The sequence below is a fragment of the Streptomyces sp. NPDC058373 genome (assembly GCF_042723275.1).
GTDB lineage: Bacteria > Actinomycetota > Actinomycetes > Streptomycetales > Streptomycetaceae > Streptomyces.
Genome location: NZ_JBHXJE010000012.1, coordinates 94,675 through 140,098, shown reverse-complemented (window position 1 = coordinate 140,098; position 45,424 = coordinate 94,675). Strand labels below are relative to the sequence as shown.

Here is a 45,424-nt window from a genome sequence, read left to right as displayed (position 1 = left end):
CCCACCGGAGCAACCGCGAACCCCGCCAGGGCCGCCACTCAAAGCCAACGCCGACCGAGAAAATCCCAGCCCGGCCGGCGCTTGAGGCCAATCAGTGACCGGCACAGGCGAGCCGAGCTCAGCCAAGACTCAGCCCGGCCGGCGCTTGAGGCCAATCAGGGACCGGCACGGTCGAACCGGACAGACGGCCGAAGACAGCCCGGCCGGCGCTGAGGCCCCCGTCAGGCGATGGCGGACTTCAGAGGGACGACAGGATCGGCGACAAGGCCGAGGCTCATCACCGCGCCGGAGGCGATGAGCTTGCGGCCCTGAGCCAGATCGCGAGGCCGCCCCACCGCCAGGACGGCCCGCAGCCCCCCGCCAGGGGCGACCCAGCAGAGGCTCCAAGCGGCCTCGCCGGGGTCGCCGCGGTGGACGAGGCGGTCCTCGGCGCCGTGGTGCCCGGCGTACTGGACGAAGCGCCCGAACTGCTCGGACCAGAAGTAGGGCACGGGGTCGTAGGCCTCGGGCTCGGCCCCCGTGAGGGAGGCGGCCACGGTCCGCGGCCCCTGGAGGGCGTTGTCCCAGTGGTGGACGAGGAGCCGCTGCCCGAAGCGCGCCGAGGGGAAGGAGGCGCAGTCCCCGACGGCGTACACGTCGGGGACGGAGGCCCGCAGCCAGGCGTCCGCGAGGACGGCCCCGTGGGCGTCGAGGGCGACGCCGGAACCGGCGAGGAACCGGGTGGCGGGCCGCGCCCCGATCCCGACGACCACCGCGTCGGCCGGGAGGAGCCTCCCGTCGGCGAGCCGCACCCCGTGGTCCTCCACGCGGGAGACCGCCACCCCGGTCAACAGCGCGACGCCGTGCTCGGCATACCAGGCGGCCATGGGCTCGGCCGCCTCGGCGGGCAGCGCCCCGGCGAGCGGCCGGTCGGCGGCCTCCACGACGGTGACGTGGCACCCGGCCTCCCGCGCGGCGGTGGCGAACTCTGCCCCGATCCACCCCGCGCCGACCACGACGACGGTGCGCCGGTCGTCGAGGACGGGCCGCAGCCGGGTGGCGTCGTCGAGGGTGCGCAGGAGGTGGACGGCGGGGTGGTCCCGGGTGCCGGGGAGGGCGAGGGGTTCGGCGCCGGTGGCGAGGACGAGGGTGGCGTACGGGACCGGGCCCGCGTCGGTGTCGACCAGGTGGTCGGCGGGGCGGACCCCGGTGACGGCGACGCCCAGCCGCAGCTCGACACCGAGCGCGTCGAAGTCCACGTCGAAGGCGGACCCCTCGGCGGTGCCGAGCAGGACGGCCTTGGAGAGCGGCGGCCGGTCGTACGGCGGGTGGGGTTCGGCGCCGAGCAGCGTCACGGGCCCCGCGTACCCCTGTTCGCGCAGCGCCACCGCTGTCTGCACCCCGGCCATGCCCGCGCCGACGACGACCACGCCGGGATCTTCCTGATGCGTCTCGCTCACCCGGCCACTGTAGAACTCCGGCCGGGCGGTGGCGGCGGGCGGCCGGGGTCCAGGGGGTCCGTAAAGTCCTGTGCGGTGTCCGCGGTGTCCGGTGCGTGCTCTCGGCGTGCCGGGCGGAAGCTCTCGTACTGGACGTACTCGTGCTTTCGCCCGGTGCGGCGAGAGCACGTGGCGGACACCGTGGGCGCGGTGCGGGACTTTGCGGACACCCCCTAGGCTGGCGGGTGGACTTCGCGGGAGCCCGGCGGTACCGGGCTGAGAGGGAGGCTGCCGGCCTCCGACCGTACGAACCTGATCCGGGTCATGCCGGCGAAGGGAGGGGCTGGATGCCCATGGACGAGGACAAGGGCCAGGACGAGGGCCCGACCGGGTACGGACGGGCGGGTACGGCCACGTCCGGGGCTCCGGTGGGGCCGGGGCCCGTGCCCGCCGCCGATGCCGTGCGGAGCCCGGCGTACGCGGCCGGGGGCGGCCGGGACGTGGTGGTGGCCGGTGGCGGGATCATCGGGCTGGTCACGGCGTGGCGGGCCGCCCAGCGCGGCCTGACGGTGACGGTGGTGGACCCGGCGCCGGGCGGCGGCGCGGCGAGTGTCGCGGCCGGGATGCTGGCGGCCGTCACGGAACTGCACTTCGGCGAGGAGCGCCTGCTGGCGCTGAACCTGGCGTCGGCCGAGCGCTACCCGGCGTTCGCCGCGGAGCTGTCCGAGGCGAGCGGCCAGGAGCTGGGGTACCGGCCCTGCGGCACGCTCGCGGTGGCGCTCGACGCCGACGACCGGGCCCATCTGCGCGAGTTGTACGCCCTCCAGACCCGGTCGGGGCTGGAGTCGGTGTGGCTGTCGGGCCGGGAGTGCCGCCGGCTGGAGCCGATGCTGGCGCCGGGGGTGCGCGGCGGCCTGCGGGTCGACGGCGACCACCAGCTCGACCCGCGGCGCCTGGCGTCGGCGCTGGTGAAGGCGTGCGAGCGGGCCGGGGTGGCGTGGTGCCGGGGTACGGCGGAGCGGCTGGTGGTGCGCGGCGGCCGGGCGGTGGGGGTGGAGCTGGCGGACGGCACACGCGTGGAAGGCGGGCAGACGGTGCTGGCGGCGGGGAGCCGCAGCGGGCTGCTGGCGGGGCTGCCGCCCGAGGTGGCGGTGCCGGTGCGGCCGGTGAAGGGCCAGGTGGTGCGCCTGGCGGTGCCCGGGGCGTACCGGCGCGGCGGGCCGTTCCTGAGCCGGACGGTGCGGGCCGTGGTGCGGGGCAGCCATGTGTACCTGGTACCGAGGGAGAACGGCGAGCTGGTGATCGGGGCGACCACCGAGGAGCTGGGCTGGGACACCACGGTGACCGCGGGCGGCGTCTACGAGCTGCTGCGCGACGCCCACGAGCTGGTCCCCGGCCTGACCGAGCTGCCGTTCACCGAGGTCCGGGCGGGGCTGCGCCCGGGGTCGCCGGACAACGCTCCGCTGCTGGGGCCGACCGCGCTGCCGGGGCTGCACCTGGCCACCGGCCACCACCGGAACGGGGTGCTGCTCACCCCGGTGACCGGAGACGTCATGGCGCACGCGCTGACCACGGGCGAGCTGCCCGGGTACGCGGACGCCTTCACCGCGCGGCGGTTCGAGGCCGCGCCCGTCCAGGAGGGGGCCCGATGACCATCGAGGACCTGACGACGACAGGACCGGCGGAGGAGACCCGCACCGTCTGTGTCAACGGCGAACGGCGCGCGCTGGCCGCCGGGACGACGCTGGAGGCGCTGGTGGCCGCCCTGACCTCCGCGCCCCGCGGGGTGGCGGCGGCCGTCAACGAGGCCGTGGTGCCACGGGGGGCGTGGGAGGCGACCGTGCTCGGCGAGGGCGACCGCGTCGAGGTGCTCACCGCAGTGCAGGGAGGCTGACCGTGGCGGACGACACGTTCACGATCGCGGGGACCGAGTTCGGCTCCCGGCTGATCATGGGGACCGGCGGGGCGCCGAGCCTGGAGGTGCTGGAGCGGGCACTGACCGCCTCGGGCACCGCGCTGACGACGGTGGCGATGCGGCGGCTGGACCCGGGGGTGGCCGGTTCGGTCCTCTCCGTGCTGGAGCGCCTGGCGATCCAGGTGCTGCCGAACACCGCCGGGTGCTACACCGCAGGTGAGGCGGTGCTCACGGCGCGGCTGGCCCGGGAGGCGCTCGGCACCGACCTGGTGAAGCTGGAGGTCATCGCCGACGAGCGGACCCTGCTGCCCGACCCGGTGGAGACACTGGAGGCGGCGGAGGTGCTGGTCGACGACGGGTTCACGGTGCTGCCGTACACCAACGACGACCCGGTGGTGGCCCGCCGCCTGGAGGAGGCGGGGTGCGCGGCGGTGATGCCGCTGGGCTCGCCGATCGGGTCGGGGCTCGGCATCCGCAACCCGCACAACTTCGAGCTGATCGTGGAACAGGCCAACGTTCCGGTCATCCTCGACGCGGGCGCGGGGACGGCCTCGGACGCGGCGCTGGCGATGGAGCTGGGGTGCGCGGGTGTGATGCTCGCCTCGGCGGTGACGCGGGCGCAGGAGCCTGAGCTGATGGCCTCGGCGATGCGCCACGCGGTGGAGGCGGGCCGCCTGGCGTACCGGGCGGGACGCATCCCGCGCCGGCACTTCGCGCGGGCGTCGTCGCCGGTCGAGGGCGTGGCGCACCTCGATCCGGAGCGTCCCGCGTTCTGACCGGCCGGCCTCTTCGCAGAGCCCGGCGGGCCGTGCGGCGAGCCGGTGGCCAGGGCGTCACAGCTTCGCTGCGGTCGCCTCCGGAGTCTCCGGGGACGCGCCACGGCTCGTAGACTCCGGTGCGTGGATACGCCGCTTCCCGACACTTCGCCCCGGCCCGCGGGCACCGCCCCGCTGGGGCTGGTGCTCGACGGGCGTTACCGCGTCGACGCGCTGATCGCCGTCGGCGGCATGGCCACGGTCTACCGGGCCCTGGACACCCGCCTGGACCGCGTGGTGGCGCTCAAGGTGATGCATCCGGAGCTGGCCGCCGACGCCTCCTTCGTGGAACGTTTCATCCGCGAGGCCCGCTCGGTCGCCCGCCTCTCCCATCCCAACGTGGTCGGTGTCTTCGACCAGGGCGCGGAGGGGGCGTACGTCTATCTGGCGATGGAGTACGTGCCCGGGTGCACCCTGCGGGACGTGCTGCGCGAGCGCGGCGCGCTGACGCCGCGGGCGGCGCTGGACGTGCTGGAACCGGTGCTGGCGGCGCTCGGAGCGGCCCACCGGGCGGGGTTCGTGCACCGGGACATGAAGCCGGAGAACGTCCTGATAGGCGACGACGGCCGGGTCAAGGTCGCCGATTTCGGCCTGGTCAAGGCGGTGGACACGGTGACGAACACCACGGGCACCGTACTGGGCACGGTGGCGTACCTGGCGCCGGAGCAGATCGAGCAGGCGGACGCGGCGGACGCCCGCGTCGACGTGTACGCCTGCGGCGTGGTGCTCTACGAGATGCTGACCGGCGGGCGCCCGCATTCGGGGGACTCCCCCGCGCAGGTCCTCTACCGGCATCTGAACGAGGACGTCTCCCCGCCCTCCGAGGCCGTGCCGCACCTGGGCCCCGAGCTGGACCGCCTGGTCGCGGTGGCGACGGCGCGGACGGCGGACGCCCGTCCCGAGGACGCGGTGGCCCTGCTGGCGCTGGCCCGCGCCGCCCGGGCGGCGCTGGGCGACGCGGCGCTGGACGCCGTGCCGCCGGCGGCGCTGGAGGGCGACCGCAGCATCGCCGAGGACCGCACCAGCGTCATCCCCCGCTTCTCCACCCCGGCCCGGCCCGCCGAGCCCGCCGCCGACGACGACGGGGTGCAGCGCACCAGCGTGCTGGCCTCTTCCCCGCCGGAGCCTCCTCCCGGCCCGGCCCGACGCCGATGGAGCTCGAACCGGCGCCGGGGCGGGCTCGCGGCACTGGTGGCGGTGCTGTTGGTGCTCTGCGTGGGCGCCGGGGTCTGGTACGTCAGCTCCGGGCAGTTCACGCGGGTGCCGCCGCTGCTGACCAAGACCGAGGACGAGGCGCGGCAGCGGCTGGCGGACGCCGGGCTGAAGGTGGGCGGCGTCGACAAGGCGTACAGCGACACCGCCGACCGGGGCACGGTGACCAAGACCGACCCGGCCACCGGTGAGCAGGTACGGGACAACGGCTCGGTGCGGCTGACGGTCTCGCTCGGCCCGCGCAAGGTGACCGTGCCCCGGGTCGAGGGGATGGCGCTGGGCAAGGCCAGGGCCCAGCTGCGGGACGCCGGGCTGGCGCCGGGGATGGTGTCCCGGGCCTTCAACGACTCCGTCGGCGAGGGCAAGGTGATCAGCACCGACCCGGCCGCCGGGACCGAGCGGCGCGGCGGTTCGGCCGTGGCGCTGGTGGTCAGCAAGGGCGCGCCGGTGGACGTGCCGGACGTGGCCGGTTCCTCGCTCCAGGAGGCCACCGAGACACTGGAGGAGGCCGGGCTGAAGGTGAGCACCGCCGACGAGCGGGCCTTCTCCGAGCACGAGAAGGGCGCCGTGGCCGAGCAGTCCCCGAAGCCCGGGACGGAGCTGGCCGGGGGCGCCGAGGTGGAGCTGACCCTCTCCAAGGGCCCCGACCTGGTGGAGGTCCCGGACGTGACCGGCGAGAAGGAGGCGGCGGCGCGCAAGACGCTGGAGGACGCCGGTTTCCGCGTGGACGTCTCCCGGTGGTTCTTCGGCGACACGGTGTGGAACCAGTCGGTCGACGGCGGCGACACCGCCCCGCGCGGCTCCGAGATCACCCTGCGCGTCCGCTGACCCCCGCGTCCCCCGCGCCCGCCCGCACCGGGCGCGGGGGACGCGCGGCGTCGTGCGACCCTGGACATCGTGAACAAGAGCAGCATCGGTGCCCACATCCCCGTGGCGGGCGGTCTCGCGAAGACTGGCCTCGCCTACGCCCAGGACCTCGCCGCCGAGGCGGTGCAGGTCTTCGTCGCCAACCCGCGCGGCTGGGCGACGCCCGACGGCGACCCCCGCCAGGACGAGGAGTTCCGCCGTCTCTGCGCCGAGCGGCAGATCCCGGCGTACGTGCACGCGCCCTACCTGATCAACTTCGGTTCGCACACCGAGGCGACGGCCGAGAAGTCGGTGGAGTCGCTGCGGCACTCGCTGCGCCGGGGCCGGGAGATCGGGGCGCTCGGCGTCGTCGTCCACACCGGTTCGGCGACCGGCGGGCGCTCCCGCGGGACGGCGCTGGCGCAGGCCCGCGAGCTGATGATGCCGCTCCTTGAGGAGCTGGGCGACGACGACCCGTACCTGCTGCTGGAGTCGACGGCCGGGCAGGGCGCCTCACTCTGCGCGGAGGTGGAGGACTTCGGCCCGTACTTCGACGCGCTGGAGCGCCACCCGAAGCTCGGCGTCTGCCTGGACACCTGCCACATCCACGCCGCCGGTCACGACCTGGCGGCGCCGGGCGGGGTGAAGGAGACGCTGGACGCGCTGGTGGCGACGGTCGGCGAGGGCCGGCTGCGGCTGATCCACGCCAACGACTCCAAGGACGTCGCGGGCGCCCACAAGGACCGGCACGCCTCGATCGGCTCGGGCTCGATCGGCGCGGACCCCTTCGGCGAGCTGCTGGGCCATCCGGCGGTGACCGGGGTCCCGCTGGTGATCGAGACGCCGGGCGGCAAGGAGGGCCACACCGCGGACGTGGCCCGCCTGAAGGAGCTGCGCGACCAGGCCCAGGTGGGCTGATCCGGACGGACCCGGGGGGGGCGGGGGCCAGGGACTTCCCAGCAGCCGAAGGCCCTCAGAGCCCGGGCCCGTCCCCCGGCTCCTCCTGGTACGAATAGCGCTGCTCCCGCCAGGGGTCGCCGACGTTGTGGTAGCCGCGCTCCTCCCAGAAGCCGCGCCGGTCGGCGGTCATGTACTCGATGCCGCGGACCCACTTGGGGCCTTTCCAGGCGTACAGGTGGGGGACGATCAGGCGGAGCGGGAAGCCGTGTTCGGCGGTGAGGAGTTCGCCGTCCTTGTGGGTGGCGAAGACGGTGCGGTCGTCGAGGAAGTCGGTGAGCCGCAGGTTGGAGCTGAAGCCGTACTCGGCCCAGACCATGACGTGGGTGACGTGGTCGGCGGGCGGCGCGGCCCCGGCGACCGTACGGGCGAGGACCCCGCCCCACTCGGCGTCGAGCATGCTGAACTTGGTGACGCAGTGCAGGTCCGCGACGACCGTGGTGTACGGCAGGGCGGTGAACTCGTCGTGCGTCCAGGTGTGCTTGCCCGCCTCGGCGGTGGCGCCGAAGACCCGGAACTCCCAGCGGTCGGGACGGAAGCGGGGCACCGGCCCGTAGTGGGTCACCGGCCATCCGCGCTGGAGCCGCTGCCCGGGGGGGAGCTGTGGCTGCTGCGCCTGGCGGCTTTCCGGCTGTCCCATGCCTTCCATCCTGACAGACCCGGGCAGCCGGAAATGACCAGGGCGGTCCCGATTCGGGCATCTGCCACTAAGCCTGCACTTACTGGACCAGGGCCCGGCCCTTTGCGAGGATGCGCGCATTCGTGCCCCGTCCGCACCCTGGAAGGAGCCCTTGCCATGCAGGGCGATCCCGAGGTCATCGAGTTTCTCAACGAGCAGCTGACCGCCGAGCTGACGGCGATCAACCAGTACTGGCTGCACTACCGGATCCAGGACAACAACGGCTGGTACAAGCTGGCCAAGTACACGCGTGCCGAGTCCATGGACGAGATGAAGCACGCGGACAAGCTCACCGAGCGCATCCTCTTCCTGGACGCCCTCCCCAACTACCAGCGCCTCTTCCACGTCCGGGTGGGCCAGACGGTCACGGAGATGTTCGAGGCCGACATGCAGATCGAACTGGAGGCGGTGGACCGCCTCAAGCGGGGCATCGAGGTGATGCGGACCAAGGGTGACCACACCTCCCGGCGGCTCTTCGAGGAGATCCTGGAGGACGAGGAGCACCACATCGACTACCTGGAGGCGCAGTTGGCGCTCATCGAGAAGATGGGCGAATCGCTGTACCTCGCCCAGCAGATCGAGCAGCCGGACAGCTGAGCCGTCCTGGCGGCGGTCGGCCCGGGGCTCAGGCGGCCTCGTCGAGCGGCGCGGCGCTCCCCGCGGCGGCCGGTGCCGCCCCCACCCGGCAGCCCGCGGCGTGGCGGCGGGGTGCGGCGCCCCGGCCCAGCAGGGCCTGGATGCGGCGGACGCAGGAGCCGCAGTCGGTGCCGGCCTTGCAGGCGGAGGCGATGCTGCGCGGCGTGCCGGCGCCCGCGGCCGCACGGTCCCTGACTTCCTCCTCGGTGATGCCGAAGCAGGAGCAGACGTACACGCGGTTCACCTCCGGGAATGCGGCGGTCGGACGGCCTGTACCGACCGATCGGACCGACCCTTCGGTGAGGCTAACCTAACCTTACTCATCCGGGGATGCGCGGAACAGCCCGAGTACGCCAGTGGGGCGCGGATCACAGACCGACCCGCGCCCCCACGACGCCACCTTCCAGCCCGGCCGGCGTCCGAGGCCGTCTTGAGGCCGCACTCGCCGACCGCGCCCAGCCGATCTCAGCCCGGCCGGCGCCTGAGGCCACACTCCAGCCCGGCCGACCCTTGAAGCCACACTCCAGCCCGGCCGGCGCTTGAGGCCGACAGGCGCGGGGCCCGGCCGAAGCCGAGCCCCGCAGAAACCGGACCGGAGGTCCTCACTGGCCCCGGTACATCTCCGCCACCAGGAAGGCGAGGTCCAGCGACTGGCTGCGGTTGAGCCGGGGGTCGCAGGCGGTCTCGTACCGCTGGTGGAGGTCGTCGACGAAGATCTCGTCGCCGCCGCCGACGCACTCGGTGACGTCGTCACCGGTGAGCTCGACGTGGATGCCGCCGGGGTGCGTGCCGAGCTCCTTGTGGACCTCGAAGAAGCCCTTCACCTCGTCGAGCACGTCGTCGAAGCGGCGGGTCTTGTGGCCCGAGGCGGCCTCGAAGGTGTTGCCGTGCATCGGGTCGGTGACCCAGACCGGCATGGCGCCGGAGGCGGTGACCTTCTCCACCAGGGTGGGCAGGTGGTCGCGGATCTTGTCCGCGCCCATCCGCACGATGAAGGTGAGCCGCCCGGGCTCGCGCTCCGGGTCGAGGCGCTCGATGTACTCCAGCGCCTCCTCCGGAGTGGTGGTGGGGCCGAGCTTGACGCCGATCGGGTTGCGCACCTTGGAGGCGAACTCGATGTGGGCGCCGTCCATCTGCCGGGTGCGTTCGCCGATCCACACCATGTGGCCGGAGACGTCGTACAGGTGGCCGGTGCGCGAGTCGGTGCGGGTCAGCGCCGTCTCGTAGTCGAGGAGCAGCGCCTCGTGGGAGGCGTAGAACTCGACGGTGCGGAACTCCTCCGGGTCGGCGCCGCAGGCGCGCATGAAGCTCATCGCGTTGTCGATCTCGCGGGCGAGCTTCTCGTACCGCTGGCCGGACGGGGAGGACTTCACGAAGTCCTGGTTCCAGGCGTGCACCTGGCGCAGGTCGGCGTAGCCGCCGGTGGTGAAGGCGCGCACCAGGTTCAGCGTGGAGGCGGAGGCGTGGTACATCCGCTTGAGGCGCTCGGGGTCGGGGACCCGGGCCTCCTCGGTGAAGTCGAAGCCGTTGACGGAGTCGCCCCGGTAGGTGGGCAGCGTCACGCCGTCGCGGGTCTCGGTCGGCTTGGAGCGCGGCTTGGAGTACTGGCCGGCGATGCGGCCGACCTTCACCACCGGCACGGAGGCGGCATAGGTCAGGACGGCACCCATCTGGAGGAGCGTCTTGACCTTGGCGCGGATGTCGTCCGCGCCCACGCCGTCGAAGGACTCCGCGCAGTCGCCGCCCTGGAGGAGGAACGCCTCGCCCCGGGCGACGGCACCGAGCCGGGCCCGCAGCTGGTCGCACTCGCCCGCGAAGACCAGCGGGGGGAAGGACTCCAGCTCCGTGACCACCCGCGCCAGGGCTTCCTGGTCGGGATACTCGGGCTGCTGCGCGGCAGGCAGGGTTCGCCAGGACGGCACATGGGCAGCAGAGTTCTCAACAGTCGATGTCACGAGAGCCAGGGTACGGCCTCGGCCCGCGGCGTCCGGCGCTCTGCCCACAGTGTGGGACGAGCGACACACAGTGCGGAACACTCCCCGGGACGGCCGCCGGGTGCGCTAGGCTCCGGCCCATGACCGCGCAGCAGACCCAGAACTGGTGGTGGACCGCTCATCCGGCGGCCCGCTGACTGACGCGCTCATCACGTATCCAGGCCGCCCGAGGGGCGGCCTTTCGCATGTACGGGGCCGTTCCTCCCCACCTCGTCCCGCGCCGGGGCCCGCCGTCCGGGCCCCCGCGAGGAAAGGAACCCCGGTGACTTCCGCATCGCCCGCCGCTCCCCCGCCGCCCGCCGAGCCCTCCCGTCCCGCGCCGGACGCGCCCTTCGACTTCGCCCGGCTCACCGCCCCCGGCGCCCCGCCCTTCGCCCTGCTGCGGCGCTCCGCCCCCGGCCTCGACGGGCGGACCGTGGAGGTGCTGACCGGGCCGGTGCGCGAGGTGGAGCGCCTGGCCGAACTGCCCGTGGACGGGCGCCCCGCCCTGGCCCTGGTGCCGTTCCGGCAGATCCGCGAGCGGGGCTTCGACGTGCGGGACGACTCGACCGGGCTGGTGGTGCTGCACGCCGACGCGGTGCACCGGGTGCCGGTGGACGAGGCGCTGGCGGGACTGCCGGAGCACCGGGTGGCGGTGGCCGACGGCGGCTTCGACCTGGCCGACGAGGAGTACGAGGAGGTGGTGCGCCGCGTCGTCGCGGACGAGATCGGCCGGGGCGAGGGCGCCAACTTCGTCGTCAGCCGCACCTGGGAGGGCCGGATCGAGGGGTTCTCCCGCGCCGACGCGCTGGCCCTCTTCCGCCGCATGCTGGACCAGGAGCGCGGCGCGTACTGGACGTACGTGGTGCACACCGGCGAGCGCACCCTGGTCGGCGCCAGCCCCGAGGTGCACGTACGGATGTCCGGCGGCGGCCGGGACGAGGCGTCCGGCGCGGGCGGCACCGTCGTGATGAACCCGATCAGCGGGACCTACCGCTACCCGGCCGGCGGGCCTACGGCGGACGGGCTGCTGGAGTTCCTCGCCGACTCCAAGGAGCGCGACGAGCTGTCAATGGTGGTCGACGAGGAACTGAAGATGATGTGCGCCGTCGGCGACCTCGGCGGGGTGGTGGTCGGGCCGCGCCTGAAGGAGATGGCGCACCTGGCGCACACCGAGTACGAGCTGCGCGGGCGCTCCACCCTCGACGCGCGCGAGGTGCTGCGGCAGACCATGTTCGCGGCGACCGTCACCGGCTCGCCGGTGCAGAACGCCTGCCGCGTCATCGAGCGGTACGAGCCGGGCGGGCGCGGCTACTACGCGGGCGCCCTCGCCCTGCTCTCCACGGACGCCTCGGGCGCGCAGAGCCTGGACTCGCCGCTCCTCATCCGCACCGCCGACATCGACGCCGCCGGGCTGGTCCGGGTGCAGGTCGGCGCCACCCTGGTCCGGGGCTCGGACCCGGCGGGCGAGGTCGCCGAGACGCACGCGAAGGCGGCGGGGGTACTGGCGGCGCTCGGGGTGCGGCCGGGGCGGCCCGCGTCCGGCCGGGCGCCGGTGCGGTTCGCCGACGACATCCGGGTGCGGGCGGCGCTGGACGCCCGCCGGGAGCGGCTCTCGCCCTTCTGGCTGCGGATGCGTGAGCCGTCGGCGCCGGTGGCCGGGGAGGCGCTGGTGGTGGACGCCGAGGACACCTTCACCTCGATGCTGGCCCACGTGCTGCGGGCGGCGGGGCACCGGGTGGTGGTCCGCCGGTTCGACGAGCCGGGGCTGCGGGCGGCGGTGGCGGCGCACCGGGGGACGGTGGTGCTGGGGCCGGGGCCGGGCGACCCGTCGGACGCGGCCGACCCGCGGATGCGGCTGCTGCGCGAGGTGACCGCCGACGTGCTCGACGCGCGGCACGGCGGGCGCGGGGTGCTGGGGGTGTGCCTGGGCCATGAGCTGATCGCGGCCGAGCTGGGGCTGCCGCTGGTCCGCAAGCGGGTGCCGTACCAGGGGGCGCAGGTGCGGATCGACCTCTTCGGGCGGCCGGAGACGGTCGGGTTCTACAACAGCTACGTGGCGTCCTGCGACGACGAGGCGGCCGAGGAGCTGGCGGCGCACGGCGTCGAGGTGAGCCGGGACGCGGCCGGGGAGGTGCACGCGCTGCGCGGGCCGGGGTTCGCCTCGGTGCAGTTCCACCCGGAGTCGGTGCTGTCGCTGCGCGGCCCGGCGCTGGTGGCCCAGCTGCTGGCGGGAGTGCCGGCCGAGGTCGGCTGAGGCGGTCGGCGCCGGGTCCCGCCGCGCGGTGGCGGGGCCCGGGGTCAGCGCGGGGAGAGGGCGGGGACCAGGACGTTCTCGTTGCGGCGGCCGGCCAGGTGGTCGCGGACGTTGCGGACGGTGGTGTCGATGATCTCGGTGACGGCGTCCTCGGTGCAGTACGCCTGGTGCGAGGTGACGGCCACGTTGGGGAAGGTCATCAGGCGGGCCAGCAGGTCGTCGGTGACTTCCACGCCGTCTCCCCGGGTCGATGGGTCACGTCAGCGTGAATACGCGGGGCGCGGCCCGCCGGGTGGCGGCGGGGTCCGGGTCAGTGGCCCGGGCCGGGCTCCTCGTCGTCCAGTCCGGCCTCGATGGCGTACCGGACCAGTTCGACGCGGTTGTGGAGCTGGAGTTTGCCGAGGGTGTTCTGCACGTGGTTCTGGACGGTGCGGTGCGAGATGACGAGGCGCTCGGCGATCTGCTTGTAGCTGAGCCCCTTGGCGACCAGGCGCAGCACCTCCGTCTCGCGGGCGGTCAGCCGGGGCGCGTCGGGCTTGCCGCGCGAGGGGGCGGGCCCGGCGGCGAGCCTGCGGTACTCCCCGAGGACCAGCCCGGCCAGGCCGGGGGTGAAGACGGCGTCGCCGCGGGCGGTGCGGTGGACGGCGTCGATCAGCTCCTCGGTCCCGGCGGACTTGACCAGGTAGCCGGTGGCCCCGGCCTTGACCGCCTCCAGGACGTCGGCGTGCTCGCCGCTGGCGGAGAGGACCAGCACCCGCGGGCCGTCCTCGCCCGCTACCTCCTGGCAGACCCGGGCGCCGGGCAGCCCCGGCAGGTTCAGGTCGAGGACCAGCACGTCGGGGCGGGTGGCGCGGGCCCGGCGGACCGCCTGCGGCCCGTCCCCGGCGGTCGCCACCACCTCGAACCCGGCCTCGGCGAGGTCCCGGGCGACGGCGTCCCGCCACATCGGGTGGTCGTCCACCACCATGACCCGCACCGGCTCCCCCTGGCCGCCCCCCGGCGGCACTTCCTCGGTCGTCACTGCGTCCCCTCCCCCGTCTCTGCCGGGGCCCGGCGGCCCGCTCCGGCCGCCTCCCCGTCGTCCTTCGGTACGGTCAGCTCCACCTCGGTGCCCTGTCCGGGGACCGAGACCAGCGCGGCGGTCCCGCCCAGGTCGCGCAGGCGGCCCCGGATGGACTGGGCCACCCCGAGCCGCCCCTCCTCGGCGGCCTCGGCGAGCCGCCCTTCGGGGATGCCGGGCCCCTCGTCGCGTACGGAGACGAGCACCTGGTCCGGCTCGTCCTCCACCAGGATCCAGGCGCGGGCGCCGGGGCCGACGTGGGTGCGGACGTTGTCCAGCGCGGCGCCGACGGCCGCGGCGGTCTCCCGGGCCGCCTGCGGGGCCAGCTCCACCGGGGTGCCGGGGCCGGAGAGGGTGACCCGCGCGTCGGCGTACCGGCCGAGCAGCGCCATCAGGTCGCGCGGCCCCTCGTCCTCGGCGGCGGCCGAGGACCCGTCGGCGATACGCGGCTCCGGTACGGGCCCCTGGGTGATGAGGCGGCGCAGCGCGGCCTCCTGCTCGCCCGCGAGGCGGCCCAGCTCGGCCGCCTCGCCGCCGACGGCGGTGCCCCGGCGCTGGACCAGGGCGAGGACCTGCAGGACGCCGTCGTGGATGTCGCGGGCGAGGCGTTCGCGTTCCCGGGTGGCGGCCTGGATCTCCAGGGCCCGGGCGAGGGTGCGCTCGGAGGCGCGGGCCACCTCGACCACGTAGCCGATGGCGATGGCGGCGACCCAGACCAGCAGCACGTTGTGGAGGGTGTTGGGGCTGGCCTCGCCGCGCTGGGCGAGGTTGGCGGCGCCGACCAGGGTGGAGGCGGCGGCGGCCCAGCGCCAGCCGCCCTTCAGCGCGCAGGCCAGGACGGCTCCGGCGGTCCAGATCGAGGGCAGCGTGGGCCCGTCGGCGGCGTGCCGCCCCGCGCCGTCGGCGAGCGGGGTGAGCAGGATGCCGGCCAGTGCGAGGGCGACGTCCACGGCGAGGAAGGGCCGGGTGCAGCGGGCGGCTCCGGTGAAGCGGGGCAGGGTCGCCAGCGTCCACACCAGGAGCACCGCGAGGAAGCCGAAGGCGACCTGGGGGCGCTCGTAGGAATCCCGGGCGGCGGCCGCGATGGCCACCGCGTAGACCGCGGTCAGGGCGCGGTAGGCGGTCAGCGCGCGCCACAGGGGCTGCTCGACCGACATGCTCACCGCGGCCGCCTCACGTCTCATCTCCGCGCCCCCGTGTCACCGGCCGCCCGTGCCGGCGGCCTCTTCCGCCGACAAAAGTAACCGGAACCGGGGCGCGGACGCGGACCGCGGGTCAGGCGGCCCGTCCGGCGTCGTCCTGCTCTCGGGAGGCCTCGGCCCTCGCCGCGGCCTTCTCGGCCTTGGCGATCGTCTTCTCCTCCTCGGCCCGGCGCTTGGCGTCCTCGGCCATCTGCCGCTTGGCGACGGTGGCGTAGACGTCGACGTACTCCTGGCCGGAGAGCTTCATGATCTCGTACATGACCTCGTCGGTCACCGCGCGCAGCACGAAGCGGTCGTGGTCCATGCCCTCGTAGCGGCGGAAGTCCAGCGGCTTGCCGATGCGGATGCCGGGGCGCATCAGCTTGGGGCGGACCTGGCCGGGCGGCTGGATCTTCTCGGTGTCGATCATCGCGACGGGGATGACCGGCGCCCCGGTGGCCAGCGCCACCCGGGCCAGGCCCCCGGGCTTGCCGCGGTACAGGCGCCCGTCCGGGGAGCGGGTGCCCTCCGGGTAGATGCCGAACAGCTCGCCGCGCTCCAGCACCTCGATGCCGCTGCGGATGGCCGCCTCACCGGCGCCCCGGCCGCCGGAGCGGTCGACGGGGAGCTGGCCGACGCCCTTGAAGAACGCGGCGGTCATCCGGCCCTTCACACCCGGCGTGGTGAAGTACTCCGCCTTGGCGATGAAGGTGACCTTCCGGTCGAGCATCGTGGGCAGGAAGAAGGAGTCGGAGAACGACAGGTGGTTGCTGGCGAGGATCGCGGGGCCGTCGGCGGGGATGTTCTCGATGCCCTCCACCCACGGCCGGAAGGCGACCTTCAGCGGCCCTCCGATGACGACCTTCATGGCTCCGTAGATCAAGGGTCTTCCTCCTGCCGGGTGTGTCGCCTGAGACCTTAACCCGTGGTGGGCCCACGGCCCTCCTCGACGGCGGGGCGGCGGCGGCCGGTCCGCCGTGGCCGCGGGGAGCCGTCGGCACAGCACGAACCTGGTCGGTGCAGGCCCGGTCGCGTACGGTGAACACCACACCAGCCCGCACCGGCGGCGGCCGCGACGCCCCCTCCGGAGCCGTCTGCCCCCGTCCGCGCCTCACGAACGGAGACCGAAGGTGCCGGTACTGCCTGGAGCCGAACCGTACCGCCACGACGGCGGGCCCACGGGTGTCCTCCTCTGTCACGGCTTCACCGGAACACCTCAGTCGATGCGCCCCTGGGCCGAGGACCTGGCCGCCCGGGGCCACACCGTCTCCCTCCCCCTCCTCCCCGGTCACGGCACCCGCTGGGAGGACCTCCAGCTCACCGGCTGGCAGGACTGGTACGCGGAGGTCGACCGGGCCCTCGGCGAGCTGCTCGCCCGCTGCGAGCAGGTCTACGTCGCCGGGCTCTCGATGGGCGGCGCGCTGGCGCTGCGGCTGGCCGCCCGGCACGGGGACGCGGTGCGCGGCGTGGTAGTCGTCAACCCGGCCAACAAGGTGCACGGCCTGAGCGCCTACGCCCTCCCGGCCGCCCGGCACCTGGTCCGCACCACCAAGGGACTCGTCTCCGACATCGCCCTTCAGGGCTCCGAGGAGGTCGGCTACCACCGGGTGCCGCTGCACGCCGCGCACTCCCTGCGGGCCTTCTTCCGGCTGGTCGACGCCGAGCTGCCGCAGGTCACCCAGCCGCTGCTGCTCCTGCGCAGCCCGCGGGACCACGTGGTGCCGCCCGCTGACTCGGCGCGGGTCATGGGCCGGGTCTCCTCGCGGGACGTGACGGAGATCCTGCTGGAGAACAGCTTCCACGTGGCGACACTGGACCATGACGCACCGCGCGTCTTCGAGGAGAGCGCCGCCTTCATCGTCCGCACCGGTGCGGACGGGACGGGCAGCACGCCGGAAGGGGAGGCCGTCAGTGGCTGAACAGGGCGCGGGCCGCGAGGAGAACTGCGAGCCCGACGAGGAGAAGAAGCCCCCGCTGGACGAGGCGGCCGCCTGGGAGGCGATCGTCGCCGGGTACGGCGAGGAGCCGGCCGATCCGCCGGGCGCGCGGCCGTTCAAGTCGGTCGAGGAGATGGCCGACCTGGACCGCGGACTGCCGCCGGTCACCAAGGACACGGGCGGTGGCACCGACACCCTGGAGCCGGAGCGGCCGCCGCTGGGCGGTTCGGTCTCCTTCGCGCCGGGCATCGGGCCGCGCGACTACCAGCTGGCCGACGTGCCCGCCTCGCAGCCCGCGGGGAAGGACGGCAGGAAGGGCGGCGCCGCCCAGGACGACGACGAGGGCCACTTCGTGCCGCCCGAACCGCCGCCGCTGCCGGAGGCCGACACCACCACCCGCTTCGCCTGGGTCGCTGTCCTCGGCGGCCCCCTGCTGCTCCTCCTCGCCGTCCTGTTCGGCTGGGAGATGACCTGGTGGCTGACGACGCTCGGCGTCGGCGGCTTCCTCGGCGGCTTCGCCACGCTGGTCGCCCGCATGAACGACGGGGACGAGGACGACGACGACCCGGGGCGGGGAGCCGTGGTCTGAGGGCTGCCGCCCCCGGCGACGGGGCCTCGGCTCAGGGCCGGGTGTACGGCACCCGCAGCGCGGCCAGGACCGGCAGGTGGTCGGTGGCCCGGAGCAGGTCGTCCTCGGTGAACGGCGGTACCCCGGGATGCGCGGCGCCCGGGGCCGGGACGCCGCAGCCCAGCATCTCCACGCCCGGGGTGGCGAAGACCGCGTCGATCCGCTGGTGCGGGTCGTGGGGTGTCGAGGTGTACTCGCCGCCCCAGGGGCGTACCGCCCAGCCGTCCTGGAGCTCACCGGCCAGCCGCCGGAAGGTGCGGCCCTCCGGGCGTTCGTTGACGTCGCCGCCGGCCACGGCGTGCTCCACGCCCATCGCGGCGAGGCGGTCCAGCAGCAGGCCGCCCTGCGCGTACCGCTCGTCCTTCTGCAGGCTCAGGTGGCAGCTCACCACCCCGAGCCTGGCCCGCCCGAACCGCACCACCGCCGTGGAGAAGCCGCGCCGGTGCAGGCCCGGGGTGAGCGGCAGCAGTTCGTCGTACGTCGACTCGACCGTGGCCCGCAGCGAGCAGAGCAGCGCCGGTCCCGACGCGGGGGCGCCGCCCGCCAGCACCACCAGCCCCGAGGCCGCGGCCAGCCGCCCCAACGGCTTGCGCCACCGGAAGAACCTGGGGGCCTCCTGCACCAGGACGAGGTCGGGCGCGCAGGCCCGCACCACGCGGGCCACCGCCGCCGGATCGTCCCGCAGCGACCGCACGTTGTAACTCAGCACCCGCACCACGGCGCCCCCGTCCACCTGCCCCGACAACGCCAACTCCCCGGGTCCGGGCCGCACCATGTCCACCATCCCCCCAAATTAACCGGCTCCGGCAGCGGTTCAGCGTTCGCTGTCGAGCTGGGCGAGTTGCGGCCCGGCACGGGGCGCCCTCAAACGCCGGCCGGGCTGTGACTGGCCTCAAACGCCGGCCGGTCTTCAGTTGCGCGCGGTCCGGCTTCCGTGCGCCGGTCACCGATGGCCTCAAGCGCCGACCGAGCTTGGATAAATCAGCCCGGCCGGCGCTTGAGGCCACCCCTCAGCCCGGCCGGCGCCTGAGGCCACCCCTCAGCCCGGCCGGCGCTTGAGGCCAAAAAAAGGGGGCCCGGCCGTCAGGCCGAACCCCCAGAACGGGCCGAGCGCCAGCTCAGCCCTGACGGGCGAGGTCGGCCGCGCCGACCAGCCCAGCCTTCCCCCCGAGCTGCGCAGCAAGCACCTGGGCGTGCGGCCGCCAAGCCCCACCGATCAACCACCGCCGAAACGACTTCCGAATGGGATCGAGCACCAGCTCCCCCTCGTCGGAGACGCCCCCGCCGACGATGAACGCCGACGGGTCGAAGAGCGAGGCGAGATCCGCGAGCCCGGCCCCGGCCCACCGGGCCAGCTCCCGGAAGGAGTCCACGGCGACAGGATCCCCCTGCCGCGCGGCCTCACTGACGTGCTTCCCCTCGATCCCCTCGGTGGTCCCGTCGCCGAGCGACAGCAGCAGCACCGCGTTCTCGGGGGTGGCCGCCGCCCGCTGCCGCGCGTACCGGACGAGGGCGCGTCCGGAGGCGTACTGCTCCCAGCAGCCCTGGCTGCCGCAGCCGCAGAGCAGCCCGTCGGGGACGACGCGGATGTGGCCGAACTCGGCGGCGACGCCGAAGCGTCCGCGGCGCAGCTTGTTGCCGATGATGATGCCGCCGCCGAGGCCGGTGCCGAGGGTGATGCAGATGACGTCCTCGTGGCCCTTGCCCGCGCCGAAGCGGTACTCGCCCCAGGCGGCCGCGTTGGCGTCGTTCTCCACGACGACGGGCAGGCCGACGCGCTGCTCGACCTTGTCCTTGAGCGGCTCGTGGCGCCAGTTGATGTTGGGTGCGAAGAGGACGGTGGCGCGCTTGTCGTCGACGTATCCGGCGGCGCCGATGCCCACGGCCTCGATCTCGTGGCCCTTGCGGGCCCCCTCGACCGCGGAGGCGATGGCGTCCACGATGGCCTCGGCGGTCGGCGGTGTCGGCACCGTGAAGGTGTTGAGGATCGTGCCCTCTTCGTCCACGACTCCGGCCGCGATCTTGGTGCCGCCGATGTCGACGCCGATGGTCAGTCCCATGTGTCCCTCAGTTCAGGTCGAGCCCCGCTGCGGTTCACGGTACCCGAGGGGCGGACGCCGTCCGGGAGTTCGGGCGGGGTCAGTCGAGGTCGATGTGTTCGGCGGGGCCGGGGCCCTCGTCGTCGCGGGGCCCCCCGGGCCGCGCGGCACCGGTGCCGCTGCCGCTGCCGGGCTCCGGCTTGCGCGGCGGCGGGGTGGCGCCGGGGCCCGTGCCCCGGGTCCAGCCGCTCTCCTGCCTCTCGACGGCGGAGCGGTAGGCGGCGAGGAGTTCGGAGCCGGCGGCGGCGAGGTGGCCGAAGACCTCCGGGTTGCGTTCGATGACCGGTTCGACGGCGGCGCGGGCCTGCCGTACGGCCTGTTCGACGCCCTGGGCGGTGGCGCCGAGGAGGTTGCCCTCGGCGAGCTTGCCGGTGACGGCGTCCAGCAGCTTGCGGAGTTCCTCGGCGGCGGAGCCGGGCGGGGTGCCGTAGCGGGCGCGGCGCCGCTCCTGCTCGGCGGCGAGGTCCTCGGCGCAGGCCTGTCGCCAGGCGTCCTCGTCGGCGCCGGGTCGGTCGGTTCCGGGGCGCTCGGTGGCGTCGCTCATGGGCCAGCTCCTGCGGCGGGTGAGGGGAGGGGTACTCCCTTCCGACGGTACCGGAACGGCGGGCGGCGAGGAGGCGTCCGGCCGGTGCCGGGCGGGGCTCAGCGGCCCTGCGGCCACTGGGCGGGATCGGGGGCGAAGCGGACGGTGAGCGCGCCGTCGCGCAGGGCGGCCCCGGCGACGGTGCAGCGGCGCAGGGCGGCGGGGAGCGGCAGGATGCGGCGGAACGGTCCGGCGGTGATGACGAGTTCGTCGGCGCGGCGGACCAGGTCGAGCTCGTCGCGGCCGACGCCGGGCAGCTCCAGGCGCCACAGCAGCACCCCGTCGGTGGCGAGCCGGTCCTCGACGCGCGGTCCGGCGACGGCGGGTACGGGCCCGGGCGCGGGCACGCCGAGGGCGTCCAGGTCCTCCGGGCCGCGCGGGTCGTGGCCGAGGTGGGGGACGCGGACGGCGGGGCCGCCGGGGTCGGTGTCCCAGGTGTCGAGGGTCTTGGCCTGCTGGGCGAGGAGCGTCGCGGCCCAGGCTCCGGCGCCGTCGGCGGGGAGCACCCGGTTGGCGAGGAGCGGGTCGGTGGGCAGGGCGTGCAGGGCGAGGGCGGTGCGGGCCTCGCGGACGGCGTCGGTTCCGGCGGGGCCGGGTTCGGCGACCAGGGTGACGCTGGTGCCGGGCCGGCTCAGGGCGGCCTGGGCGGCGGCCAGCTCGGTGTCCCAGCGGGCGGCGGCCGCGTGGAGGCCCTCGCCGGGGAGCGGGAGTCCGGCGAGGCGGCCGAGGAGGGGGCGCAGGGCGCGGGCGGCCTGGCGTTCGGCGGGGAGCAGCCGGCCGAGGTAGCGGCGCAGTTCGCCCGGGAGGGAGAGCAGGGCGAGGGCTCGGGGTGCGGCGGGCAGGTCGACGACGACGAGGCCGGGCCGGGCGGGGTCGCCGTCGGGGAGGGCGGCCAGTTCGCGCAGGGCGCGGAGCAGGGCGAGTTCCTCGGCGCCGGGGAGCGGGGTGAGTTCGTCGGCGGCGAGCGGGGTGGCGCCGAGCGCGTCGAGGGCGGTGGCGGCGCGTTCCTGGAGGGCGAGGAGGTCGGCGCGGAGCCGGTCGGCGGCGTCCAGGCGCAGGGCGTGCAGGCCGGGGGCGGCCTCGACGGGCGCGGGGCCGAGCGGGACGCCGAGGGCGGTGCCGAGGCGGTCGCCGGGGTCGGCGGTGAGCAGCAGGACGCGGGTGCCGGTGCGGGCGGCGGCCCGGGCGGTGGCGGCGGCGAGGGTGGTGCGGCCCGCGCCGCCGGGTCCGGTGACGAGGACCGTGCGCACGGTCGTCCTCCCTGTTCGGGTTCTGCCCTGTTCAGGGGCTGCGAGGTGGCTGACCGGGCGGGGCGGCCGGCGGGCGGGGCGGCCCGCCGGGGGCCGTGGGGTCAGGCGCCCGGGTGGGACTCGACGCGCTTCTTCAGCCCGGCCAGGGCGCGGTCGATGATGACCTTCTCGGCCTTGCGCTTGATCATGCCGAGCATGGGGATCTTGACGTCGACGGTCAGCTGGTAGGTGACCTCGGTGCGGTCGGCGGCGAGGGCGGCGAGGGTGTAGGAGCCGTCCAGCTCGCGGAGCATCTGGGACTTGACCAGGGTCCAGCTCACCTGGTCGGCGCTGTGCCAGGTGTAGGCGAGGGTGTGGTCGTCCTTGATGGCGCCCGCGTCGAGGACGAGGCGGACCTGCTCGGCGCGGCCCTGGTCGTCGGTGGCGAGGACCTCGGCCTCCTTCACCTCGCCGGTCCACTGCGGGTAGCGGTCGAAGTCGGCGATGACGGCCATGACCTCGGCCGGGGCCGCCTCGATCGTGATGCTAGAGCTGGTGTGTTCCGCCATCGCCGTGGCTCCTCCATGCTGAACGGTGCGGCCGGGCCCGTCCGGGTGCGGCCTCGGCCGGGCGCTGTCGGGCGTCCCGCCGCGTGCAGGCTACCGCGCGCCGGGGTGCGGGAGGTCACGTGGCTCCCCGTCCCGGGCCCGGGGGCGCCGGGAGGTGCCGGGCGGGACGGTCACCAGGTGAGGGCCCAGGGACGTCCGGTGCGGGCGAAGTGGCCGACGTTGACGCATTCGGTGGCGCCGACGCGCATCCGGCGGGCCAGCGGCTGGTGGACGTGGCCGAAGAGGGCGTACCGGGGGCGGGTGCGGTGGATGGCGTCGAGCAGGGCGGAGCTGCCGCGTTCGAAGCGGCGGGCGACGGTGTCGTAGAGGAGTTCGGGGACCTGGGGCGGGATGTGGGTGCAGAGGACGTCGACCTCGCCGAGGGCCTCGATCTTGGCGGCGTACTCCTCCTCGGGGATCTCGTACGGGGTGCGCATCGGGGAGGGGAGGCCGCCGCCGACGAAACCGAAGACGCGGCCGCCGATCTCGGCGCGGGTGCCGTCCAGGACGGTGGTGCCGGGGCGGGCGTACTCGGGCCAGAGGCGGGGGACGTCGACGTTGCCGTAGGTGGCGTAGGTGGGGGTGGGGAAGGCGGCGAAGAGTTCGGCGTACTGGCGGCGGACGGCGGCCTCCAGGGCGCTTTCGCGGTCGATGCCGGCCCACAGGGTGCGCTGGAAGGCGCGGGCCTCCTCGAAGCGGCGGGCGGTGCGCAGGGCGACGACGCGGTCGGCGGCCTCGGTGCCGAAGAGGTCGGGGAAGATGCCGCGCGAGTGGTCGGCGTAGTCGAGGAAGAGGACCAGGTCACCGAGGCAGACGAGGGCGTCGGCCCCGTCGCCCGCGCGGGCGAGGTCCTTCGCGTTGCCGTGGACGTCGCTCACCACATGGATCCGTGTACCCGCCATGCCTGCCACCCTAGAACCACCGGCCCGCGCCCGTGTAGACCCGGCCGGACCTGCGCTTACTTCACAGCGGCAAAGGGGGTGGACTAGTGTTCCCGGAGCATCGCCGCGCCGTGTGATGGATCAGACATCTGTCCGGCACCCCCTACCGGAACCGTCATACCGGTGGGTAACGTCCGGGCAGTCCAGTCGTGCTCACCCCACTGAGCACCTGCCCGATCTTGGACCGCACCGTCGCATCGCACAGTGTCGTGGCGCCGGCGCCCTATGAGGAGCAGCAGTCTTGCGCGAGTTCAGCCTTCCGGCCCTGTACGAGGTACCAGCGGACGGAAATCTCACCGACATCGTCCGGCGCAACGCGGAGCGGCACCCGGATGTGGCCGTGATCGCCCGGAAGGTGGACGGCGCGTGGGAGGACCTGACCGCCACGGCCTTCCTCGCCGAGGTACGCGCCGCCGCCAAGGGCCTGATGGCCTCCGGCGTCCAGCCCGGCGACCGGGTGGGGCTGCTCTCCCGGACGCGGTACGAGTGGACGCTGATGGACTTCGCGATCTGGAGCGCCGGAGCGGTCACCGTCCCGGTGTACGAGACCAGTTCGCCGGAGCAGATCGAGTGGATACTCGGTGACTCGGGCGCCGTCGCCTGTGTCGTGGAGACCCCGGCGCACGCCGCCTCGGTGGAGTCGGTGCGCGGCGAACTGCCCGCGCTGAAGCACGTCTGGCAGCTGGACGCGGGCGGCGTTGCGGAGCTGGGCCGGGCCGGGGCCGGGCTCAGCGACGAGGCGGTCGACGAGCGCAGCGCGCTGGCGGGTGCCGACGACCCGGCGACGATCGTCTACACCTCGGGCACCACGGGCCGCCCCAAGGGCTGCGTGCTGACCCACCGCAGCTTCTTCGCGGAGTGCGGCAACGTGGTGGCGCGGCTCAAACCGCTCTTCCGCACCGGCGAGTGCTCGGTGCTCCTCTTCCTCCCGGTGGCGCACGTCTTCGGCCGGCTGGTGGAGGTCGCGGCGCTGATGGCGCCGATCCGCCTGGGCCTGGTGCCGGACATCAAGCACCTCACCGACGAACTGGCCTCGTTCCGTCCGACCATGGTGCTGGGCGTCCCCCGCGTCTTCGAGAAGGTCTACAACTCGGCGCGCGCCAAGGCGCAGGCCGAGGGCAAGGGCAAGATCTTCGACAAGGCCGCGGAGACCGCGATCGCCTACAGCCGGGCGCTGGACACCCCGCAGGGCCCGTCGTTCGGCCTGAAGCTCAAGCACAAGCTCTTCGCCAAGCTCGTCTACGGCAAGCTCCACACGGTCCTCGGCGGGCGCGGCGAGTACGCGATCTCCGGCGGCGCCCCGCTCGGCGAGCGGCTCGGCCACTTCTATCGGGGCATCGGCTTCTCGGTGCTGGAGGGGTACGGCCTCACCGAGTCCTGCGCGGCCACCGCCTTCAACCCGTGGGACCGCCAGAAGATCGGCACGGTCGGCCAGCCGCTGCCCGGTTCGGTGGTGCGCATCGCCGACGACGGCGAGGTCCTGCTCCACGGCGAGCACCTCTTCGACCGGTACTGGAACAACGAGGCGGCCACCGGCGAGGCGCTGGCCGACGGCTGGTTCCACACCGGTGACATCGGCACCCTCGACGAGGACGGCTACCTCGCGATCACCGGCCGCAAGAAGGAGATCATCGTCACCGCGGGCGGCAAGAACGTCGCCCCGGCGGTGATCGAGGACCGCATCCGCGGGCACGCCCTGGTCGCCGAGTGCATGGTGGTCGGCGACGGGCGGCCGTTCGTGGGCGCGCTGGTCACCGTGGACGAGGAGTTCCTGGTGCGCTGGGCGGCGGACCACGGCAAGCCGGCCGGTTCGACGGCGGCCTCGCTGCGGGAGGACCCGGAGCTGCTGGCGGAGATCCAGCGCGCGGTGGACGACGGCAACGCGGCGGTCTCCAAGGCCGAGTCGGTGCGCAAGTTCCGCGTGCTGCCCTCGCAGTTCACCGAGGAGTCGGGCCACATCACGCCGTCGCTGAAGCTGAAGCGCGGCGTGGTCCTCAAGGACTTCGCGGACGAGATCGAGGCGATCTACACCCGCTGACCCGCCCGTACGGACCGAGGGCCCGCCCCCTGCGACTGGGGGCGGGCCCTCGGCGTACCCGGACCGGTGGCGGCGTACGAGGGTCAGAGGAGGGCGCGGAGCTGTTCGGCGAGCAGGTCCCAGCGCCAGGTGGACTCCACCCAGGCGCGGCCCCGCTCGCCCATGGCGGTGCGCAGGGCCGGGTCGGCGAGGAGGGCGGTGAGCCGGTCGGCGACGTCCTCGGGGCGGGTGCCGCGCACGACCCAGCCGGTCTCGCCGTCGAGGACGGCGTCGGGCGCGCCACCGGAGTCCCCGGCGACGACGGGCAGCCCGGTGGCGGACGCCTCCAGGTAGACGATGCCGAGCCCTTCGACGTCGAGGCCGCCGCGCCGGGTGCGGCAGGGCATGGCGAAGACGTCGCCCGCGCCGTAGTGGGCGGGGAGTTCGGGCCAGGGGACGGGGCCGGTGAAGTGGACCGAGCGGGCGACGCCGGTCCGCTCGGCGAGGGAGCGCAGCTCCTTCTCGTACGGGCCGCCGCCCACGATCAGCAGGACCGCGTCGGGCTGGGCGGCGAGTACCCGCGGCATCGCCTTGATCAGCGTGTCCTGGCCCTTGCGCGGCACCAGCCGGGAGACGCAGACGACGACCGGCCGGTCGGTGAGGCCGAGGCGGGCGCGGACGGCGTCGCCGCCGCTGTCCGGGTGGAAGGTCTTCTCGTCGACGCCGGGCGGCAGGTGCGCCATGCGGGCGGTGGCCTCGGGGCTCAACGCCCCGGCGATCCGCGCCCGGGTGTACTCGCCGAGGTAGGTGATTGTGTCCGTGGAGTCCCCGATACGCCGCAACAGGTTCCGGGCGCCGGGCAGTTGGGCCCAGCCCGCCTCGTGGCCGTGGGTGGTGGCGACCAGCCGCTCGGCCCCGGCGCGGCGCAGCGCGGGCGCCATCAGGCCGAGGGGGGCGGCGGCGCCGAACCAGACGGAGGTGCAGCCGTGTGCGCGCAGCAGGCCGGTGGCGCGCCGGGTGGCGGCCGGGGTGGGCAGCAGCATCGTGGTCCGGTCGCGGACGACGGGGAAGGGCTGTTCGGCGTCGAAGGCGGCGGTGGCCTCGGCGCCCTCGCGTCCGCGCTTCCAGGTGGAGGCGTAGACGACGATCCGCTCGGGGTCCAGGCGCAGCGCCATGTTGTGCAGGAACGCCTGGATGCCGCCGGGGCGCGGCGGGAAGTCGTTGGTCACGATCAGGGTCTTGTGCATCGGGGGTGACAGTACCGAACGGGTCCGGGCGGGGCTCCATGGCCACGTCCGATGGTGGCCGGAGGGGCCCGGCGGGCATCATGGCTGGTCCCGGGGCGACGACCGGGACGGCGACGAGGGGACGAGAGGTCATGACGGCCACGACGACGGACGCCACCGCGGCCCAGGGCGCGGCTCCGCCAGGAGGGTCACGGGGCGCGGTGCGCACGCTGGCGCCCGTGGCGGCCTGGGCGGCGACCAGAGCGGCGCTCCTGCTCTGCGTGTTCAAGGTCTGGGTGGTGCCCGGCCCGGACGTGACGGTCGACGTCTCGGTCATCTACTACCGCTGGTACGGCGTGCTGGTCACCGGCACCTTCCCGGCCGACGACGTCACCTGGCAGTACCCGCCCGCGGCGGCTCTCGCCGTCCTCTCCCCCGCCCTGCTGCCGTTCCTTCAGTACACGCACGCCTTCTTCGTGGTGGTCCTCCTCGCCGACGCGGCGGTCCTCGCCCTGCTGCTGCGGGCCTCGCGGGGCGCGGGCCGCTCGCGGCGCGGGGTGTGGGTCTGGGTGGCCGGGGTGGTGCTGCTGGGCCCGACGGCGTACGCGCGGTACGACCTGATGGTGGCGGCGGTCGCGGTGGCGGCGCTGCTGGCGGGGGCGGGCCGCCCCCGGCTGATGGGGGCGCTGACGGCGTTCGGCGCGCTGCTGAAGGTGTGGCCGGCGCTGCTGCTGCTCGGGGTGGCGCGGGGCGCGGTGCGACGGGTCTGGGCGGCCGCGGCGGTCACGGGGGTGGTGGTGCTGGGGGCGTTCGCTGTCGCGATGCCGAACGCGCTGGGGTTCCTGACGGCGCAGCGCGACCGGGGCACCGAGGTGGAGTCGCTGGGGGCGCTGGTCTTCCATGTGGCGCGCTGGTTCGGCTGGGAGGGGGAGGTCCAGTTGCACTACGGCTCGCTGGAGTTCCTCGGGCCGGGGGTGGCCGGGGTGAGCCTGGCGGCGCAGTTGCTGTCGGTGCTGGCGCTGGGGTGGCTGGTGTGGTGGCGGCTGCGGGCGCGGGTCTTCTCAGCGGGGACGACGGCGGACGCGGCCTTCGCGGCGGTGCTGCTCTTCACCACGACGAGCCGGGTGATCAGCCCGCAGTACCTGCTGTGGCTGGTGGCGCTGGCGGCGGTCTGCCTGCTCTTCGCCGGGACCTGGATGACGCGGCCCGCGGTGCTGGTGCTGGTGGCGTCGGCGGTGACGGTGCTGGAGTTCCCGCTCTTCTTCGGTGACGTGGTGGCGAGTACGCCGCTGGGGGTGGGCCTGATGCTCCTCCGCAACGGCCTGCTGGTGGCGGCCTCGCTGCTGGCCTGCCGGGCCCTGTGGCGGCGGACGGTGCCCGACGGACCGGTGGAGCCGCAGCGCCTCCCGGGACAGCAGGCTCCGGCCGCCTCCCTGGACGGGGCGCGGCCCGGCTTCTGAGCCGCTACGCACCCGGGCCGCGGCCCCCGGAACCGCCCAGCCGCTCCCCCAGGTACGCCCGCCAGGCGGCGGTGAACTCCGCCGGCGTGGTGCCCAGGACGTCGCGGAGGGCGGCCTGTTCGGCGCCGTTCCGCTCGCCGTGGGCGCCGACGGCCCGGTAGAGGGCGCGGAGCCGGTCCGGCCCCCACCGGTCGGCGACGAGGCGGCAGGCGAGCCAGCCGCCCTCGTAGGCCCGGTCCAGGGCGTCCGCGTCGCCGTCGAAGGCGAAGTCGTCGTCGGCCGGGAGCGCCCGGGGTGGCTCGCCCCGGGCCAGGGCGGCGGTCAGGGCGGGCGCGGAGGCGGTCAGGGGGCGGGGGGCGGCGCGGTGCGCGGCCCAGTCGGCGAAGCCCTCGGAGAGCCAGAGCGGGGTGGCGGGGCCGGTCACGGAGCGGGTGGCGACGTGCGCCGTCTCGTGGGTGAGGACGAACTGCCGGCCTCGGTCGTCCAGTTCCGCGTACGCCTCCGGGTTGACGACGATCCGGTCGGCGGGCGTGCCGGGCCCGGGCGAGCCGGTGGTGACGGCGGCGACGCCCCGGTAGGCGTCGGGTTCGCCGTCGAGGAGCGCGGCCGTCTCCGCGAGCGAGCCGGGGACGAGGACGACGACCCGCCGGGCCCAGTCACCGCCCCAGGCGTCGTCGGCGGCGGGCACGGCCCGCTCGGCGAGACGGGCCACCGCGCGGACGCCGTCCTGTTCCCCGGTGCCGAGGACCGTGCCCCACTTCCCCCGGCGAGCCCCTACGGTGCCCTGGTCCCAGAGCTGTTCGGGGGCGCCCGGCGCCGCCTGTTCGGCTCTGACCCGCCAGCGTCCGTCGCGCCGGACGAGGTCGAGCAGGCGCCGGGCGGTGGCGGGGGCGGGGTCCTCGTCGCGGAGCCGGTACCGCAGGGTGGCCTCGACGGTGGCGGTGGCGGAGTCGGCCTCCGCCCCGGTCACCTCGTACGCCCAGCCGCCGAGCGGCACGGCGGCGGTGCGGGCCCAGAGGCTGTCCGGTCCGGTGCCGGAGGCGTCGGTGGCGGCCCAGGCGCGGGCGTCGCGCTCCAGCAGGGCGGCGGCACGGCGGTCCAGCAGCGCGGCCACAAGCTCCCGGGCCGGCGCCGCCGGCCCCGGCGAGGCGCACCCCGCCGTCAGCAGCGCGGCGAGCCCGAGCCGGGCCGCCTGGCGCCGGCCGAGGGTGCCCGGCCGCCGGGGCCCGCCGTCAGGTTCCGTCACGGTCGCCGATCGTACGGGCCCGGGGGCCGGGCCGGGGTCAGACCCGGGTGACGGAGGAGACGGGCATCATGCCGACCGGGTCGTAGCGGACGGCGGCGCCCGGATAGGGGGCGTGGATGACCTGGCCGTTGCCGACGTACATGCCGATGTGGCTGGCGTCGGAGCGGTAGGCGACGAGGTCACCGGGGCGGGCCTGGGAGAGCGGCACCTGCTGCCCGGCGTACCGCTGGGCCTGCGAGGTGCGCGGCAGCCCCACGCCCGCCTGGGCGTACGCCCACTGGGTCAGCCCGGAGCAGTCGAAGCCGCCGGGGCCGTTGGCGCCCCAGATGTACGGCTTGCCCAGGGCGCGTTGGGCGGCGGCCACCGCGGAGGCGGCGCGGCCCGTCGCGGCGGTGGCCCCGGCGAGGTCGGGCCGGTCCGAGCGCGACGCGCGCTGGTCGTGGGCGGCGCGTTCGGAGGCGGGCAGGGAGTTGAGCAGGGCGCGGGCGCGGGCCAGTTTGGCCTCGACGGACCGCTTGTGGCGGGCGGTGGCGGCGCGGCTGCGGTCGAGTTCGGCGAGGGTGGCGGCGGCCTCGGCGCGCTCCTGGGTGAGGAGGCGCTGCGCCTGGGTGAGGCGGGTGAGTTCCCCGGCCCGGCGCAGGCTGATCCGGTCGAGGGTGGCGGCCTTCTCCAGGTACTGCTCGGGGTCGGAGGAGAACAGCAGCTCCAGCGCCGGGTCGACGCCGCCGCTGCGGTACTGGGCCCCGGCGAGCGCGCCGAGGGCGCCGCGCATGGTGTTGACCCGCTCCTGGCCGCGGGCCACGCGGTCCTGGCTGCGGCGGAGTTCGGCGCGTAGGGCGCCGGTGCGCTCGTCGGCCTTGTTGTACGCCTCGGTGGCCCGCTCGGCCTGGGTGAGCAGCCGGTCGACGGAGGCGCGGGTGGCGGCCGGCTCGGGCTGGGCCTGGGCCGGGGCGGCGCCGAGCGTCGCGGCAGCGGTGGCCGCCGCCGCGGACAGCGCGGTGGCCGTGACGCCTCTGGCGTGGCGTGCGGCTGTCGACGTACCGGTGTGTCGGTGGGACCCCACTGGAAGCCGTTCTCCCTCCGCTGAAGTCTTCCCCGGCCTTGGCGGGGAAGTGCGCGGCAGACAGTAGCGGGGCGATCACCCGCGCTCCAACGACCACGGGCGGGGCAAACCGGGACGTCGTGCCACATCCGCAGGTCACCGGCGGACGGCGGGTCGACACGGGCCACGGGGATTCCCCCGTTCGGGCGGTGTCGGGCCGGGGCGGCGCGGGGAGGGCGGCGGGGGTGAACGACCGCGAGCCGGAGGGGCGGTGGCCCCTCCGGCTCGGGTGGTGTCGCGGGACCCGGCGGCGCGTCAGGCGGCCGGGCGGCGGGACGGCGTCAGATGCGGACGCCGAACATGTACGGCATGTTGTTGATCGACTCGTAGCGCACGCTGGCGCCGGGCTTCGGGGCGTGCAGCACCTGGCCGTTGCCCGCGTAGAAGCCGACGTGATGCAGGTCGCTGTAGAAGATGACCAGGTCACCGGGTTTGAGGGCGCTCTGCGAGGCGATCCGGGTACCGGCGTTGGCCTGGTCCTGGGATATGCGCGGGATGGTGACGCCGGCCTGGGCGAAGGCCCAGGAGGTGAGGCCCGAGCAGTCGAAGGAGCCGGGACCGGTGGCGCCGTACACGTACGGCGTGCCGATCTTCGACTTGGCCGCTTCGAGGGCGGCGGCGCCGAGGTTCGAGGCGGGAGCGGTGTTGCCGAGCTCCACGCGGTCGCCCGCGGAGCGGCTGGCGCGCTCCTCCTCCTGCTTGAGCTCGGTGCGCTCGGCGGCGGTGAGGCTGTTGAGGAGCTTCTGCGCCTCGGTGAGCTTCCCCTGGACCTGCTTCTTCTTCTCGCCGAGCTCCTTGCGGGTGTCGGCGAGGTCGGTGAGCTTGTCCTGGGCCTCCTGGCGCTGCTGCGCGAGGTCGCGCTGCTTGGCCTGGATCTTCTTGACGCCCTCGGCCTGCTTGGTGCTGAGCTGGTCGAGCGCGGAGGCCTTGTCGAGGTAGTCGTCCGGGTCGGCGGAGAGGAAGAGCTGCACCGACGGGTCGATGCCACCGGAGCGGTACTGGGCGCTGGCGAGCGAACCGAGGCCCTCGCGCAGGTCGTTCAGCTCGTCCTGGCCGCGGGCGACCTTGTCCTGGAGGGTGTCGATCTGCCCCTCCAGCTTGTCCTGCTTCTCCTTGGCGCCGTTGTACTTCTCGGTGGCCTTCTCGGCCTCCTCGTACAGCTTGTCGACCTTCGCCTTGACCTCGCTCTTGGTCGGCTTGGGATCGGCGTGCGCGGTCTGGGAGGTGAGTGCCACGGCAGCGGCGGCGGTCGCGGTGAGCACGGTCACGCGGGTGCGGCTCGGCTGCTTGGGTCGACGGTGGGACGCCACGAAGGCGAGCTCCTTCTTCCTTCAGCCGCCTACCGACGAACCCGGTGGGCGGGTACCTCCGCTGTCACCCCGGGTGGGTGATCAACCGATCGAAGGTTCGGGCTGACCTTAGTGACCTCCTTGTGATCAGTTCAAATCCCGTGAGGAAAAATCTCGGCCACATCGTGGCTTTTCCGCGAAGAATCGACGGTCAGTCATGGGAGGTTGACAGGGCGTCGTGTGAAGGTCTCGCCAAAGCCGGGCATTGCCCCCGGCCGTTACTTAGGTGACTTGGGTGACTTACGGGATATCGGCGGGAGTTGGCTGTGCCCCGCGTCGCCGTCAGCCGCGCGAGAGCCGCTTGAGGAGGACCACGGAGGCGACCGGGCGGGCCCCCGCCGCGGCGATCCCGTCAGCCACCTCGCGGTCGGTGGAGACCACCGTCACCGGACGCCCCTCGGGCTCGGCGCGCACCAGCTGGCGGATCAGCTCGTCGGCGGTCACCCCCGGCTTGCTGAAGAGGACCCGCACCCCGCGCGGCGGCGCCAGCAGCACCGGTGCGGCCAGTTCGGCGCCGTCGAAGACGCAGGTGACCTCGGCGCCGGTCTGGGCCGCGAGCGCCGAGAGCCCGCCGAGCAGCCGCAGCCGCTGCTTCTCCAGGGGCATCGTCGGATAGCCGGTCTTGGTGACGTTGTACCCGTCGACCACCAGATGGGCCTGGGGCAGCGCCAGCAACTGGTCGAGGACGGCCGGGTCGTGCTCGGAGAGGGCGCGGGCCGCGATGTCCTTCGGTGTCATCCGGCCGGGCTCCACCGCGTCCACGGTGTCGGCGGGATGGATCCCGGCGGGCGGCAGGGCCAGCTCCCTGCGGAGCCCCTGGGAGGCCTCAAGGACCGTGTCGAGGAGGAGGCGGAGCCGCATGTCCTCGATGCTGCGCCCCTCGCGGGCCGCCTTGCGGCTGGCCTCCAGCGCGGCCTCGGACTCGGCGAGCCGGGCCTTGAGCCGCCGGTTCTCGCTGTCGGCGGCGGAGAGCTGGGCCGCGGTCTCGGCCCGCACCTCCTCGGTGCGGGCCTCGGCCTTGCGGGCGGCCGCCTCCCCGCGCTTGACGTCGCTGTGGGCGCTGCGCAGCTTGCGCTGAACGGCGTCGGCCTGCTTGCGCAGCGCGTCGAGTTCGGTGCGCAGCCGCTCGGTCTCGGTGCGGACCTGGGCGCGGGCCGCGTCGCGCTCCTCGCGGAGCCGGGCCACCTCGGCGCGGGCGCGCTCGCCGCCGCGTTCGGCGTCGGCGCGCTGGGCTTCCTCGCCGCCGGCGGTGACCAGCTTGACCCAGCCGGGCGGGCGCAGCACGTAGGCGGCGGCCGCCACGTCGAGGGGGTCGGCGGCGAGCGGCGGGGTGCCGCCTTCGAGGGCGGCGGCCAGCTCGGCCTGGTTCTCCCGCAGCCGCTCGCCGACGCGCTGGCGGAAGAGCGGCTCGTGCTCCAGGGCGGCAGCCAGGGCGTTCCCGGCGAACTTGATGCGGCGGCTGGGCGTGAAGCGGGCGTACTGGCGCAGCGGCGGGGGGAGTTCGCTGGGGGTGAGAGAGCCGAACCCCTCGGAGGCGAGGGCGATGACCCGGTGGCGTACGGGCTCCGGCAGGGGGCGGTCGAGGCTCTCGCCCGCCGCCTCGCCGCCGTCGGGGCCGTCCGCTCCCGAGGTGGAGTCGGCGGGCCGCGCACCGTCCGTCATCGAGTCACCCCATCGCCGTGCGGGTGCCGCTCCCTCAGGAGCCGGCGCCCGGCCTGTCCACCAGTTCGATCTGGTCCACCGCGTTGCACCAGCGGCAGCGGACCGAGTCGATCGTCTCACTGACGACCTCGGTCTCCTCGACGTTCGGCGCACCGGCCAGGTCGAGGTGGACGTACTCGACGACCTTGGAGGAGCGGGTGACGTCGAAGCGGGTGAGGTTGCCGCAGAGCGTGCAGCGCCAGCGGGTCTCGGTGGTGGGCTGGGGAACCGTCATCGTGGCTGTCCTCTTGGTGTCACTCGGTGTCGCTACTGCTGTGCCGCGACCACTCTGTCGCCGGCGATGGTGTCGTCACCACCACGTGGCGCCACCGCGACCGGGTCGCGGTACGTCCGTGCCGCCTGACGCCGCAACCCTACGGCCTGCGGGCCCGCGCGTGGGCCGCCCCCGGCCCCGGCGAGGCGGTATGCGTGGTTTGCGACGGTTACGCCATGATCTGATCATGATCGTGACACGGTTCGGCCCGCTGCGGACGGCGGCCCGGCGGCTGGCGGGGCGCGGCACCCCCGTCACGTACGGGCTGATCGCGGTCTGCGCGGTGGTCTTCCTCCTCGGCCCGGTCTCCGGCTTCACCCCCGCGTACGGCACCGGCGAGCGGCTGCTGGCGGCGCAGTACGCCTACTACGACCGGTGGGGCGTGATCCCCGCCGAGCTCTTCCGGGGGCGGGCCAAGGAGGCGCTGACCCCGCTCACCGCGCTCTTCGTGCACGGCGGCTGGCTGCACCTGCTCGGCAACCTGCTCTTCCTGCACGTCTTCGGCGGCATGCTGGAGGAGCGGATGGGCCCGGTGCGCTACCTGCTCTTCTACCTGGGCTGCGGCTACCTGGCGCTGCTCGGCTACGCGGCGGTCTTCGCCGACTCGGCGCAGCCGCTGGTGGGCGCCTCCGGGGCGATCTCGGCGGTGCTCGGCGCCTTCCTCTACCTCTTCCCCGGTGCGCGGGTCACCACCTTGCTGCCCTTCCTCCTCTTCCTTCCCCTCAGGCTCCCGGCCTGGATGGTGCTGCCGTTCTGGGCGGCGCTCCAGTGGATCGCGGCCCGGCAGGGCGGCGACGGCCCGGGCGTCGCCTACCTGGCGCACCTCATCGGATTCACGCTCGGGTTCCTCTACGCGTGGGCCCGTTCGGGGTCGCTCAGGGGTGCTCGGGGAGCGGGGGCCCCACTCCCCGAGCACCCCTTAGAGTGAGGCCACCAGCGACGGCCACCGAGGGAGACAGCAAACCGTGATCACCGCGATCGTGCTCATCAAGACCAGCGTGGACCGGATCCCCGAGATCGCCGAGGCCATCGCCGCGCTGGACAGCGTCAGCGAGGTGTTCTCGGTGACGGGCACCTACGACCTGATCGCCATGGTCCGCGTGCCGCGCCACGACGACCTGGCCGACGTGATCCCCGGCCGGATCAGCAAGATCGAGGGCGTCGAGGCGACCGACACCCACGTGGCCTTCCGCACCTACTCCCAGCACGACCTGGAGGCCGCCTTCGCGATCGGCCTCGACAGCTGACCCTCGGCGCGGCGGGAGCCTGCGGCACGGCGCGGCCCGGTCCGGCGGCGGTGAAGATGAGGAAACCCTCATCCGGCCTTCATCCCCGCCACCGGGTCGCCCCGGCAGGCTGCGGGCATGGCTTTCTCCCACCGGGTGGCGACCCTCGCCGCCGTCGTCGCGATACCGCTGGTCATCGCGGTGACCAGCTTCGCGCTCACCGACAGCCCCGAACCGCCCGCGGCGCCGCCCCGGGTGGAGATGGACAGCGGCTCGGCCTCCCCCGGCCGCTCGGCCCCGCCGGAGAGCGGCGACCCGGCGCCTGCCGCCTCCGAGAGCGGCCGCGGCGATGACGGCGAGCCCTCCGCCCGGCTCCCCGGCTCCCCCTCCGCGAGCACGCCGGACGACACCGGCGACGACGACGCCGACGACCGGGACGGCAAGGACGACACCGGCGACGACGACCGGGACGACCGGGACGGTGACGACGGCTGACTCCGTCCCGCACCGGATATCCGCCCGGGTCCGCATCCTGCTCTGGCTGCTGGTCGTCATGGCCGTCGCCCTGGCCGCGGTGGCGGCGACGACCCGGTCCATCCTGCTGCGGGACGTCGACCACCGCGTGGAGCGCCTCCTCGCCCAGGAGACCGGCGAGTTCACCGCCTTCTTCGAGCGGGGCGTCGACCCGACCACCGGCGCCCGCTTCCGCGACCCCGAACGCCTGCTGCGGGTCTTCCTGGAGCGCCAGTACGCCGACCCGGGCGAGGAGTTGATCGGCCTGGTCGGCCGGACCGGCGGCCGCGCCCCCGCCCAGCTCACCCAGGGCCGCGACATCCCGGTCCGGCTGCCGCTGCACCGGGACACCGACGCCCGCGCCGCGGTCTTCGCCTCCCCGCACCGCTCGGGCACGCTGGACCGGCCGCAGGGCGAGATCCGCTGGGCCAAGGTGCGGATCGTCCCCGGCGGCGGCGCCCCGGAGGCGGCCTTCGTCGTCGCCTTCCACCCGGAGCGGGAGCGGGAGATGGCGGACACCGTCTTCCAGATCCTGCTCGCCATCTCGGCCGTCGCGCTGCTGCTGACCTGCGGCATCGGCTGGGCCGTCGCCGGACGCATCCTGGCCCCCGTCCGGCTGGTGCGCACCACCGCGGCCCAGCTCACCGAGCAGGACCTGACCCGGCGCATCCCCGTCCGCGGCCACGACGACATCGCCGCGCTGGCCGGGACGTTCAACGCGATGCTCGACCGGCTGGAGCGCGCCTTCGCCGCGCAGCGCCAGTTCGTCGACGACGCCGGGCACGAACTGCGCACCCCCATCACCATCGTCCGGGGCCACCTGGAGCTGATGGGCGACGACCCGGCCGAGCGCGAGGAGACCGTCCGCCTGGTCACCGACGAACTCGACCGGATGAGCCGCATCGTGGAGGACCTGCTCCTCCTCGCCAAGTCCGAACGGCCCGACTTCGTCACCCCCGGCCCGGTCCGGCTCGCCGAGCTCACCGCCGACGTCTACGTCAAGGCCCGCACCCTGGGCGAGCGCGACTGGGTCTTCGACGGCCACACCGACCTGCGCCCGGCACCGCCCGGCGCCGACGCCGACGCCGATGCCGACGCCGATGCCGACGCCGAGGACGTCGTCCACCTGGACGAGCAGCGTGTCACCCAGGCCATGGTGCAACTGGCCCAGAACGCGGTGCAGCACACCGTCCAGGGCGCCCGGATCACCCTCGGCTCACGGACGCTGGCCGACGGCGCGGTCGAACTGTACGTCGCCGACACCGGCCCGGGCGTCCAGCCTCAGGACGCCGAGGTCATCTTCGAACGGTTCCGGCGCGGCACCGCCCGCCGTGGCGCCCGGGGCAGCGGGGCCGGGCTCGGCCTCGCCATCGTCCGGGCCATCGCCGAGGGCCACCCCGGCGGCCGGGTCGAGCTGCGCTCGACCGAGGCGGGCGGCGCCACCTTCGTCCTCGTCATGGAAAGGGCCACCACGCCGTGAACCGGATACTCATCGTGGAGGACGAGGAGCGCATCGCCTCCTTCATCGAGAAGGGGCTGCGCGCCAACGGCTTCACCACCACGGTCGCCGCCGACGGGGAGAGCGCCCACGACTACGCGCTCACCGGCGGCTTCGACCTGGTCCTGCTGGACATCGGGCTGCCGGGCCGGGACGGTTTCACCGTCCTGCGCGACCTGCGGGAGGCCCGGGTGACGGCGCCGGTGATCGTGCTGACCGCGCGGGACTCCGTACGGGACACGGTGGCGGGGCTCGAAGGCGGCGCCGATGACTGGATGACCAAGCCGTTTCGGTTCGAGGAGCTGCTGGCCCGGGTGCGGCTGCGACTGCGCACCGCCGCCCGCGCGCCCGAGGTGACGGTGCTGCGGTGCGGCGAGGTCACCCTGGACCTGCGGACCCGGCGGGCCCGCTCCGGTGAGGAGACCGTCGACCTGACGGCCCGCGAGTTCGTGCTGCTGGAGCTGTTCCTGCGCCATCCCGGCCAGGTCCTCGCCCGCGAGCAGATCCTCTCCCAGGTCTGGGGGTACGACTTCGACCCCGGCTCCAACATCGTCGACGTCTACGTACGCGCCCTGCGCCGCAAGCTCGGCGCGCACCGGATCGAGACGGTGCGCGGAATGGGGTACCGGCTGCCGCAGGGGTGAACGGCCGGGCGGGCGGCCAAGGTCCAGCCGCATGAGACGTCCTTCATGACGACCTCATGGGCCGCTCACCCCGGCCGCCCAGGCTGTCCGTGTGACCCTGACTCCCCGCCAGGCCGTGCTGTGGTGCGCGGCACTGAGCGTCTGCGCCCTGCTGCTCGTCCCCGGCAACGTGCCCGGACTGACCGGCGAGGGGCGGCTGACCCTCGGCGTCTTCGTCCTCGCCACCGCCGCCTGGATCGCCGGCCCGGTCGACGACACCTACGTGGCGCTCGGGGCCGGCCTCGCCCTCACCGTGACCGGGGTGATCAGCAGCGACGCCCTCTTCGGCACCCTCGGCGACGACACCGTCTGGCTGCTGATCTGCGCCTTCGTGCTGGCCGCCGCGGTGGGCCGGACGGGGCTGGCCGGGCGGGCGGCGGCGTTCCTGGTGAGCGGCGCGCGGTCGGTGCGCCAGCTGGTCCACCTGGCGACCGCGGCGCTGGTCGTCACCGCCTTCGCGGTCCCGGCCACCTCGGGCCGGGCCGCCCTCGCCCTGCCGGTCTTCCTCGCGCTGGCCAAGGTGCTCCACGACCGACGCCGGGTGGTGGTGATGCTGGCGCTGCTCTTCCCCACGGTGATCCTGCTGTCGGCGGTCGCCACGCTGATCGGCGCCGGGGCCCACCTGATCACCGTCTCGGTGCTGTGGGAGGCGACCGGTGAGCGGATCGGCTTCACCGAGTGGCTGCTGCTGGGCCTGCCGCTCGCCGTGGCCTCCTCCCACCTCGCCGCCGAGGCGGTGCTGCTGACGACCACCCGGCGGGCCGACCGGAAGGGCCCGGTACGGATCAGCGCCGACGACATCCAGGAGCACAGCGAGTCGCCGGTGACCGGGCCGCTCTCCCCCGCCGAGGCCCGCTGCGCGCTGCTGCTGGCCACCGTGGTGGTGCTCTGGTGCAGCGAGCCGCTGCACCGGGTGCCCCCGGCGGTGGTCGCGCTGATCGGCGCGGTCGTCGCCGCCTCCCCGGCGCTGGGCACGGTGCGGATGAAGGACGCGCTGCGCACCGTTCCCTGGTCGCTGCTGCTCTTCATGGCGGCGACGATGGCGATGGGCATCGCGCTGGCCGACTCCGGGGCGGCCCGCTGGCTGGTCGGCGGGGTGCCGCTGGACGTGCCGCCGTGGGCGTTCCTCGCGGTGGTGGTCGGGATCAGCACGGCGGCCCACCTGGTGCTCCAGTCCCGCTCGGCCCGGTCCAGTGTCCTGGTCCCGCTGGTGGTGGCCGCCGCCGCGGGGGCCGGGGTCAACCCGGTGGCGGCCGCCCTCGCCTCCACCGCCGCCGCCGGTTTCTGCCACACCCTGCCCGCCTCCGCGAAGCCCGTGACGCTCTTCGCCGACGTGCCCGGCACGCCCACCTACACCCCGCGCGACCTGCTGCGGCTCTCGGCGCTGCTCGCGCCGCTGACCGCCCTGCTGGTGCTGGCCTTCGCCCTCGCGGTGTGGCCGCTGCTCGGCGTGCCCGTCTCCTGACGGCCGCGCGCTCCTCCCCCACACCGTCCTGTCCGCCCGATTCACCGGGAGTCACCGTGCCGCAGTACCCGACCCGTTTCGCCGTCGCCCCCAGCGGATTCAAGGAGTCCCTCTCCGCGCCGGACGCGGCCCGCGCCATCGCCGCCGGGATCCATCGGGTGGTGCCCGGCGCCGAGGTGGACCTGATCCCGCTGGTCGACGGCGGCGAGGGCACCGCCGAGGCCCTGGCCGAGGCGGCGGGCGGGCGGCTCCTCGCCCGTACGGCGACCGGGCCGGTGGGCGCCCTGGTGCCGACCCGCTTCGCCCTGCTGCCGGACCGGACGGCGGTGGTCGAGATGGCGGCCGTGGCGGGCCTCTCGCTGGTCCCCCGCACCGCCCGCGACCCCGGCCGCACCACCACCCGCGGCGTCGGCGAACTGATCACCGCCGCCCTCGACACGGGCGCCGCACGCGTCCTGGTCGGCTGCGGCGACTCCGGTACCTCCGACGGGGGCGCCGGGGCCCTCCAGGCGCTGGGCGCCCGCCTCCTGGACGCCGACGGACAGGAACTGGGTCCGGGGGGCGTGGAGTTGGCGCGGCTGGCGCGGATCGACACGGCCGGGCTCGATCCACGGCTGGCCCGCACCCCGGTCAAGGTGGCCTGCAACCCGTACAACGTGCTCTGCGGGGAGCGGGGCGTGGCGCGGGTCTTCGGTCCGCAGAAGGGCGCCTCCCCGGAGCGTGTGGAGGAGCTGGCGGCCGGGCTGGAGCGGTGGGCGGCGGTACTGGCCCGGGACGTGGCGCCGGGCCGCTGCCGCCTCGCCGACCTCAGGCTGGACGCGGGTACGGGTGCCTCCGGCGGGCTCGGCGCGGGGCTCGCGGCGCTCGGGGCCGACCTGCTGCCCCGCTTCGAGGTGCTGCTGGACCGGCTCGACCTGGACGCCCGGCTGGCCCGCGCCGACCTGGTGGTGACGGCCGAGGGCGCCCTCGACGGGCAGACCCCGCGCGGCAAGGTGCCCGCCGAGGTGGCCCGGCGCGCCAAGCTCTCCGGGCGGCCGGTGCTGGCGCTCGCCGGGACCCTCGGCGAGGGCCACCGCGAGGTGCGGGGCGTCGGCGTCGACGCCTACAGCGGCATCCTCCCGGGGCCGGTGGGGCTGGCGGAGGCGCTGGGCCGGGGCGCGGAGTTCCTCACCGACGCCACCGAGCGGGCGCTGCGCATGGTGCTGCTCGGGGCGGGGCTCGGCGGCCGGGCGGCGGCGCCGGTCGCGGCGGCCGCCGGGCTCGCCGGGCGGGCCGTCCCCGCTCAGACGGCCGGGACCCAGCGCCCGTCGACGGTGCGGTAGTCGAGGCGGGCGCCGGTGGTGACCAGCTCCCGGACGGCGCCGAGGAACCGCTCGACGTGCTCCTCGGGCGTTCCGGCGCCGAAGCTGACCCGGACCGCGCTGAGCGCCTGCCCGTCGGTCTCCTCGGGGGCGCCGCACTCGCCGGGCTCGGTCCGGTCGGCCTCCAGCAGGGTGCGGACGAAGGGGTGGGCGCAGAAGAGGCCGTCGCGGACGCCGATGCCGTACTCGGCGGAGAGGGCGGCGGCCAGGTGCGAGCTGTGCCAGCCGTCGGCGGTGAAGGAGACCACGCCGACCCGGTCGGCGCCGGCGCCGAAGAGGGAGAGCACGCGGACGCCGGGCAGTTCGGCCAGGCCGGTCAGCAGCCGCTCCAGGAGCGCCTGTTCGCGGGCGGCGAGCTCCTCCTGCCCGGCCTCGCTGAGCGCGGTGCAGGCGGCGGCGACGGCGTAGGCGCCGATGACGTTGGGCGAGCCGGCCTCGTGCCGGGCGGCGCCGGTGTGCCAGGCGACCTCCACCCCGCCGTCCTCGGTGCGGGTGACGGTGCGGCTGGCACCGCCCCCGGCGAGGTACGGCTCGGCGGCGCGCAGCCAGTCGGCGCGCCCGGCCAGCACCCCGGAGCCGAACGGCGCGTACAGCTTGTGGCCGGAGAAGGCGACCCAGTCCACGTCCAGCTCGGCGAGGGAGACGGGCCGGTGCGGGGCGAGCTGCGCGGCGTCCAGGACGATGCGGGCGCCGTGGGCGTGGGCTGCGGCGGCCAGTTCGCGGACCGGCCAGACCTCCCCGGTGACGTTGGAGGCGCCGGTGACGCAGACCAGCGCCGGGCCGTACGGGTCGCGGGCGGCGAGCGCCTGCTCCAGGGCGCGGACGGCCTCGTCGTGGGTGCGGGGGGCGTCCAGCACGGTGAGGCGGGCGGAGCGCCAGGGCAGCAGGGCGGCGTGGTGCTCGGTCTCGAAGACGAAGACCTCGCACCCCTCCGGGAGGGCGGTGGCGAGCAGGTTGAGGGAGTCGGTGGTGGAGCGGGTGAAGAGGAGTTCGTCGTCGGGACGGCAGCCGAGGAAGGCGGCGACGGTGGCGCGGCTCTTCTCGAAGAGGTCGGTGGAGAGCTGGGAGAGGTGCCCGGCGCCCCGGTGGACGCTGCCGTAGTACGGGGCGTAGGCGGCGACGTCGTCCCAGACGCGCTGGAGGGCGGGGGCGCTGGCGGCGTAGTCGAGGGCGGCGTAGTTCCGCTCGCCGCCGGTGGCGAGGGGGACGGTCACGTCGGCTCCCAGAACGGGCAGGGGGGCACAAATCGTCGGCTCGGGGGCGGCGTGGACGGCGGTGGCGGTCATGAGGGCTCCCAGGGCGGTGGGCGGCCGGGCGCGTGGCGACGCCCCGGCGGCGGGGGTGGTGGAAGGGTGTGCGGAGTAGGGCGACCGCGGCCCGGGCCCGGGGGATCCCCGGGTGTACGGCGCCCTTCCGGCCTTCCCCCCGGCGGGCGCCGGGCTCGCCCGGGCGCACCACGGGCCCTGCCGGACGCCGGCCCGGCTCAGCCGGGGGCGGGGAGGGAAAGGGGAGGACGCTGTCGGGCCGGCCAGCCCTAAGGGGTGTCCGCGGTGTCCTGCGCGGTGTCCGGTGCGTGCTCTCGGCGCGCCGGGCGCCGTGGGCGCCGTGCGGGACTTTGCGGACGCCCCTAACGCATTCGCTTGCTCACGAGAACCGCTCCCTCGAAGGACCAGGACCCCTGGACGCTCGCCCCGACGGGGCGTGAGGGGTCCGCGCTTGCCGCGGACGGTGTGACCGCGGCCTGGTCTTCACCCGGGGCACCCCGCCACGGACGGAGGGTTGCCGGACAGCGGGCCGGGGCCGTAGTCGCTGTCACTCATGACCTGCGAGCATCTTGCCACACCGGGCGGAACGCGCAAGGCGCGGTCCGGCATGCGGACCGCGCCTTGTCGGTGCGGGTGCTCAACCGCCTCTCGCGAGGCCGGGGTTGAGAAGTGCGCCGTCAGCCGTGGGAGGCCGCCACCCAGCGCTCCAGGGCCGCCTGGGCGCGGCCGGAGTCGAGGGACTCGGCCGCCAGCCGGATCCCGTCGGCGATCCGCTCGGTGAGCGGCGCGGCCGAGGGACGCAGGGCCGCCAGCGCGGCGGCGGAGTTGAGCAGGACGGCGTCGCGGACGGGACCGGTCTCCCCGGCGAGGAGTCTGCGGGCCACGTCGGCGTTGTAGGAGGCGTCGGCGCCGCGCAGCGCCTCCACCGGCACCAGGTCGATGCCGACGTCGCGCGGGTCGAAGGTCTCCTCGCGCACCTCGCCGCCGCCCACCAGCCAGACCCGGGAGGTCGCTGTGGTGGTCAGCTCGTCGAGCCCGTCGTCGCCCCGGAAGACCAGCGCCGAGGAGCCGCGCTCGGCGAGGACTCCGGCGAGGATCGGCGCCATCCGGGCGTCGGCGACGCCGGTGGCCTGGGCGCGTACCCGGGCCGGGTTGGTGAGCGGGCCGAGGAAGTTGAAGACGGTGCGGATGCCCAGTTCCTTGCGGGCCGGGGCCACATGCCGCAGCGCCGGGTGGAAGCGGACGGCGAAGCAGAAGGTGATCCCGGCTTCCTCGGCGACCTCGGCGACCCGGTCGGGCGACAGCTCCAGGTTGACGCCGAGCTTCTCCAGGACGTCGGAGGCGCCCGAGGCCGACGAGGCGGCCCGGTTGCCGTGCTTGACGACCTTGGCGCCCGTACCGGCGACCACGATGGAGGACATGGTGGAGATGTTGACCGTACGGGCGCCGTCGCCGCCGGTGCCGACGATGTCGACGCTGTCGCCGGGGACCTCGATGGTGCGGGCGTGCGCGTACATGCCGCGGACCAGGCCACTGATCTCCTGAACCGTCTCGCCCTTGGCCCGCAGCGCGACGGCGAAGCCGGCGATCTGGGCGTCGGTGGCCTCGCCGCGCATGATGCGGTCCATCGCCCAGGCGGTGGCGTCGGCGCTCTGGTCGCGGCCGTCCAGCAGGCCGTTGAGAACCTCCGGCCAGGAACGGACCGCCGTGGTGTCGCCTCCAGCGGGGTGCGCAGCGCTCATGGTCGCTCCTGGTTCGTCTCGTCCGGCGGGATGGTCCATACCCTAACCAAGGCGCACAACGGCCTGGGGCTCTCCGTGAAGTCCTGTGCGGTCTCCGCGGTGTCCGGTGCGTGGTCTCGGTGCGCCGGGCAGGACTTCACGGAGAGCCCCAGAGGCCCCGTCCGCGAACGGACGGGGCCCCAGGCGTGGCGATCAGTCGATCAAGGTGGTGCGGGGATCAGTGGTGGCCGTGGCCTTCCTGGATCTCCTTGTACTCCTCGGCCGTCGGCTTGGGGATCTGGGTCCCCTCGCCGAAGTAGGCCTTGGAGAGCTTGGCCCGGAGCTTCTCGCCGCCCTTGACCTTGCGCTCCACGCCGTTCTCGTCGACCGTCGGGCCGATCTCGACCGGCTTGTACTGCTCGTGCTGGGTGAGGGTGTGGAGCTGCTCCTGGCTGAGCGGCTCGTGGACCTCGATGAACTCACCGTGCGGCAGCCGCTTGATGATGCCGGACTCGCGTCCGTGCAGCACCTTCTCGGCGTCCCGGCGCTGCAGACCCAGGCAGATCCGCTTGGTGACGATGAAGGCGATGACCGGTCCGACGAAGAAGCCGATCCGGACGAACCAGGTGATCGCGTTGATCGACAGGTGGAAGTGGGTCGCCACGAGGTCGTTTCCACCACCCACCAGCGTGATCATGTACATCGTCACCCAGGCGACACCGAGCGCGGTACGCGTCGGGGCGTTGCGCGGGCGGTCCAGGATGTGGTGCTCGCGCTTGTCGCCGGTGACCCAGGACTCGATGAACGGGTAGACCGCCATCGCGCCCAGCACCAGGCCGAAGACGACCAGCGGGATGAAGACACCGAGGACCAGGGTGTGGCCCCACAGGTTGATCTCCCAGCCAGGCATCACTCGGACGAGGCCTTCGGCGAAGCCCATGTACCAGTCCGGCTGAGCACCGGTACTGACCATGTCCGGCCGGTAGGGGCCGATGGTCCAGATCGGGTTGATCGAGGCGATGGCCGCGACGGCCGCGATGACGCCGAAGACGAGGAAGAAGAAGCCTCCCGCCTTCGCCATGTAGACCGGCATGAGCGGCATGCCCACGACGTTCTTGTTGTTCCGGCCGGGGCCGGGGAACTGCGTGTGCTTGTGGTAGAAGACCAGGATCAGGTGGGCCACCACGAGGCCGAGCATGATGCCCGGCAACAGCAGGATGTGGATCGAGTAGAACCTGGCCACGAAGTCCGTGCCGGGGAACTCGCCGCCGAACAGGAACATCGAGATGTACGTGCCGACGATCGGCACCGACAGGACCGCGCCCTGGGTGAACCGCACACCGGTGCCCGACAGCAGGTCGTCCGGGAGCGAGTAACCGGTGAAACCGGTGAACATGCCGAGGACGAACAGCAGGAAGCCGAACAGCCAGTTGATCTCACGCGGCTTGCGGAAGGCGCCCGTGAAGAAGACGCGCATCATGTGCACGAACATGCCGGCGAGGAAGATCAGCGCGGCCCAGTGGTGGATCTGCCGGATGAGCAGACCACCGCGGACCTCGAAGCTGATGTCGAGCGTCGAGGCGTACGCCTCGGACATCAGCACGCCCTGCATCGGCGCGTAGACGCCGTGGTACTCCACCTCGTTCATCGACGGGTGGAAGAACAGCGTCAGGTACACACCCGTGAGGATGATGATGATGAAGCTGTAGAGGCAGATCTCACCGAGCATGAAGGACCAGTGGTCCGGGAAGATCTTGCGCAGGTTGGCCTTGGCGAGGGAGTAGATCCCCAGCCGGCCGTCTGCCCAGTCCGCCACCCGCTCGCCCGCGGGGGCCTTGCCCCGCGCCTGCTCGTTGGCCGGCGCTGTGGTCGTGTTACTCATCCGCGCTCCCAGAAGGCAGGACCGACGGGCTCATCGAAGTCGCCGAGGGCTTCCAGGTAGCCCTCGTCGTTGAGGCCGATGCGCAACTGCGGCAGGGCGTGTCCGGCGGGGCCGAAGATGACCCGGGCACCGTCGGAGAGGTCGAAGGTGGACTGGTGGCACGGGCAGAGCGCGTGGTGCGTCTGCTGCTCGTAGAGGCTGATGGGGCAGCCGACGTGCGTGCAGATCTTGGAGAAGGCCACGATGCCCTCGTGCGACCAGTCGAGCTCGCGCTTGTCCTTGATGTCCTCCGGCTGGAGCCGGACGATCATCAGGGCGGCCTTGGCGATCTCGTTCATGAAGCCGTGGTCGTGCTCCTCCAGGCCCTCGGGCTTGGCGAAGGTCAGCGAGCCGACCGCGAGGTCCTCGGGACGCAGCGGCTCACCCGTGTTGATGTTGACCAGGGCCTTGCCCTTGCCCCA

42 protein-coding genes, 1 pseudogene and 2 riboswitches (1 of these 45 cut by a window edge) are annotated in these 45,424 nt (G+C 74.4%); of the genes and pseudogenes, 19 read left to right on the top strand and 24 right to left on the bottom strand.

The window, feature by feature from the left end; all coding sequences use genetic code 11:
- Nucleotides 1–221 precede the first annotated feature (221 nt).
- A complete protein-coding gene (locus tag ACFWMZ_RS10875) occupies nt 222–1,409 on the bottom strand; it encodes an NAD(P)/FAD-dependent oxidoreductase (RefSeq protein ID WP_383200821.1) in 1,188 nt (395 codons plus the stop codon).
- A gap of 253 nt (nt 1,410–1,662) precedes the next feature.
- Nucleotides 1,663–1,774, top strand: a riboswitch (TPP riboswitch).
- Between the two features lie 72 nt (nt 1,775–1,846).
- Between ACFWMZ_RS10875 and thiO the strand changes: the two genes are divergently transcribed.
- The 5 genes from thiO (at nt 1,847) to ACFWMZ_RS10850 (ending at nt 7,124) form a co-directional block, all read left to right on the top strand.
- On the top strand, nt 1,847–3,070 hold the full coding sequence (gene thiO, locus ACFWMZ_RS10870) for a glycine oxidase ThiO (RefSeq protein WP_383200818.1): 1,224 nt from the start codon (nt 1,847–1,849) through the stop codon (nt 3,068–3,070).
- Nucleotides 3,067–3,312, top strand: a complete 246-nt coding sequence (gene thiS, locus ACFWMZ_RS10865; RefSeq protein WP_383178021.1) for a sulfur carrier protein ThiS — start codon at nt 3,067–3,069, stop codon at nt 3,310–3,312. Before thiO ends, thiS begins: the two co-directional genes overlap by 4 nt.
- Nucleotides 3,313–3,314: 2 nt before the next feature.
- Nucleotides 3,315–4,109: a thiazole synthase gene (locus tag ACFWMZ_RS10860; RefSeq protein WP_383178018.1), complete on the top strand. Its 795-nt coding sequence runs from the start codon at nt 3,315–3,317 to the stop codon at nt 4,107–4,109.
- Between the two features lie 123 nt (nt 4,110–4,232).
- A complete protein-coding gene (pknB, locus tag ACFWMZ_RS10855) occupies nt 4,233–6,188 on the top strand; it encodes a Stk1 family PASTA domain-containing Ser/Thr kinase (RefSeq protein ID WP_383200812.1) in 1,956 nt (651 codons plus the stop codon).
- A gap of 69 nt (nt 6,189–6,257) precedes the next feature.
- Complete coding sequence (locus ACFWMZ_RS10850) at nt 6,258–7,124, top strand: deoxyribonuclease IV (protein WP_383200810.1); 867 nt, start codon at nt 6,258–6,260, stop codon at nt 7,122–7,124.
- A 55-nt stretch (nt 7,125–7,179) separates the two neighbouring features.
- Here the strand turns inward: ACFWMZ_RS10850 and ACFWMZ_RS10845 are convergent, their stop codons facing one another.
- Nucleotides 7,180–7,803: a sulfite oxidase-like oxidoreductase gene (locus ACFWMZ_RS10845; RefSeq protein ID WP_383200807.1), complete on the bottom strand. Its 624-nt coding sequence runs from the start codon at nt 7,801–7,803 to the stop codon at nt 7,180–7,182.
- Nucleotides 7,804–7,959: 156 nt separating this feature from the next.
- Here ACFWMZ_RS10845 and bfr point away from each other — a divergent pair, with 156 nt between their 5' ends.
- Nucleotides 7,960–8,439 carry a bacterioferritin gene (bfr, locus tag ACFWMZ_RS10840; protein ID WP_383178006.1) on the top strand — a complete coding sequence of 160 codons (480 nt, stop codon included), beginning with the start codon at nt 7,960–7,962 and terminating at the stop codon, nt 8,437–8,439.
- Nucleotides 8,440–8,467: 28 nt separating this feature from the next.
- Here the strand turns inward: bfr and ACFWMZ_RS10835 are convergent, their stop codons facing one another.
- Entirely contained in the window at nt 8,468–8,722 is a 255-nt protein-coding gene (locus ACFWMZ_RS10835; RefSeq protein ID WP_383178004.1) for a bacterioferritin-associated ferredoxin, read from the bottom strand.
- A gap of 358 nt (nt 8,723–9,080) precedes the next feature.
- A complete protein-coding gene (locus tag ACFWMZ_RS10830; RefSeq protein WP_383200804.1) occupies nt 9,081–10,433 on the bottom strand; it encodes a class II 3-deoxy-7-phosphoheptulonate synthase in 1,353 nt (450 codons plus the stop codon).
- On the opposite strand from ACFWMZ_RS10830, the gene ACFWMZ_RS10825 reads away from it, so the two are divergent.
- Both ACFWMZ_RS10825 and ACFWMZ_RS10820 read left to right on the top strand, forming a co-directional pair.
- On the top strand, nt 10,427–10,609 hold the full coding sequence (locus tag ACFWMZ_RS10825) for a trp operon leader peptide (RefSeq protein WP_383177998.1): 183 nt from the start codon (nt 10,427–10,429) through the stop codon (nt 10,607–10,609). The two genes, ACFWMZ_RS10830 and ACFWMZ_RS10825, sit on opposite strands and share 7 nt — an antisense overlap.
- Nucleotides 10,610–10,848: 239 nt before the next feature.
- Nucleotides 10,849–12,708, top strand: a complete 1,860-nt coding sequence (locus ACFWMZ_RS10820; protein WP_383200815.1) for an anthranilate synthase family protein — start codon at nt 10,849–10,851, stop codon at nt 12,706–12,708.
- Nucleotides 12,709–12,752: 44 nt separating this feature from the next.
- Here ACFWMZ_RS10820 and ACFWMZ_RS10815 read toward each other — a convergent pair.
- From ACFWMZ_RS10815 to ACFWMZ_RS10800, 4 genes and pseudogenes are all read right to left on the bottom strand, one after another.
- Nucleotides 12,753–12,935: pseudogene (locus ACFWMZ_RS10815) on the bottom strand (2-hydroxyacid dehydrogenase); the annotation flags it as partial.
- A gap of 83 nt (nt 12,936–13,018) precedes the next feature.
- Complete coding sequence (locus tag ACFWMZ_RS10810; RefSeq protein ID WP_383178030.1) at nt 13,019–13,675, bottom strand: response regulator; 657 nt, start codon at nt 13,673–13,675, stop codon at nt 13,019–13,021.
- A gap of 50 nt (nt 13,676–13,725) precedes the next feature.
- Entirely contained in the window at nt 13,726–14,952 is a 1,227-nt protein-coding gene (macS, locus tag ACFWMZ_RS10805; RefSeq protein ID WP_383177995.1) for a MacS family sensor histidine kinase, read from the bottom strand.
- A gap of 91 nt (nt 14,953–15,043) precedes the next feature.
- Nucleotides 15,044–15,832: a lysophospholipid acyltransferase family protein gene (locus ACFWMZ_RS10800; protein ID WP_383177992.1), complete on the bottom strand. Its 789-nt coding sequence runs from the start codon at nt 15,830–15,832 to the stop codon at nt 15,044–15,046.
- A gap of 247 nt (nt 15,833–16,079) precedes the next feature.
- On the opposite strand from ACFWMZ_RS10800, the gene ACFWMZ_RS10795 reads away from it, so the two are divergent.
- Nucleotides 16,080–16,868: an alpha/beta hydrolase gene (locus ACFWMZ_RS10795; protein ID WP_383200801.1), complete on the top strand. Its 789-nt coding sequence runs from the start codon at nt 16,080–16,082 to the stop codon at nt 16,866–16,868.
- Nucleotides 16,861–17,475: a hypothetical protein gene (locus tag ACFWMZ_RS10790; RefSeq protein ID WP_383177986.1), complete on the top strand. Its 615-nt coding sequence runs from the start codon at nt 16,861–16,863 to the stop codon at nt 17,473–17,475. Before ACFWMZ_RS10795 ends, ACFWMZ_RS10790 begins: the two co-directional genes overlap by 8 nt.
- A 31-nt stretch (nt 17,476–17,506) precedes the next feature.
- Here the strand turns inward: ACFWMZ_RS10790 and ACFWMZ_RS10785 are convergent, their stop codons facing one another.
- The 6 genes from ACFWMZ_RS10785 to ACFWMZ_RS10760 all read right to left on the bottom strand — a co-directional run bounded on the left by ACFWMZ_RS10785 (nt 17,507) and on the right by ACFWMZ_RS10760 (nt 22,935).
- Entirely contained in the window at nt 17,507–18,298 is a 792-nt protein-coding gene (locus ACFWMZ_RS10785) for an endonuclease/exonuclease/phosphatase family protein (protein ID WP_383177982.1), read from the bottom strand.
- Nucleotides 18,299–18,632: 334 nt separating this feature from the next.
- Nucleotides 18,633–19,574, bottom strand: coding sequence for an ROK family glucokinase (locus ACFWMZ_RS10780; RefSeq protein WP_383177979.1), 942 nt, complete (start codon nt 19,572–19,574; stop codon nt 18,633–18,635).
- A 79-nt stretch (nt 19,575–19,653) separates the two neighbouring features.
- Complete coding sequence (locus tag ACFWMZ_RS10775; RefSeq protein WP_383177976.1) at nt 19,654–20,157, bottom strand: DUF5304 domain-containing protein; 504 nt, start codon at nt 20,155–20,157, stop codon at nt 19,654–19,656.
- A gap of 98 nt (nt 20,158–20,255) precedes the next feature.
- Nucleotides 20,256–21,446 carry an ArsA family ATPase gene (locus ACFWMZ_RS10770; RefSeq protein WP_383200798.1) on the bottom strand — a complete coding sequence of 397 codons (1,191 nt, stop codon included), beginning with the start codon at nt 21,444–21,446 and terminating at the stop codon, nt 20,256–20,258.
- A gap of 101 nt (nt 21,447–21,547) precedes the next feature.
- Nucleotides 21,548–21,994 (bottom strand): SRPBCC family protein, encoded by a 447-nt coding sequence (locus tag ACFWMZ_RS10765; RefSeq protein ID WP_383177969.1) that lies wholly within the window; start codon nt 21,992–21,994, stop codon nt 21,548–21,550.
- 170 nt (nt 21,995–22,164) lie between these two features.
- Entirely contained in the window at nt 22,165–22,935 is a 771-nt protein-coding gene (locus ACFWMZ_RS10760; protein ID WP_383177967.1) for a metallophosphoesterase, read from the bottom strand.
- A 280-nt stretch (nt 22,936–23,215) separates the two neighbouring features.
- On the opposite strand from ACFWMZ_RS10760, the gene ACFWMZ_RS10755 reads away from it, so the two are divergent.
- Nucleotides 23,216–25,012, top strand: a complete 1,797-nt coding sequence (locus tag ACFWMZ_RS10755) for an AMP-dependent synthetase/ligase (protein WP_383177964.1) — start codon at nt 23,216–23,218, stop codon at nt 25,010–25,012.
- An 83-nt stretch (nt 25,013–25,095) separates the two neighbouring features.
- Here ACFWMZ_RS10755 and ACFWMZ_RS10750 read toward each other — a convergent pair whose 3' ends face one another.
- On the bottom strand, nt 25,096–26,238 hold the full coding sequence (locus ACFWMZ_RS10750) for a glycosyltransferase family 4 protein (RefSeq protein WP_383177961.1): 1,143 nt from the start codon (nt 26,236–26,238) through the stop codon (nt 25,096–25,098).
- Between the two features lie 131 nt (nt 26,239–26,369).
- On the opposite strand from ACFWMZ_RS10750, the gene ACFWMZ_RS10745 reads away from it, so the two are divergent.
- The gene (locus ACFWMZ_RS10745; protein WP_383200795.1) at nt 26,370–27,677 is read left to right on the top strand and encodes a glycosyltransferase 87 family protein; all 1,308 of its coding nucleotides are present in this window, start codon (nt 26,370–26,372) and stop codon (nt 27,675–27,677) included.
- A 4-nt stretch (nt 27,678–27,681) separates the two neighbouring features.
- Here the strand turns inward: ACFWMZ_RS10745 and ACFWMZ_RS10740 are convergent, their stop codons facing one another.
- The 5 genes from ACFWMZ_RS10740 to ACFWMZ_RS10720 all read right to left on the bottom strand — a co-directional run bounded on the left by ACFWMZ_RS10740 (nt 27,682) and on the right by ACFWMZ_RS10720 (nt 33,310).
- The gene (locus tag ACFWMZ_RS10740) at nt 27,682–28,923 is read right to left on the bottom strand and encodes a hypothetical protein (protein WP_383200793.1); all 1,242 of its coding nucleotides are present in this window, start codon (nt 28,921–28,923) and stop codon (nt 27,682–27,684) included.
- 37 nt (nt 28,924–28,960) lie between these two features.
- Complete coding sequence (locus ACFWMZ_RS10735) at nt 28,961–29,986, bottom strand: NlpC/P60 family protein (protein ID WP_383177952.1); 1,026 nt, start codon at nt 29,984–29,986, stop codon at nt 28,961–28,963.
- A 320-nt stretch (nt 29,987–30,306) separates the two neighbouring features.
- Nucleotides 30,307–31,335 (bottom strand): NlpC/P60 family protein, encoded by a 1,029-nt coding sequence (locus tag ACFWMZ_RS10730; RefSeq protein ID WP_383177949.1) that lies wholly within the window; start codon nt 31,333–31,335, stop codon nt 30,307–30,309.
- Between the two features lie 321 nt (nt 31,336–31,656).
- Entirely contained in the window at nt 31,657–33,036 is a 1,380-nt protein-coding gene (locus ACFWMZ_RS10725; RefSeq protein WP_383200790.1) for an NYN domain-containing protein, read from the bottom strand.
- A 34-nt stretch (nt 33,037–33,070) separates the two neighbouring features.
- On the bottom strand, nt 33,071–33,310 hold the full coding sequence (locus ACFWMZ_RS10720; protein ID WP_100453038.1) for a hypothetical protein: 240 nt from the start codon (nt 33,308–33,310) through the stop codon (nt 33,071–33,073).
- Nucleotides 33,311–33,536: 226 nt separating this feature from the next.
- On the opposite strand from ACFWMZ_RS10720, the gene ACFWMZ_RS10715 reads away from it, so the two are divergent.
- The 7 genes from ACFWMZ_RS10715 to ACFWMZ_RS10685 all read left to right on the top strand — a co-directional run bounded on the left by ACFWMZ_RS10715 (nt 33,537) and on the right by ACFWMZ_RS10685 (nt 40,056).
- Nucleotides 33,537–34,277, top strand: a complete 741-nt coding sequence (locus tag ACFWMZ_RS10715) for a rhomboid family intramembrane serine protease (protein ID WP_383200787.1) — start codon at nt 33,537–33,539, stop codon at nt 34,275–34,277.
- Between the two features lie 37 nt (nt 34,278–34,314).
- Nucleotides 34,315–34,596 (top strand): Lrp/AsnC family transcriptional regulator, encoded by a 282-nt coding sequence (locus ACFWMZ_RS10710; protein WP_383177939.1) that lies wholly within the window; start codon nt 34,315–34,317, stop codon nt 34,594–34,596.
- Nucleotides 34,597–34,713: 117 nt separating this feature from the next.
- Entirely contained in the window at nt 34,714–35,070 is a 357-nt protein-coding gene (locus tag ACFWMZ_RS10705; RefSeq protein WP_383200784.1) for a hypothetical protein, read from the top strand.
- Nucleotides 35,057–36,568: a sensor histidine kinase gene (locus tag ACFWMZ_RS10700; protein ID WP_383200783.1), complete on the top strand. Its 1,512-nt coding sequence runs from the start codon at nt 35,057–35,059 to the stop codon at nt 36,566–36,568. The genes ACFWMZ_RS10705 and ACFWMZ_RS10700 overlap by 14 nt, the downstream gene beginning before the upstream one ends.
- Nucleotides 36,565–37,230: a response regulator transcription factor gene (locus ACFWMZ_RS10695; RefSeq protein WP_030697060.1), complete on the top strand. Its 666-nt coding sequence runs from the start codon at nt 36,565–36,567 to the stop codon at nt 37,228–37,230. Before ACFWMZ_RS10700 ends, ACFWMZ_RS10695 begins: the two co-directional genes overlap by 4 nt.
- Nucleotides 37,231–37,321: 91 nt before the next feature.
- Entirely contained in the window at nt 37,322–38,734 is a 1,413-nt protein-coding gene (locus ACFWMZ_RS10690) for an SLC13 family permease (protein ID WP_383200781.1), read from the top strand.
- Nucleotides 38,735–38,790: 56 nt separating this feature from the next.
- Nucleotides 38,791–40,056 carry a glycerate kinase gene (locus tag ACFWMZ_RS10685; RefSeq protein ID WP_383200778.1) on the top strand — a complete coding sequence of 422 codons (1,266 nt, stop codon included), beginning with the start codon at nt 38,791–38,793 and terminating at the stop codon, nt 40,054–40,056.
- Here the strand turns inward: ACFWMZ_RS10685 and ACFWMZ_RS10680 are convergent.
- The 4 genes from ACFWMZ_RS10680 to ACFWMZ_RS10665 all read right to left on the bottom strand — a co-directional run.
- Nucleotides 40,017–41,381, bottom strand: coding sequence for an aminotransferase class V-fold PLP-dependent enzyme (locus ACFWMZ_RS10680; protein ID WP_383177924.1), 1,365 nt, complete (start codon nt 41,379–41,381; stop codon nt 40,017–40,019). The genes ACFWMZ_RS10685 and ACFWMZ_RS10680 overlap by 40 nt on opposite strands.
- Nucleotides 41,382–41,802: 421 nt before the next feature.
- A riboswitch (SAM riboswitch) is annotated at nt 41,803–41,919 on the bottom strand.
- Between the two features lie 118 nt (nt 41,920–42,037).
- Nucleotides 42,038–43,102, bottom strand: coding sequence for an anthranilate phosphoribosyltransferase (gene trpD, locus ACFWMZ_RS10675; protein ID WP_383177921.1), 1,065 nt, complete (start codon nt 43,100–43,102; stop codon nt 42,038–42,040).
- Nucleotides 43,103–43,319: 217 nt separating this feature from the next.
- The gene (locus ACFWMZ_RS10670; RefSeq protein WP_383177918.1) at nt 43,320–44,963 is read right to left on the bottom strand and encodes a cytochrome bc complex cytochrome b subunit; all 1,644 of its coding nucleotides are present in this window, start codon (nt 44,961–44,963) and stop codon (nt 43,320–43,322) included.
- Nucleotides 44,960–45,424, bottom strand: the final stretch of a protein-coding gene (locus tag ACFWMZ_RS10665; protein WP_383177915.1) for a Rieske 2Fe-2S domain-containing protein. 588 nt of this gene lie beyond the right edge of the window; only the last 465 of its 1,053 coding nucleotides appear in the window; its start codon lies beyond the right edge, outside the window — the gene reads right to left on this strand; it ends in the stop codon at nt 44,960–44,962. The genes ACFWMZ_RS10670 and ACFWMZ_RS10665 overlap by 4 nt, the downstream gene beginning before the upstream one ends.

Excerpts from the sequence above, each read along its gene's own strand:
- thiS (WP_383178021.1), top strand. The coding sequence starts at position 3,067 with ATGACCATCGAGGACCTGACGACGACAGGACCGGCGGAGGAGACCCGC.
- ACFWMZ_RS10845 (WP_383200807.1), bottom strand. The coding sequence starts at position 7,803 with ATGGGACAGCCGGAAAGCCGCCAGGCGCAGCAGCCACAGCTCCCCCCC.
- bfr (WP_383178006.1), top strand. The coding sequence starts at position 7,960 with ATGCAGGGCGATCCCGAGGTCATCGAGTTTCTCAACGAGCAGCTGACC.
- ACFWMZ_RS10825 (WP_383177998.1), top strand. The coding sequence starts at position 10,427 with ATGTCACGAGAGCCAGGGTACGGCCTCGGCCCGCGGCGTCCGGCGCTC.
- ACFWMZ_RS10810 (WP_383178030.1), bottom strand. The coding sequence starts at position 13,675 with ATGGTGGTGGACGACCACCCGATGTGGCGGGACGCCGTCGCCCGGGAC.
- macS (WP_383177995.1), bottom strand. The coding sequence starts at position 14,952 with ATGAGACGTGAGGCGGCCGCGGTGAGCATGTCGGTCGAGCAGCCCCTG.
- ACFWMZ_RS10785 (WP_383177982.1), bottom strand. The coding sequence starts at position 18,298 with ATGGTGGACATGGTGCGGCCCGGACCCGGGGAGTTGGCGTTGTCGGGG.
- ACFWMZ_RS10780 (WP_383177979.1), bottom strand. The coding sequence starts at position 19,574 with ATGGGACTGACCATCGGCGTCGACATCGGCGGCACCAAGATCGCGGCC.
- ACFWMZ_RS10775 (WP_383177976.1), bottom strand. The coding sequence starts at position 20,157 with ATGAGCGACGCCACCGAGCGCCCCGGAACCGACCGACCCGGCGCCGAC.
- ACFWMZ_RS10765 (WP_383177969.1), bottom strand. The coding sequence starts at position 21,994 with ATGGCGGAACACACCAGCTCTAGCATCACGATCGAGGCGGCCCCGGCC.
- ACFWMZ_RS10760 (WP_383177967.1), bottom strand. The coding sequence starts at position 22,935 with ATGGCGGGTACACGGATCCATGTGGTGAGCGACGTCCACGGCAACGCG.
- ACFWMZ_RS10750 (WP_383177961.1), bottom strand. The coding sequence starts at position 26,238 with ATGCACAAGACCCTGATCGTGACCAACGACTTCCCGCCGCGCCCCGGC.
- ACFWMZ_RS10745 (WP_383200795.1), top strand. The coding sequence starts at position 26,370 with ATGACGGCCACGACGACGGACGCCACCGCGGCCCAGGGCGCGGCTCCG.
- ACFWMZ_RS10725 (WP_383200790.1), bottom strand. The coding sequence starts at position 33,036 with ATGACGGACGGTGCGCGGCCCGCCGACTCCACCTCGGGAGCGGACGGC.
- ACFWMZ_RS10720 (WP_100453038.1), bottom strand. The coding sequence starts at position 33,310 with ATGACGGTTCCCCAGCCCACCACCGAGACCCGCTGGCGCTGCACGCTC.
- ACFWMZ_RS10715 (WP_383200787.1), top strand. The coding sequence starts at position 33,537 with ATGATCGTGACACGGTTCGGCCCGCTGCGGACGGCGGCCCGGCGGCTG.
- ACFWMZ_RS10705 (WP_383200784.1), top strand. The coding sequence starts at position 34,714 with ATGGCTTTCTCCCACCGGGTGGCGACCCTCGCCGCCGTCGTCGCGATA.
- ACFWMZ_RS10680 (WP_383177924.1), bottom strand. The coding sequence starts at position 41,381 with ATGACCGCCACCGCCGTCCACGCCGCCCCCGAGCCGACGATTTGTGCC.
- trpD (WP_383177921.1), bottom strand. The coding sequence starts at position 43,102 with ATGAGCGCTGCGCACCCCGCTGGAGGCGACACCACGGCGGTCCGTTCC.
- ACFWMZ_RS10670 (WP_383177918.1), bottom strand. The coding sequence starts at position 44,963 with ATGAGTAACACGACCACAGCGCCGGCCAACGAGCAGGCGCGGGGCAAG.